This is a genomic window from Streptomyces sp. NPDC059456 (assembly GCF_042750055.1).
GTDB lineage: Bacteria > Actinomycetota > Actinomycetes > Streptomycetales > Streptomycetaceae > Streptomyces.
Genome location: NZ_JBHYVA010000006.1, coordinates 1 through 40921 on the forward strand (window position 1 = coordinate 1; position 40921 = coordinate 40921).

General features: G+C 67.5%; 44 protein-coding genes and 1 tRNA gene. 4 read left to right on the top strand and 41 right to left on the bottom strand.

The genetic code is table 11. The features are described from left to right. Positions 1–71: 71 nt before the first annotated feature. The 26 genes from ACFXA3_RS01505 to rfbB all read right to left on the bottom strand — a co-directional run bounded on the left by ACFXA3_RS01505 (position 72) and on the right by rfbB (position 15651). A complete protein-coding gene (locus ACFXA3_RS01505) occupies positions 72–719 on the bottom strand; it encodes an adenylate kinase (protein ID WP_385180395.1) in 648 nt (215 codons plus the stop codon). Next, positions 719–2032, bottom strand: coding sequence for a preprotein translocase subunit SecY (secY, locus tag ACFXA3_RS01510; RefSeq protein WP_385180398.1), 1314 nt, complete (start codon positions 2030–2032; stop codon positions 719–721). Before secY ends, ACFXA3_RS01505 begins: the two co-directional genes overlap by 1 nt. Positions 2033–2220: 188 nt before the next feature. Continuing rightward, positions 2221–2676 carry a 50S ribosomal protein L15 gene (gene rplO / locus ACFXA3_RS01515; RefSeq protein ID WP_030154704.1) on the bottom strand — a complete coding sequence of 152 codons (456 nt, stop codon included), beginning with the start codon at positions 2674–2676 and terminating at the stop codon, positions 2221–2223. A gap of 2 nt (positions 2677–2678) precedes the next feature. Continuing rightward, a complete protein-coding gene (gene rpmD, locus ACFXA3_RS01520) occupies positions 2679–2861 on the bottom strand; it encodes a 50S ribosomal protein L30 (RefSeq protein WP_005313525.1) in 183 nt (60 codons plus the stop codon). Continuing rightward, the gene (gene rpsE / locus ACFXA3_RS01525) at positions 2861–3463 is read right to left on the bottom strand and encodes a 30S ribosomal protein S5 (RefSeq protein WP_030008472.1); all 603 of its coding nucleotides are present in this window, start codon (positions 3461–3463) and stop codon (positions 2861–2863) included. Before rpsE ends, rpmD begins: the two co-directional genes overlap by 1 nt. A 45-nt stretch (positions 3464–3508) precedes the next feature. Then, positions 3509–3892 (bottom strand): 50S ribosomal protein L18, encoded by a 384-nt coding sequence (gene rplR / locus ACFXA3_RS01530; RefSeq protein WP_030008471.1) that lies wholly within the window; start codon positions 3890–3892, stop codon positions 3509–3511. A 2-nt stretch (positions 3893–3894) separates the two neighbouring features. Further along, positions 3895–4434, bottom strand: a complete 540-nt coding sequence (gene rplF, locus ACFXA3_RS01535; protein WP_030154703.1) for a 50S ribosomal protein L6 — start codon at positions 4432–4434, stop codon at positions 3895–3897. Between the two features lie 20 nt (positions 4435–4454). Further along, positions 4455–4853: a 30S ribosomal protein S8 gene (rpsH, locus tag ACFXA3_RS01540; protein ID WP_007265911.1), complete on the bottom strand. Its 399-nt coding sequence runs from the start codon at positions 4851–4853 to the stop codon at positions 4455–4457. Positions 4854–5076: 223 nt separating this feature from the next. Next, positions 5077–5262, bottom strand: a complete 186-nt coding sequence (locus ACFXA3_RS01545; protein WP_003956452.1) for a type Z 30S ribosomal protein S14 — start codon at positions 5260–5262, stop codon at positions 5077–5079. Between the two features lie 5 nt (positions 5263–5267). Then, a complete protein-coding gene (gene rplE, locus ACFXA3_RS01550; RefSeq protein ID WP_030298216.1) occupies positions 5268–5819 on the bottom strand; it encodes a 50S ribosomal protein L5 in 552 nt (183 codons plus the stop codon). Then, the gene (rplX, locus tag ACFXA3_RS01555) at positions 5819–6142 is read right to left on the bottom strand and encodes a 50S ribosomal protein L24 (RefSeq protein ID WP_030154701.1); all 324 of its coding nucleotides are present in this window, start codon (positions 6140–6142) and stop codon (positions 5819–5821) included. Before rplX ends, rplE begins: the two co-directional genes overlap by 1 nt. Before the next feature lie 2 nt (positions 6143–6144). Then, entirely contained in the window at positions 6145–6513 is a 369-nt protein-coding gene (gene rplN / locus ACFXA3_RS01560; protein ID WP_003956455.1) for a 50S ribosomal protein L14, read from the bottom strand. Positions 6514–6622: 109 nt separating this feature from the next. Beyond that, positions 6623–6904, bottom strand: coding sequence for a 30S ribosomal protein S17 (gene rpsQ, locus ACFXA3_RS01565; RefSeq protein ID WP_054222531.1), 282 nt, complete (start codon positions 6902–6904; stop codon positions 6623–6625). Further along, positions 6904–7128, bottom strand: coding sequence for a 50S ribosomal protein L29 (gene rpmC, locus ACFXA3_RS01570; RefSeq protein WP_008739703.1), 225 nt, complete (start codon positions 7126–7128; stop codon positions 6904–6906). The genes rpsQ and rpmC overlap by 1 nt, the downstream gene beginning before the upstream one ends. Next, entirely contained in the window at positions 7128–7547 is a 420-nt protein-coding gene (gene rplP, locus ACFXA3_RS01575; protein ID WP_030026326.1) for a 50S ribosomal protein L16, read from the bottom strand. Before rplP ends, rpmC begins: the two co-directional genes overlap by 1 nt. A gap of 5 nt (positions 7548–7552) precedes the next feature. Further along, positions 7553–8392: a 30S ribosomal protein S3 gene (gene rpsC, locus ACFXA3_RS01580; protein ID WP_007265905.1), complete on the bottom strand. Its 840-nt coding sequence runs from the start codon at positions 8390–8392 to the stop codon at positions 7553–7555. Continuing rightward, positions 8392–8739, bottom strand: a complete 348-nt coding sequence (gene rplV, locus ACFXA3_RS01585) for a 50S ribosomal protein L22 (protein WP_007265904.1) — start codon at positions 8737–8739, stop codon at positions 8392–8394. The genes rpsC and rplV overlap by 1 nt, the downstream gene beginning before the upstream one ends. A gap of 43 nt (positions 8740–8782) precedes the next feature. Beyond that, positions 8783–9064, bottom strand: a complete 282-nt coding sequence (gene rpsS, locus ACFXA3_RS01590) for a 30S ribosomal protein S19 (protein ID WP_043230274.1) — start codon at positions 9062–9064, stop codon at positions 8783–8785. Between the two features lie 12 nt (positions 9065–9076). Continuing rightward, entirely contained in the window at positions 9077–9913 is an 837-nt protein-coding gene (gene rplB / locus ACFXA3_RS01595; protein WP_030298213.1) for a 50S ribosomal protein L2, read from the bottom strand. Between the two features lie 39 nt (positions 9914–9952). Then, positions 9953–10276 carry a 50S ribosomal protein L23 gene (gene rplW, locus ACFXA3_RS01600; RefSeq protein WP_030154694.1) on the bottom strand — a complete coding sequence of 108 codons (324 nt, stop codon included), beginning with the start codon at positions 10274–10276 and terminating at the stop codon, positions 9953–9955. Next, a complete protein-coding gene (gene rplD / locus ACFXA3_RS01605) occupies positions 10276–10926 on the bottom strand; it encodes a 50S ribosomal protein L4 (RefSeq protein WP_385180405.1) in 651 nt (216 codons plus the stop codon). The genes rplW and rplD overlap by 1 nt, the downstream gene beginning before the upstream one ends. A gap of 5 nt (positions 10927–10931) precedes the next feature. Further along, positions 10932–11576 (bottom strand): 50S ribosomal protein L3, encoded by a 645-nt coding sequence (gene rplC, locus ACFXA3_RS01610; RefSeq protein ID WP_007265899.1) that lies wholly within the window; start codon positions 11574–11576, stop codon positions 10932–10934. Between the two features lie 14 nt (positions 11577–11590). Then, entirely contained in the window at positions 11591–11899 is a 309-nt protein-coding gene (gene rpsJ, locus ACFXA3_RS01615) for a 30S ribosomal protein S10 (protein ID WP_003948644.1), read from the bottom strand. Positions 11900–12424: 525 nt separating this feature from the next. Beyond that, entirely contained in the window at positions 12425–13552 is a 1128-nt protein-coding gene (locus ACFXA3_RS01620) for a hypothetical protein (protein ID WP_385180407.1), read from the bottom strand. A 198-nt stretch (positions 13553–13750) separates the two neighbouring features. Beyond that, positions 13751–14677, bottom strand: coding sequence for a dTDP-4-dehydrorhamnose reductase (gene rfbD / locus ACFXA3_RS01625; protein WP_385180410.1), 927 nt, complete (start codon positions 14675–14677; stop codon positions 13751–13753). Beyond that, positions 14674–15651 (bottom strand): dTDP-glucose 4,6-dehydratase, encoded by a 978-nt coding sequence (gene rfbB, locus ACFXA3_RS01630; RefSeq protein ID WP_385180413.1) that lies wholly within the window; start codon positions 15649–15651, stop codon positions 14674–14676. The genes rfbD and rfbB overlap by 4 nt, the downstream gene beginning before the upstream one ends. Before the next feature lie 85 nt (positions 15652–15736). On the opposite strand from rfbB, the gene rfbA reads away from it, so the two are divergent. Together rfbA and rfbC are read left to right on the top strand one after the other, a co-directional pair. After that, a complete protein-coding gene (gene rfbA, locus ACFXA3_RS01635; protein WP_385180415.1) occupies positions 15737–16612 on the top strand; it encodes a glucose-1-phosphate thymidylyltransferase RfbA in 876 nt (291 codons plus the stop codon). Then, positions 16609–17211, top strand: a complete 603-nt coding sequence (rfbC, locus tag ACFXA3_RS01640) for a dTDP-4-dehydrorhamnose 3,5-epimerase (RefSeq protein ID WP_385180418.1) — start codon at positions 16609–16611, stop codon at positions 17209–17211. The genes rfbA and rfbC overlap by 4 nt, the downstream gene beginning before the upstream one ends. A 126-nt stretch (positions 17212–17337) precedes the next feature. Here the strand turns inward: rfbC and tuf are convergent, their stop codons facing one another. From tuf to rpsL, 4 genes are all read right to left on the bottom strand, one after another. Further along, positions 17338–18531, bottom strand: a complete 1194-nt coding sequence (gene tuf / locus ACFXA3_RS01645) for an elongation factor Tu (protein WP_053788688.1) — start codon at positions 18529–18531, stop codon at positions 17338–17340. A 153-nt stretch (positions 18532–18684) separates the two neighbouring features. Then, a complete protein-coding gene (gene fusA, locus ACFXA3_RS01650; protein WP_030873555.1) occupies positions 18685–20817 on the bottom strand; it encodes an elongation factor G in 2133 nt (710 codons plus the stop codon). Positions 20818–20856: 39 nt separating this feature from the next. Beyond that, positions 20857–21327 (bottom strand): 30S ribosomal protein S7, encoded by a 471-nt coding sequence (gene rpsG, locus ACFXA3_RS01655; RefSeq protein WP_007265894.1) that lies wholly within the window; start codon positions 21325–21327, stop codon positions 20857–20859. 2 nt (positions 21328–21329) lie between these two features. Beyond that, entirely contained in the window at positions 21330–21701 is a 372-nt protein-coding gene (gene rpsL, locus ACFXA3_RS01660; protein WP_007265893.1) for a 30S ribosomal protein S12, read from the bottom strand. A gap of 424 nt (positions 21702–22125) precedes the next feature. On the opposite strand from rpsL, the gene ACFXA3_RS01665 reads away from it, so the two are divergent. Continuing rightward, a complete protein-coding gene (locus ACFXA3_RS01665) occupies positions 22126–24600 on the top strand; it encodes a YfhO family protein (protein ID WP_385180422.1) in 2475 nt (824 codons plus the stop codon). 328 nt (positions 24601–24928) lie between these two features. Here ACFXA3_RS01665 and ACFXA3_RS01670 read toward each other — a convergent pair whose 3' ends face one another. The 11 genes from ACFXA3_RS01670 to ACFXA3_RS01720 all read right to left on the bottom strand — a co-directional run bounded on the left by ACFXA3_RS01670 (position 24929) and on the right by ACFXA3_RS01720 (position 39359). Further along, positions 24929–28828, bottom strand: a complete 3900-nt coding sequence (locus ACFXA3_RS01670) for a DNA-directed RNA polymerase subunit beta' (RefSeq protein WP_054222538.1) — start codon at positions 28826–28828, stop codon at positions 24929–24931. Between the two features lie 97 nt (positions 28829–28925). Continuing rightward, a complete protein-coding gene (rpoB, locus tag ACFXA3_RS01675) occupies positions 28926–32408 on the bottom strand; it encodes a DNA-directed RNA polymerase subunit beta (RefSeq protein WP_376203075.1) in 3483 nt (1160 codons plus the stop codon). 606 nt (positions 32409–33014) lie between these two features. Next, positions 33015–33398: a 50S ribosomal protein L7/L12 gene (gene rplL, locus ACFXA3_RS01680; protein ID WP_385180425.1), complete on the bottom strand. Its 384-nt coding sequence runs from the start codon at positions 33396–33398 to the stop codon at positions 33015–33017. A 111-nt stretch (positions 33399–33509) separates the two neighbouring features. Continuing rightward, positions 33510–34040: a 50S ribosomal protein L10 gene (gene rplJ / locus ACFXA3_RS01685; RefSeq protein ID WP_385180427.1), complete on the bottom strand. Its 531-nt coding sequence runs from the start codon at positions 34038–34040 to the stop codon at positions 33510–33512. A gap of 301 nt (positions 34041–34341) precedes the next feature. After that, complete coding sequence (locus ACFXA3_RS01690; RefSeq protein ID WP_385180430.1) at positions 34342–35253, bottom strand: hypothetical protein; 912 nt, start codon at positions 35251–35253, stop codon at positions 34342–34344. A 54-nt stretch (positions 35254–35307) separates the two neighbouring features. After that, a complete protein-coding gene (locus tag ACFXA3_RS01695; protein WP_385180432.1) occupies positions 35308–36294 on the bottom strand; it encodes a hypothetical protein in 987 nt (328 codons plus the stop codon). A 193-nt stretch (positions 36295–36487) separates the two neighbouring features. Beyond that, complete coding sequence (rplA, locus tag ACFXA3_RS01700) at positions 36488–37216, bottom strand: 50S ribosomal protein L1 (RefSeq protein ID WP_030154662.1); 729 nt, start codon at positions 37214–37216, stop codon at positions 36488–36490. A gap of 90 nt (positions 37217–37306) precedes the next feature. Next, entirely contained in the window at positions 37307–37741 is a 435-nt protein-coding gene (gene rplK, locus ACFXA3_RS01705; RefSeq protein WP_030154660.1) for a 50S ribosomal protein L11, read from the bottom strand. A 165-nt stretch (positions 37742–37906) separates the two neighbouring features. Continuing rightward, entirely contained in the window at positions 37907–38815 is a 909-nt protein-coding gene (nusG, locus tag ACFXA3_RS01710; RefSeq protein WP_385180435.1) for a transcription termination/antitermination protein NusG, read from the bottom strand. Between the two features lie 84 nt (positions 38816–38899). Continuing rightward, entirely contained in the window at positions 38900–39181 is a 282-nt protein-coding gene (secE, locus tag ACFXA3_RS01715) for a preprotein translocase subunit SecE (RefSeq protein ID WP_030154653.1), read from the bottom strand. A 105-nt stretch (positions 39182–39286) separates the two neighbouring features. Next, positions 39287–39359: transfer RNA gene (locus ACFXA3_RS01720), tRNA-Trp, on the bottom strand. A gap of 195 nt (positions 39360–39554) precedes the next feature. Here ACFXA3_RS01720 and ACFXA3_RS01725 point away from each other — a divergent pair. Further along, a complete protein-coding gene (locus tag ACFXA3_RS01725) occupies positions 39555–40781 on the top strand; it encodes a pyridoxal phosphate-dependent aminotransferase (RefSeq protein WP_054222546.1) in 1227 nt (408 codons plus the stop codon). Positions 40782–40921: the final 140 nt, after the last annotated feature.

The window sequence follows — 40921 nt, forward strand, 5'->3', positions numbered from 1 at the left end:
CGGGGCTCCCCCCACGCCGCGCGGGGGGGGCCCGGGCCCCCCCCCCCCCCCGAACTGCTCGATCAGGGGTACTACTTCTTGAGGGCGTCCATCGCGCGCTGCGTGACGTCCGCGACCTCACCGAGGGCCGGGATGGTCACCAGCAGGCCCTGGGCCTTGTAGTAGTCGATGATCGGCTCGGTCTGCGTGTGGTAGACCTCGAGCCGGTTGCGCACGGTCGCCTCGGAGTCGTCGTCGCGCTGGTACAGCTCGCCGCCGCAGGTGTCGCAGACACCCTCGGTCTTCGGGGCGGCGTACACGACGTGGAAGACGTGCGCGGACTCGTTGCGGCAGATCCGGCGGCCGGCGATGCGCTTGACCACCTCGTCCTCCTCGACCTCCAGGTCGAGGACGGCGTCGAGCTTCATGCTCGCGGTCTGCAGCATCTCGTCCAGCGCCTCGGCCTGCGAGACGTTGCGCGGGAAGCCGTCCAGCAGGAAGCCGTTCACGGCGTCCGGCTGCTCCATCCGGTCCTTGGCCATGCCGATGGTGATCTCGTCGGGGACGAGGTCACCGGCGTCCATGAACGCCTTCGCGCGCTGGCCCAGCTCGGTGTTCTGGCTGATGTTGGCGCGGAAGAGGTCGCCCGTGGAGATGTGCGGGATCGACAGGTTCTTCGCAAGGAACGCGGCCTGCGTTCCCTTGCCCGCACCGGGCGGTCCGACGAGGACGATTCGCATCAGCGGAGGAACCCTTCGTAATTGCGCTGCTGGAGCTGGCTCTCGATCTGCTTCACGGTTTCCAGACCCACACCCACGATGATGAGGATGCTCGTCCCGCCGAACGGGAAGTTCTGGTTCGCTCCGAAGCCGGCCAACGCCATCGTCGGCACAAGAGCGATGAGACCCAGGTACAGCGACCCCGGCCAGGTGATCCGGTTGAGCACGTAGCTCAGGTACTCGGCGGTGGGTCGACCGGCACGGATACCCGGGATGAACCCACCATACTTCTTCATGTTGTCTGCAACTTCCTCGGGGTTGAAAGAAATCGCCACGTAGAAGAACGCGAAGAAGACGATCAGGAGGAAGTAGGCGGCGATGTAGTACGGGTGGTCGCCCTTGACGAAGTGCTTCTGGATCCAGGTGGCCCAGCCCGCGGTCGAGCCGCTGAACTGCACGATCAGTGCGGGGATGTACAGCAGCGACGAGGCGAAGATGACCGGGATGACACCGGCCTGGTTCACCTTGAGCGGGATGTACGTCGAGGTGCCCCCGTACGCACGGCGGCCGATCATGCGCTTCGCGTACTGGACCGGAATCCGTCGCTGCGCCTGCTCGACGAAGACCACCAGGGCGACCATCGCCAGGCCGACGAGGATGACCACACCGAACTCGACCCAGCCGTCGGCGATCTTGCCCTGGAGCTTGATCTGCCACAGCGCGCCGATGAAGCCGGCGGCGATCGAGATGAACATCAGGATCGACATGCCGTTGCCGATGCCGCGGTCCGTCACGAGCTCACCGAGCCACATGACGACACAGGTACCCGCGGTCATGGTGACGACCATGACGATGGTGGTGAAGATCGACCGGTTCGGGACGATCTGGCTGGCGACCTGGCAGCCCTGGAACAGGGCACCAGTGCGGGCAGTGGCGACGAGGCCGGTGCCCTGCAGGATCGCGAGTGCGACCGTCAGATAGCGCGTGTACTGCGTGATCTTCGCGGTGCCGGACTGCCCCTCTTTCTTGAGGTTCTCCAGCTTCGGGATGACCACGGTCAGCAGCTGCAGGATGATGCTCGCCGTGATGTACGGCATGATGCCGAGCGCGAAGATCGTGATCTGCAGCAGCGCACCGCCGCTGAACATGTTGACGAGACCGAAGAGGGAGTTGCTGCTCCCGGCCTGTTCGACACAGATCTGAACGTTCTTGTAGCTCACGCCGGGTACCGGGATGTGGGACCCGAGCCGGAACAGCACGATGATGCCGAGCGTGAAGAGCAGCTTCTTGCGCAGGTCGGGCGTCTTGAACGCCCGGGCGAACGCGGTGAGCACGGTGCCTCCTGCGACCCCCGCGCTACTGCGTCAGAGGTGACGGTCTGAGGGATCGACGAATACGTACAAGCAAAGGTGCAGGCCACCTTACCGGCGACTGCGCCCCCCGTGGAACGACCAACCGGGGATGCCCCATATGTGAGGCATCCCCGGTCGGGTTTTACTCGCTATTTGTCACAAAGTTCGTCTTAGACGAGCTCGGTGACGGTGCCGCCGGCAGCGGCGATCTTCTCCTTGGCGGAGGCGGAAACGGCGTCAACCGAAACCGTCAGCGCCACGGAGATCTCGCCCTGGCCCAGGACCTTGACGAGGCTGTTCTTGCGCACCGCGCCCTTGGCGACCAGGTCGGCCACCGTGACCTCTCCACCCTCGGGGTAGAGAGCGCCGAGCTTGTCCAGGTTGACAACCTGGAACTCGGTGCGGAACGGGTTCTTGAAGCCCTTGAGCTTCGGCAGGCGCATGTGGAGGGGCATCTGCCCACCCTCGAAGCGCTGCGGGATCTGGTAACGGGCCTTCTGGCCCTTCGTACCACGACCGGCCGTCTTACCCTTCGACGCCTCACCGCGACCCACACGGGTCTTCGCGGTCTTGGCGCCGGGGGCGGGACGGAGGTTGTGGGCCTTCAGCGGGCTGTTCTCAGCCATGATTAGTCAACCTCCTCAACCGTCACGAGGTGGCGGACGGTGTGCACCATTCCGCGGAACTCGGGGCGGTCCTCCTTGACGACCACGTCGTTCAGGCGCTTGAGCCCGAGCGAACGCAGAGTGTCGCGGTGGTTCTGCTTGCTGCCGATGTACGACTTCGTCTGCGTGATCTTGAGGCGAGCCATTACGCACCCGCCCCAGCACGCGCACGAAGCAGAGCCGCGGGGGCGACGTCCTCGAGGGGCAGACCGCGGCGGGCCGCGATCTCCTCGGGACGCTGCAGGCCCTTGAGGGCCTCCACGGTCGCGTGCACGATGTTGATCGCGTTGTCGGAGCCGAGCGACTTCGACAGGATGTCGTGAACGCCGGCGCACTCCAGAACGGCGCGCACCGGGCCACCGGCGATAACACCGGTACCGGGGGAAGCAGGCTTCAGCAGGACAACGCCGGCCGCCTTCTCGCCCTGGATCGGGTGCGGGATGGTGCCCTGGATGCGCGGAACCTTGAAGAAGTTCTTCTTGGCTTCCTCGACACCCTTGGCAATGGCCGCGGGAACTTCCTTGGCCTTGCCGTAACCGACACCTACGGTGCCGTCACCGTCGCCCACCACGACCAGCGCGGTGAAGCTGAAGCGGCGACCACCCTTGACAACCTTGGCGACGCGGTTGATCGCGACAACGCGCTCAACGTAAGCGGTCTTCTCGGCGGCAGGGCCACCGTCGCGACCCTTCCGGTCCCGCCGCTCGCCGCCACCGGCACCGCTTCCGCGGCGCTGGGGTCCAGCCATTGGATTACCTCTCTCTGTTACGTCCGTGAGTCCCGGAACCGGGGCTTAGAACTTCAGCCCGGCTTCGCGGGCGGCGTCAGCCAGAGCGGCAATGCGCCCGGCGTATCGGTTGCCACCGCGGTCGAACACGACGGTCTCGACACCCGCGGCCTTGGCACGCTCGGCGACGAGCGCGCCGACAGCCTGGGCCTGCGAGCTCTTGTCGCCTTCGCCACCGCGGATCGAAGCGTCCAGGGTCGACGCGGACGCCAGGGTGTGACCCTGGAGGTCGTCGATGACCTGAGCAACGATGTTGCGGTTGGAACGCGTCACGACGAGGCGCGGACGCTCCGCCGTACCCGAGACGTTCTTGCGGATGCGGATGTGGCGGCGAGCCTTGGCAGCGCGCTTGTACGCGTCGCCCTTGGCGATCTTCACACCGTATGCCATGGCTACTTACCAGCCTTTCCGACCTTGCGGCGGATGACCTCGCCGGCGTACTTGACACCCTTGGCCTTGTACGGGTCGGGCTTCCGCAGCTTGCGGATGTTGGCGGCGACCTCGCCGACCTTCTGCTTGTCGATGCCCTCGACCGAGAACTTGGTGGGCGACTCGACCTTGAAGGAGATGCCCTCGGGCGCCTCGATCAGGATCGGGTGGCTGTAACCAAGCTGGAACTCCAGAGCGGAGCCCTTCGCGGCGACGCGGTAACCGACACCGCTGATCTCGAGCGCCTTGACGTACCCCGTGGTCACACCGGTGATCATGTTCGCCACCAGCGTGCGGGACAGGCCGTGCAGGGCCTTGTTCTGACGCTCGTCGTTGGGGCGGGTGACGTTCAGAACGCCGTCCTCACCCTTGACGATCTCGATCGGCGCGGCGACGGTGTGCGAGAGGAGACCCTTGGGGCCCTTCACCGCGACCGTGCGGCCATCGATGGTGACGTCCACACCGGCGGGAACCTGGATGGGGAGCTTGCCGATTCGCGACATTGCTTTTCCTCCGTTCCCGACTACCAGACGTAGGCGAGGACTTCCCCACCTACGCCCTTCTTGCCTGCCTGCTGGCCGGTGAGGAGACCGTGGGACGTGGAGATGATCGCCACGCCCAGGCCGCCGAGCACCTTCGGCAGGTTGGTGGACTTTGCGTACACGCGCAGACCGGGCTTCGAGATCCGCTTGATGCCCGCGATGGAGCGCTCACGGTTCGGCCCGAACTTCAGCTCGAGGACGAGGTTCTTGCCGACCTCGGCGTCCTCGACCTTCCAGCCGGTGATGAAACCCTCCTGCTTGAGGATCTCCGCGATGTGCGACTTGATCTTGCTGTGCGGCATCACGACAGTGTCGTGGTACGCCGAGTTAGCGTTACGCAGACGGGTCAGCATGTCTGCGATCGGGTCAGTCATGGTCATGAAGTGGCCTTCGGCCTCTCTCGCCGGGGTTTCCTGTATGCGCCATCCCTCTCCCCACTCAGTGGCGGGACGGGTGCGGTGCGGGGACCTACGGCGTAGTAAGTCGTTATGGACGGCGGACGCCCAACCCCACAAGCCTACGGCATGCGGAGCAGGGCACCCACCGACCAGATGCTTACCGAGAGTGCCTGGTACTCCCCAAGTCCTTGCGGACGAGGGCGAATTACCAGGAGCTCTTGGTCACGCCCGGCAGCTCGCCACGGTGAGCCATCTCACGAAGGCAGACGCGGCACAGGCCGAACTTGCGGTACACGGAGTGGGGACGACCGCAGCGCTGGCAGCGGGTGTACGCACGCACACCGAACTTGGGCTTGCGGGCAGCCTTCGCGATGAGAGCCTTCTTCGCCATCTCGCTTACGCCTCCTTGAAGGGGAAGCCGAGGTGACGAAGGAGGGCACGGCCCTCGTCGTCGTTGGTCGCCGTGGTGACCACGGTGATGTCCATACCCCGGGTACGGTCGATCTTGTCCTGGTCGATCTCGTGGAACATGACCTGCTCCGTGAGACCGAAGGTGTAGTTGCCACGGCCGTCGAACTGCTTCGGCGACAGACCACGGAAGTCACGGATACGCGGCAGCGCGAGCGACAGCGTACGGTCCAGGAACTCCCACATGCGGTCACCACGGAGGGTGACGTGGCAGCCGATCGGCTGACCCTCACGCAGCTTGAACTGCGCGATGGACTTGCGGGCCTTCGTGACGGCCGGCTTCTGACCGGTGATCGTCGTCAGGTCGCGGATGGCGCCGTCGATCAGCTTGGAGTCGCGGGCGGCGTCGCCCACACCCATGTTGACCACGATCTTCACGAGACCGGGGATCTGCATGACGTTCTCGTACGAGAACTCCTCACGCAGCTTGCCCGCGATGTCCTCGCGGTACTTCGTCTTGAGACGCGGAGTGGTAGCCATCAGATGTCCTCACCCGTCCGCTTGGCAACGCGGATCTTGTTGCCCTCGTCGTCGAAGCGGAAACCGACGCGGGTAACGACCTTCTGGCCGTCCTTCTCCACAACCAGCTGAACGTTGCTGACGTGGATCGGGGCCTCGGTGATCACGATGCCACCGGCCTGCGAACCACCAGCGGTCTGACCGGCCTTGGTGTGCTTCTTGACCCGGTTGACACCCTCGACGAGGACGCGGTTCTCGCTGGGCATGGCCGCGATGACCTTGCCCTGCTTGCCCTTGTCCTTACCGGTGATGACCTGAACCAGGTCGCCCTTCTTGATCTTCATGCTTACAGCACCTCCGGCGCGAGCGAGATGATCTTCATGAACTTCTTCTCGCGCAGCTCACGGCCCACGGGGCCGAAGATACGGGTGCCACGAGGGTCGCCGTCGTTCTTGAGAATGACAGCGGCGTTCTCGTCGAAGCGGATGTACGAGCCGTCCTGGCGGCGGCGCTCCTTGACGGTGCGAACGATGACCGCCTTGACGACGTCACCCTTCTTCACGTTGCCACCGGGGATCGCGTCCTTGACGGTGGCGACGATGACGTCACCGATGCCCGCGTAGCGGCGACCGGAGCCACCGAGAACACGGATGCAAAGGATCTCCTTGGCACCAGTGTTGTCGGCGACACGCAGTCGCGACTCCTGCTGGATCACGTCTATCTCCTGATTTGTCTGCCGGTTCCCGGCGGGGGCCCCTCACTACGGAGAGTGGCGGCCCCCACCGAGCCTGGCGGAACGAACCTAAGGGAAACCCCTCAGGTGATTACTTGGCCTTCTCGAGGATCTCGACGATGCGCCAGCGCTTGCTCGCCGACAGCGGACGCGTCTCCATGATGAGGACGCGGTCGCCGACGCCGGCAGCGTTCTGCTCGTCGTGAGCCTTGAGCTTGTTCGTACGGCGGATGACCTTGCCGTACAGCGCGTGCTTCACGCGGTCCTCGACAGCGACGACGACGGTCTTGTCCATCTTGTCGCTGACGACGAGACCCTCGCGGGTCTTGCGGAAACCGCGCTCGTTCGTCTCAGTCACGTTGTTCTCGCTCATCAGGCGCTCTCCACCGTCTCGATACCGAGCTCACGCTCGTGCATCAGGGTGTAGATGCGAGCGATGTCCTTACGGACGGACTTGAGCCGGCCGTTGTTCTCCAGCTGACCCGTGGCCGCCTGGAAGCGGAGCTTGAACAGCTCCTCCTTGGCCTCGCGCAGCTTGCCAACGAGCTCCTCGTTGCCGAGCTCACGCAGCTCGGACGCCTTGGTTCCCGTCGCCATCACGACTCACCTGCCTCGCGCCGAACAATCCGGCACTTCATCGGAAGCTTGTGAGCAGCGCGGGTGAGCGCCTCACGAGCAATCTTCTCGTTCGGGTAGGACAGCTCGAACATGACCCGGCCCGGGTGCACGTTCGCGATCCACCACTCGGGAGAACCCTTACCGGAACCCATGCGGGTTTCGGCCGGCTTCTTCGTCAGCGGACGGTCCGGGTAGATGTTGATCCAGACCTTGCCGCCACGCTTGATGTGGCGGGTCATCGCGATACGAGCCGCCTCGATCTGGCGGTTCGTCACGTAGGCGGGGGTGAGCGCCTGGATGCCGTACTCGCCGAACGAGACCTCAGTACCGCCCTTGGCCATACCGCGGCGCTTCGGGTGGTGCTGCTTGCGGTGCTTGACCCTACGAGGGATCAGCATGTCGGTCAGGCCTCCGTTCCGGTGCTCTCAGCCGGAGCGGCGGCGGGGGCGTCGGCCTTGGGGGCCTCGGCACCAGCAGCCTGCTGCGGCTTGCGGCCACCACGGCCGCCGCGCTCGCCACCACGGCCACCACGGCCGGCGGGACGGTCGCCAGCGCCGGCACCACGGGCCGGGCGGTTACCCGCACGGGCCGCAGCGTTCTCGGCGCGAACCTCGGCGATGTTCTTGACGTCGCCCTTGTAGATCCAGACCTTCACACCGATACGGCCGAAGGTGGTCTTGGCCTCGAAGAAGCCGTAGTCCACGTTCGCGCGCAGCGTGTGCAGCGGCACACGACCCTCGCGGTAGAACTCGGAGCGGGACATCTCGGCGCCGCCGAGGCGGCCGCCGCACTGGATCTTGATGCCCTTGGCGCCGGCCTTCATGGTGCCCTGCATGCTCTTGCGCATGGCACGACGGAAGGAGACGCGGGAGGAGAGCTGCTCGGCAACGGCCTGAGCAACCAGCTGAGCGTCGAGCTCGGGGTTCTTGACCTCGAGGATGTTCAGCTGGACCTGCTTGCCCGTGAGCTTCTCGAGGTCACCGCGGATGCGGTCGGCCTCGGCGCCACGACGGCCGATGACGATGCCCGGACGAGCGGTGTGGATGTCCACACGCACGCGGTCACGGGTGCGCTCGATCTCAACCTTCGAGATGCCGGCGCGCTCCATGCCGGACGTCATCATCCGACGGATGGCGACGTCTTCCTTGACGTAGTCCTTGTACAGCTTGTCGGCGTACCAACGCGACTTGAAGTCGGTGGTGATGCCGAGCCGGAACCCGTGCGGGTTTACCTTCTGGCCCATTACCGGGAACCTTCCTTGCTGCTGACGACCACGGTGATGTGGCTGGTCCGCTTGCGGATCCGGTAGGCACGGCCCTGCGCACGCGGACGGAACCGCTTCAGGGTCGGGCCCTCGTCCACGTACGCCTCGCTGATGACCAGCGTGGAGGCGTCCGGGTGGTTGTAGTTGTGTGCGGCGTTGGCAATGGCGCTGTCCAGCACCTTGCCGACCGGCACGCTCGCGGCCTGCGGGGCGAAACGCAGGACCGCCTGAGCCTCCGTGGCATCCATGCCACGGATGAGGTCCACCACGCGGCGGGCCTTCATGGGCGTGACGCGGATGTACCGCGCCTGGGCCCTGGCTTCCATGGTTGTCCCTTCGGTGTTAGTCATAGTCGTAACCACCCCGCCTTTAGCGGCGCTTCGACTTCCGGTCGTCCTTGACGTGGCCGCGGAAGGTGCGAGTCGGCGAGAACTCGCCGAGCTTGTGGCCGACCATCGACTCGGTGACGAACACCGGGACGTGGGTCTTGCCGTTGTGCACCGCGATGGTGTGACCCAGCATCGCCGGGATGATCATCGAGCGACGGGACCAGGTCTTGATGACGTTCTTGGTACCAGCTTCGTTCTGAGCGTCCACCTTCTTGATGAGGTGTCCGTCGACGAAGGGTCCCTTCTTGAGACTGCGCGGCATCTAAACCCGCTCCTAGCGCTTCTTGTTCGTCTTGCGGCGGCGGACGATGTACTTGCTCGAAGCCTTCTTCGGCGAGCGAGTACGACCCTCCTTCTGACCCCACGGGGAGACCGGGTGGCGACCACCGCTGGTCTTGCCCTCACCACCACCGTGCGGGTGGTCAACCGGGTTCATCGCGACACCGCGGACGGAGGGGCGAACGCCCTTCCAGCGCATACGGCCGGCCTTGCCCCAGTTGATGTTCGACTGCTCGGCGTTGCCGACCTCGCCGACCGTCGCGCGGCAGCGCGCGTCGACCAGGCGGATCTCACCGGACGGCATACGAAGGTGGGCCATCGTGCCCTCCTTCGCCAGCAGCTGCACGGAGGCACCCGCGGAACGGGCGAACTTGGCGCCACCACCGGGACGGAGCTCGATCGCGTGGATCGTGGTACCGACCGGGATGTTGCGGAGGGCCAGGTTGTTGCCGGGCTTGATGTCGGCCGTGGGGCCGTTCTCAATCCGGTCGCCCTGGGACAGACCGCGGGGAGCGATGATGTAGCGCTTCTCGCCGTCCGCGTAGTGCAGGAGCGCGATGCGCGCCGTGCGGTTGGGGTCGTACTCGATGTGCGCGACCTTGGCCGGCACGCCGTCCTTGTCGTGACGACGGAAGTCGATCACGCGGTAGGCGCGCTTGTGTCCACCACCCTGGTGGCGAACGGTGATCCGACCGGTGTTGTTACGGCCGCCCTTGCTGTGCAGCGGGCGAACCAGCGACTTCTCCGGCGTGGACCGCGTGATCTCGACAAAGTCGGCGACGCTGGAGCCACGACGGCCCGGGGTCGTCGGCTTGTACTTGCGGATACCCATTTCTCAGTCCTCGTCCGATTCCGGACGACTAGACCTCCGTTAGGAGGCCTGGCCGCCGAAGATGTCGATACGGTCGCCCTCAGCGAGGGTCACGATGGCGCGCTTGGTGTCAGCGCGCTTGCCGAAACCGGTCTTGGTGCGCTTGCGCTTACCCTGACGGTTGATCGTGTTGACCCCGGTGACCTTGACCCCGAAGACCGCCTCGACGGCCTGCTTGATCTGGGTCTTGTTGGAGCCGGGCGCGACGATGAACGTGTACTTGTTCTCGTCCAGCAGCGCGTAGCTCTTCTCCGAGACAACCGGCTTGATCAGCAGGTCGCGCGGGTCAGTGAAGGTCTTGCTGGTAACGGTCGCCTCAGACATCAGGCGTCGCTCCCTTCGGTCTCGTCGGCCTTGGGGCCAGACACGAAGGACTCGAGCGCGGCCTGGGTGAAGACCACGTCGTCAGAGACGATCACGTCGTACGTGTTCAGCTGGCCCGGCTCCAGGATGTGAACCTGGGGCAGGTTGCGGGCGGACAGCCACGCGGCCTCGTCGGCACGCTCGACGACCAGGAGCAGGTTCTTGCGCTCCGAGATCTTGCCGAACAGCGTCTTGGCGGCCTTCGTGGAGGCGGCACCCTCGACCACGCCGGTGACGACGTGGATGCGGGAGTGACGCGCACGGTCCGAGAGGGCACCGCGGAGGGCGGCGGCCTTCATCTTCTTGGGGGTCCGCTGCGAGTAGTCACGCGGCACGGGGCCGTGGACGACGCCACCGCCGGCGAACTGCGGAGCGCGGGTCGAACCCTGACGGGCGCGGCCGGTGCCCTTCTGGCGGTAAGGCTTCTTGCCACCACCACGGACTTCGCCACGGGTCTTGGTCTTGTGCGTGCCCTGACGGGCAGCAGCCAGCTGCGCGACGACGACCTGGTGGATCAGCGGAACGCTGGTCTTCGCGTCGAAGATCTCCGCGGGGAGCTCGACGGTACCGGCCTTGTCGCCTGCCGGCGAAAGGATGTCAATGGTGCTCATTAACCTCAAGCCCCCTTGGCCGCGGTACGGACCAGGACGAGGCCGCCGTTCGGACCGGGGACTGCGCCCTTGATGAGGAGCAGACCCTTCTCCGCGTCTACCGCGTGGATGGTCAGGTTCTGGGTGGTGACGCGCTCGTTGCCCATACGACCAGCCATGCGCATGCCCTTGAAGACACGCCCAGGGGTGGCGCAGCCACCGATCGAACCGGGGGAGCGGTGCTTGCGCTGCACACCGTGACCGGCGCCGAGGCCCCGGAAGTTGTGCCGCTTCATGACACCGGCGAAGCCCTTGCCCTTGCTGTTGCCCGTGACGTCAACCTTGACGCCGGACTCGAACACCTCGGCAGTGATCTCCTGGCCGAGCGTGTACTCGCTGGCGTCGGAGGTGCGGAGCTCCACCAGGTGGCGGCGGGGGGTCACGTCGGCCTTGGCGAAGTGGCCCTTGAGGGGCTTGTTCACCTTGCGCGGGTCGATCTCGCCGAAGGCGATCTGGACCGACTCGTAGCCGTCGATGTCGTTCGTACGGACCTGGGTAACGACGCAGGGCCCGGCCTTGACGACGGTCACCGGGACGACACGGTTGTTCTCGTCCCAGACCTGGGTCATGCCGAGCTTCTCGCCCAGGACGCCCTTGATCTGCTTTGCCATCTTCTCGACGCCTCTCAGAGCTTGATCTCGATGTCAACGCCGGCCGGAAGGTCCAGGCGCATCAGCGAGTCAACGGTCTTGGGCGTCGGGTCGAGGATGTCGATCAGGCGCTTGTGCGTGCGCATCTCGAAGTGCTCGCGCGAGTCCTTGTACTTGTGCGGCGACTTGATGACGCAGTACACGTTCTTCTCAGTGGGCAGCGGCACCGGGCCTGCGACCGACGCACCAGTGCGGGTCACCGTCTCGACGATCTTCTTCGCCGAGGAGTCGATGACCTCGTGGTCGTAGGCCTTGAGCCGGATGCGGATCTTCTGTCCCGCCATGGCTACTCCGTAGTCCTGTCTGTTGTGGAAACGCTCTGGCCCTCGGTCGGCTGTGGATCTCTCCACCGCTTCTCTCCGACCCACGCGGTCGGGCGTGTCGCACTCCCTCTACAGAAAATTCCCATACGGAAATTCCCTCGTCCAAGGGGGTGCGGTCCCAGGACCGCGGTTCGGGGGAGAAACACCCACCGAGCGCCTGGCAGGCACCGTGCTGACGCTTCCCAGAAGATTCCCGTACGTCCGCCCCATTGCTGCCCCGAGAGGCAGATGAAGGCGACGAGTACTGTGGGACTCGCTTCCGGTCCTCCCGGCGGGAGGCGCGCAGCATCGGCACTCAGCCGAGCAACTTGATTAGTCTGCCATACAAGACACGTACTGCGCCAATCGGGCCGAAGAGAATACCCCTCCGCGGTGTGTGGTCAAACCGCGCCACGCAGCGGGGCGGCCCGGGCCCCCCTTGGGATCCGCCCCGGCGCGCCCCCGGGCCCGGGGCGGCCTTTCCGCGGCCCTGCGGCGGGCCCTCGCTCAGGACCGCGTCAGGCTGCCGCAGCCCTCCCGCCCCTGGGCGTCGATCGTCCTGCTGCGGTCGTACGGGTCCACGGGCGTCCCGGACGGGGTGGGGCCGGTCGACGCGTCCTCGTCGAACACGGGGTGCAGGAATCCGTCGTGGACGTCGCAGGCGCTGTTGCCGAGGTTGACGTCGGTCTTCTCCAGCCAGAGCCTGCCCGCGGTGGCCCGCCACGTGCGCGGGTCGGCGATCAAGAAGGTGATCTCGCGCCGCACGATGGTGCGCTCGACCTGCTCGGCGCCCGGCTTCGCCTTCACGAACGGGTGGACGAAGGTGTAGTCGACGAGCACGTTGGCCCGGCCGGCCTCCTTGCCGGGTTCCACCCACATCCGGCCGCGGACCTTCACCACGTCGCCCACGGGCTTCAGCTCGGCCGGCCTGACCCGCGTGAACAGGTGCAGCGGGTCGTTCTCCTTCGTCGGAGCCGTCAGCGACTGCTCCACGCGGCTCAGCTGCTCCGCCGGCTGCGGGTCGAGCAGCGCCAGCGCCGCCCCGGGCCGCTCCCCGCGCAGGGTCGCCGGGTCCAGGTTGGCCGTGATCAGGAACTGCCTGACCTTCTCCAGCGCGTCGGCGACCTGCTCCTTGCTCATCCCGCCGACGGCCTCGGCCTCGGGGACCTCGATCCCGGCCGCCCCGTCGGCCCACTGCAGCGCCGGCGAGCCCTTGAAGGGCTCCGTCAGGGTGGGCCGGTCCGGGTACGGGGCCGGGGGCGGGGCGCCGGGCCGGACGGTCTCCGCCGGCAGCGGCGCGCGGGCCCTCTCGTTCTGCGCGGCCTTGCCGGTGATCCGGTCGATGACCAGCTCCGGGCGGACGGCGATCAGCGCGAGGGCGGCGATGAAGGCGATGGCCGCCGCGGCCTTGAGGCGCCGCGTGCGCCTCCCCCGCCGCTCCCCCGGCTGCCGGGCCGGACCGGTGCGCCGGCCGGCCGGCCCGGCGGAGTCCTCGCGCAGCCGCGCGGTGACCATCCGCGCCCGGGCGGACGGCTCACGGGGGGCCTGGCCGGAGCCGGCCCCGGCCTGCTCCATGAACCGGGCCCACTCCTCGTCGGAGACGGCCGGTACGTCGTCGTTCTCGTTCTTCCCCATGCCCCGCCCCTGGACGTACGGAGCCTCCGGGACCGAGGTCGCGGAGGCTCCGGGCCGCCGGAGGGTCAGGGCGGGCTCCCCGGCCCGTCGCCTGGACGCCCGTACCGCGGCGGCACCCGATGTCGAACGGATCTTACCGACCGGTTCGGCGGGTGGGACGGACCGGGGAGCGGTCGGGGACACCGCAGCGCGGGGCCCTCACGTCGTGCGGGCCGCCCTCCTCGCCGCGGCGGCCAGCGGGGCGAACCCGGGGGTGGCCAGCGCCTCGGCGAGCTGTTCGCGCCAGTCGGCGAGCGGCGGCAGGCCCGCCTCCTCCTCCCAGGCCTCGTGCCCGAGCACGCTGAACGCGGGGCGGGCGGCCGGGCGGACGAACGCGGCGGAGGTGGTCGGCCGGATCCGCTCGGGGTCCAGGCCGCTCAGCCGGTACGTCTCGCGGGCCAGCCCCCTCCAGGTGGTCCGCCCGCTCGCGGTGCCGTGGTAGATGCCGCCCATGGCCCAGCCCTTCAGCGCGGCCAGGCCGAGCTCGACCAGCCGGCGGGCCAGAGCGCGGGACCAGGTGGGCTGGCCGTGCTGGTCGTCGACGACGTCGAGGGTCTCGCGCTGCGCAGCCAGCTTGAGCATCGTGGCGACGAAGTTCGGACCGTGCTCGCCGTACAGCCAGGCGGTCCGGACGATGTAGCCGTCCTGCGGCAGCAGTTCGGCGACGGCCCGCTCACCGGCCAGCTTGGAGCGCCCGTACGCGTTGACCGGTCCGGTCCCGGCGTCCTCGGGGTACGGCTCGGTGGCATCGCCCGGGAGCACGTAGTCGGTGGAGACGTGCAGCAGGCGTACGTGCGCGGCCGCGCAGGCCTCGGCGAGGACGCGCACCCCGGTGCCGTTGACGGCGGTCGCGGCCTCCTCGGCGCTCTCGGCACCGTCGACGTCGGTCCAGGCGGCGCAGTTCACGACCACGGTGACGCCCTCGACCGCCGCGCGCACCGCGGCCGGGTCCGTGATGTCGAGGTCGGCGCGGCGCAGGCCCACGGCCTCGATCCGGGCGGCCTTCAGGGCGGCCAGGACGTCCTGGCCGAGCATGCCGCCGGCGCCGGTGACGAGCCAGCGGCCGGCGAAGGAGTGGGTGCTCACCTCTGCAGGGCCGCCTTCGCCTTCAGCGGCTCCCACCAGGCGCGGTTCTCGCGGTACCACGCGATCGTGGCGGCGATGCCCTCCTCGAAGGTGACCTGCGGGACGTAGCCGAGCTCGGCGCCGATCTTGCCGATGTCGATGGAGTAGCGCAGGTCGTGGCCCTTGCGGTCCTCGACCTGTTCGACCATGTCCCAGCCGAGGCCGGCCGCTTCCAGGAGCACGCCGGTGAGCTCCTTGTTGGTGAGCTCGGTGCCGCCGCCGATGTTGTAGACCTCGCCGGCGCGGCCGCCCCGCATCACCAGGTCGATGCCGCGGCAGTGGTCGGAGACGTGCAGCCAGTCGCGGACGTTGCCGCCGTTGCCGTACAGCGGGACCTTCCTGCCGTCCATCAGGTTCGTGACGAACAGCGGGATGACCTTCTCGGGGAACTGGTGGTGCCCGTAGTTGTTGGAGCAGCGCGTGACGACGACGTCCATGCCGTGCGTCCGCGCGTAGGCCAGGGCCAGCAGATCGGAGGAGGCCTTGGACGCGGAGTACGGGGAGTTCGGGGCCAGCGGCCACTCCTCGGTCCAGGAGCCCTCGCTGATCGAGCCGTACACCTCGTCGGTGGAGATGTGGACGAAGCGGCCGACGCCGTGCTTGCGGGCGGCGTCCAGCAGGACCTGCGTGCCGACGACGTTGGTCATCACGAACGGTCCGGCTCCGGCGATCGAGCGGTCCACGTGGGACTCCGCGGCGAAGTGCACCACGACGTCGTGCCCGGGCATGACCCGGTCGACGGCCCCGGCATCGCAGATGTCGCCCTTGACGAACGCATGGCCGGGATGATGCGCGACCGGGGCGAGGTTGGCCTCGACACCGGAGTAGGTCAGCTTGTCGAAGACCGTGACCCGGGCCGACGGGTCTAAGAGGAGCTGTTGGCGAACGAATTCCGAGCCTATGAAACCGGCACCGCCGGTGACGAGGATGCGCATGGAACGGGGAGTCTAGCCGTTGGTGCACCGGCGTTCGGGGCCGAATCACGCCGTCCGTTCCACGCTCTCGCATACGGTGGCGCCCATGCGAGGAATCCTCTTATCCGGTGGGACCGGATCCCGTCTCTGGCCGCTGACCCGCGCCGTCTCGAAGCAGCTGCTGCCCGTCTTCGACAAGCCGATGATCTACTACCCGCTCTCCACCCTGGTCATGGCCGGGATCAGCGAGATCCTCGTCATCACCACGCCGGAGGACCGTGAGCAGTTCGAGCGGCTGCTCGGCGACGGCTCCCAGTTCGGCATCCGGCTGGAGTACGCCGTCCAGGAGCGTCCCGAGGGCATCGCCCAGGCGTTCGTGCTCGGCGCCGACTTCATCGGCGACGATTCCGTCGCCCTGATCCTCGGCGACAACATCTTCCACGGCAGCGGCCTCGGCACCCGTCTGGCCGCGCACACCGGTGCCGCGGGCGGCCGGGTCTTCGCGTACCCGGTGGCCGACCCGACCGCGTACGGCGTGGTCGAGTTCGACGAGAACGGCCAGGCCGTCTCCATCGAGGAGAAGCCGGACAAGCCCAAGTCCCGCTACGCGGTGCCCGGTCTGTACTTCTACGACAACCGCGTCGTCGAGATAGCCCGCAACCTGGTGCCCAGCGCGCGCGGCGAGCTGGAGATAACCGCGGTCAACGACGCGTACCTGCAGGCCGGCGAGCTGAACGTGACCATCCTCGACCGCGGCACCGCCTGGCTGGACACCGGGACGTTCGAGTCCATGGTCCGGGCCTCGGAGTTCGTCCGCGTGATCGAGGAACGCCAGGGCTTCAAGATCGGCTGCATCGAGGAGGCGGCCTGGCGGGCCGGCCTGATCGACTCCGTCCAGCTGCACGAACTGGCCCAGCCGCTGCTCAAGAGCGGATACGGCGACTACCTGATCGGCCTCCTCGACGAGGAGGGCCCCCGGTGAAGTTCCGCGAGCTCTCCATCGAGGGCGCATACGAGGTCACCCCGCAGCTGCACGGCGACCCGCGGGGCCTGTTCACCGAGTGGTACCGCTTCGACAAGCTGTCCGAGGTCGTCGGCCACCCGCTGAACCTGGCGCAGGCGAACCTCTCGGTGTCCTCGCGCGGCGTGGTCCGCGGCATCCACTTCGCCGACGTACCGCGCGGCCAGGCCAAGTACGTGACCTGCGTGCGCGGCGCCGTGCTCGACGTCGTCGTCGACCTGCGGGTCGGCTCCCCGACCTTCGGCCGCTGGGAGGGCGTCCGCCTCGACGACGTGGACCGCCGTGCGGTGTACATCCCGGAGGGCATGGGCCACGGGTTCTGCGCGCTGAGCGACGACGCCACGCTCTCGTACCTCTGCTCGGAGACGTACAACCCGGCCGGCGAGCACACGGTCCACCCGCTCGACGCGGACCTGGGCATCGAGTGGCCGGCCGGCGTACCGCTGCTGTCCGCCCGCGACAGGGCGGCGCCGTCGCTGGCCTACGCGGCCTCCTCGGGCCTCCTGCCGGACTACGCGGCCTGCCGGGAGTTCACCGAGTCCCTGCGCGTGACCGGCTGACGCGCATCCCGCGGCACGTCACGCCGTACGACGAAGGGCCCCTCCCCCGCCGCCGAAGCGGAAGGGAAGGGGCCCTTCGGTCAAACATGGTGCCCGCTCGCGCGAGCTACCAGGTCAGAACACGAATTACTTCGTGATCTTGGTGACCTGGCCGGCGCCGACGGTGCGACCACCCTCACGGATGGCGAACTTCAGGCCCTCCTCCATGGCGACCGGCTGGATCAGCGCGACCGACATCTCGGTGTTGTCGCCCGGCATGACCATCTCGGTGCCCTGCGGGAGGGTCACGACGCCGGTCACGTCCGTGGTACGGAAGTAGAACTGCGGGCGGTAGTTGTTGAAGAACGGGGTGTGACGGCCACCCTCGTCCTTCGACAGGATGTAGGCCTGGGCCTCGAACTCGGTGTGCGGCGTGACCGAACCGGGCTTGATGATGACCTGGCCGCGCTCGACGTCCTCGCGCTTGATGCCACGGAGGAGCAGACCGACGTTCTCACCGGCCTGGCCCTCGTCGAGCAGCTTGCGGAACATCTCGATACCGGTGACCGTGGTGGTGGTCTTCTCTTCCTTGATACCGATGATGTCGACGGTCTCGTTGACCTTCAGGACACCACGCTCGATACGGCCGGTGACGACCGTACCGCGACCGGTGATCGTGAAGACGTCCTCGACGGGCATGAGGAACGGCTTCTCGGTGTCACGCGGCGGGGTCGGGATGGCCTCGTCGACGGCGGACATGAGGCCGAGGAGCTTCTCGCCCCACTCCTTGTCGCCCTCGAGGGCCTTCAGCGCGGAGACGCGGACGACCGGCAGGTCGTCGCCCGGGAACTCGTACTCGGAGAGCAGCTCACGGACCTCGAGCTCGACGAGCTCCAGGATCTCCTCGTCGTCCACCATGTCGGCCTTGTTCAGGGCGACGACGATGTAGGGGACGCCGACCTGGCGGGCCAGGAGCACGTGCTCCTTGGTCTGCGGCATCGGGCCGTCGGTGGCGGCGACCACGAGGATCGCGCCGTCCATCTGCGCGGCACCGGTGATCATGTTCTTGATGTAGTCCGCGTGACCCGGGCAGTCGACGTGGGCGTAGTGACGCGCCTCGGTCTGGTACTCGACGTGCGCGATGGAGATGGTGATACCGCGCTGGCGCTCCTCAGGAGCCTTGTCGATCTGGTCGAAGGCCGAGGCCTCGTTCAGGTCCGGGTACGCGTCGTGCAGCACCTTGGTAATGGCGGCCGTGAGGGTCGTCTTACCGTGGTCAATGTGACCGATGGTGCCGATGTTGACGTGCGGCTTAGTCCGCTCGAACTTCGCCTTCGCCACGGGGGTCCTCCTGGAGAGTGGTTCTGTACGCCTTACAGATCGGCGCCAGGTGATCTTTGCTGGAAAGCCGGCCGGTCCCCGGGGCAACGGGAGTGTTGCTCCTGTTGCCCCAGAGGCTGCCGGTGACAAGCCTAAAGCGTGTACTCGGAAGAGTTACTCGCCCTTGGCCTTCGCGATGATCTCCTCGGCGACGTTCCGGGGAACCTCGGCGTAGGAGTCGAACTGCATCGAGTAGCTGGCGCGACCCGAGGTCTTGCTGCGGAGGTCGCCGACGTAGCCGAACATCTCCGAAAGCGGCACGAGGCCCTTCACGACGCGAGCGCCGTGACGCTCCTCCATGGCCTGGATCTGGCCACGGCGGGAGTTGATGTCGCCGATGACGTCACCCATGTAGTCCTCGGGCGTGGTGACCTCTACGGCCATCATCGGCTCCATGAGCACGGGGGACGCCTTGCGCGCGGCCTCCTTGAAGGCCTGCGAACCGGCGATCTTGAAGGCGAGCTCGGAGGAGTCGACCTCGTGGTAGCCACCGTCGAGAAGCGTGACGCGGACGCCCGTCATCTCGTAGCCGGCGAGGATGCCGAACTGCATGGCCTCCTGCGCACCGGCGTCGACCGAAGGGATGTACTCCTTCGGCACGCGGCCACCGGTGACCTTGTTCACGAACTCGTACGCCGGGCCGTCGGCCTCGGTGATCGGCTCGATCGCGATCTGCACCTTGGCGAACTGACCGGTACCACCGGTCTGCTTCTTGTGGGTGTAGTCGTGACGCTCCACGGTGCCGCGGATCGTCTCACGGTACGCGACCTGCGGCTTGCCGACGTTGGCCTCGACCTTGAACTCGCGCTTCATACGGTCGACCAGCACCTCGAGGTGCAGCTCGCCCATACCGCCGAGGATGGTCTGGCCCGTCTCCTCGTCCGAGTGAACGTGGAAGGAGGGGTCCTCCTCCGCCAGGCGCTGGATGGCGACACCCAGCTTCTCCTGGTCACCCTTGGACTTGGGCTCGATGGCGACCTGGATGACCGGAGCCGGGAAGTCCATGGACTCCAGGATCACGGGCTGCTTGTCGTCACACAGCGTCTCACCGGTGGTGGTCTGCTTCAGGCCCATGACGGCGACGATGTCACCGGCGCCCACCGCGTCGATCTCTTCACGCTTGTTGGCGTGCATGCGGTAGATCTTGCCGATGCGCTCCTTCTTGCCCTTGACGGAGTTCAGCACCGAGGTGCCGGCCTCCAGGCGGCCCGAGTAAACCCGGACGAAGGTGAGCTTGCCGAGGTGCGGGTCGCTCATGATCTTGAACGCCAGCGCCGCGAGGGGCTCCTCGTCGGACGGCTTGCGCTTCACGACCACCTCGGCGTCGCGGACGTCGTGGCCCTCGATGGCCTCGATGTCCAGCGGCGACGGGAGGTAGCGGACGACGGCGTCGAGCAGGGGCTGAACGCCCTTGTTCTTGAACGCCGTGCCACAGAACACCGCGGTGATCGTGGGCTCGCCCTTGCCCTTGCCGGAGCCGAGGATGATGCGACGGACGGCGGCGTGCAGCTGCTCCACGGACGGCTCGTCGCCGTTCAGGAAGAGCTCCATGATCTCGTCGTCGTTCTCGGCGACGGTCTCGACCAGCTTGCCGCGCCACTCTTCAGCAGCCTCGGTGTGCGTGGCCGGGATGTCGACGATGTCGTACATCTCGCCCTTGGTCGCCTCGGCGGACCAGACGAACGCCTTCATCGTGACGAGGTCGACGACACCCTGGAAGTCGGCCTCGGCACCGATGGGGAGCTGCATGACGATCGGAACCGCACCGAGGCGGTCCTTGATCATGTCGACGCAGCGGTGGAACTCGGCGCCGGTGCGGTCGAGCTTGTTGACGAAGCAGATGCGCGGCACGCCGTAGCGGTCCGCCTGACGCCAAACGGTCTCGGACTGCGGCTCGACACCGGCGACACCGTCGAAGACGGTGACGGCGCCGTCGAGGACGCGGAGCGAACGCTCCACCTCGACGGTGAAGTCGACGTGACCCGGGGTGTCGATGATGTTGATGGTGTGGTCAACATCTTCGAGCGGCCAGTGGCAGGTCGTCGCGGCAGACGTGATGGTGATACCACGCTCCTGCTCCTGCTCCATCCAGTCCATCGTGGCGGCGCCGTCGTGGACCTCACCGATCTTGTACGACACACCGGTGTAGAACAGGATGCGCTCGGTGGTGGTCGTCTTGCCCGCGTCGATGTGGGCCATGATGCCGATGTTGCGCACCTTGGCCAGGTCAAGCGAAGTGGTAGCCATAAGGCTTCGGTCTTCTCTCGGTCTCGATGTGGGGTGGGACTACCAGCGGTAGTGCGCGAAGGCCTTGTTGGACTCGGCCATCTTGTGCGTGTCCTCGCGCTTCTTGACGGCAGCGCCAAGACCGTTGGAGGCGTCGAGCAGCTCGTTCATGAGGCGCTCGGTCATGGTCTTCTCGCGGCGGGCGCGGGAGTAACCCACGAGCCAGCGCAGCGCGAGGGTCGACTGGCGGCCCGGCTTGACCTCGACCGGAACCTGGTAGGTCGCGCCACCGACACGGCGGGACTTGACCTCGAGGGACGGCTTGACGTTCTCCAGCGCGCGCTTCAGCGTGATGACCGGGTCGTTGCCGGTCTTCTCGCGGAGGCCTTCCATGGCGCCGTAGACGATGCGCTCGGCGGTGGAGCGCTTGCCGTTCAGGAGGATCTTGTTGATGAGCGAGGTCACCAGAGGAGATGCGTAGACCGGGTCGATGATGACCGGGCGCTTCGGGGCGGGGCCCTTACGAGGCATTCTTACTTCTCCTTCTTGGCGCCGTAGCGGCTGCGGGCCTGCTTGCGGTTCTTGACAGCCTGGGTGTCAAGCGCACCGCGGATGATCTTGTAACGAACACCCGGCAGGTCCTTCACACGGCCACCACGCACGAGCACGATCGAGTGCTCCTGCAGGTTGTGTCCCTCACCCGGAATGTAAGCGGTGACCTCGATGCCGGAGGTCAGACGCACACGCGCGACCTTACGGAGCGCCGAGTTCGGCTTCTTCGGGGTGGTCGTGAACACACGCGTGCAGACACCACGACGCTGGGGCGAAGCCTCAAGCGCGGGGGTCTTCGTCTTCTCGACCTTGTCCTGCCGGCCCTTCCGGACCAGCTGCTGGATCGTAGGCACTACTTCTCCGGTTTCTGTGTGCCGTGTAGTGAAGCTAACCTGGAACTTTGCCGACCCACGCGGTCGGGTGTGTCGGATCCGGCGGGACTCCGCGCAAGCACGGAAACGCATGGATCGCGGTGGCCGATCCGGCTCTCGTGCGGTTGATGGACACGCACGGGAGCCCAGGCACACCCCAGGCACAAGGTCTGAGCGTACCCACCGCATCCCATCCGGTCAAAACAAAGGCCCGGGCGGGACGGCCGCGACATCGCCGCCGGTCATGTGCCACTTGGGCGAGACCCTCGTGCGGCCCTGCCGACTCGCGCCTGTGGTAAAGGCGTGCTAAGGGGAGCTGGACGGGGCGTCCGGCCCCGCCCACTACACTGCCTCAGCGATTCACCCCAAACGGCACGAGCATCCACGACCATCAGGGAGCGGGACATTGCGGACGGTCACACCGGAGCCGACGGCGGAGGTCACCCCGGTCCCACCCCCGCCCCACCCCCGGCGCCGGCGCTCCGTACGCCCGTACGGGCCCCTGCTGGCCTTCCTGGTCACCTCGGCCGCGTTCTGCTCGGCCTGGGTCGCCCGCGGCACCTTCCCCTTCGGCACCACCGGCCGGGCCCTCAACGACCAGGCCAACCAGTACGTGCCCTTCCACCGCGCGCTGTGGGACCTGGTCCACGGGCAGGCCGCCGGTGACGTCCTGTTCACCTGGCGCGGCGGCTTCGGCCAGCAGTTCCTGTCCGACTACTACACGTACCTCGGCAACCCGTTCTCCTGGCTGGCCGTCCTGGTCCCCCGCAACCACGTCGACCTCGCCGTCTTCGCCGTCACGCCGGTCACCATGGGCACCGCCGCCGCCGTCATGACGGTCTACCTCGGCAAGCTCCACCCCGGGCCCTGGTGGCAGCGCGGGGTCCTCGGCGCCTGCTACGGCCTGTGCGGCTGGGCCCTCAGCGACGCCTCGTACATCCCCATGTGGCTGTGGGGCCTGGTCGCGCTCCCCCTCCTCGGCATCGCCGTCGAATGGTGCCTGGAGGAACGCCGCTGGCCGGGGGTGGCGCTGTTCGTCGCGCTCGCCTGGTTCGGCAACTTCTACACCGCGATGATGGCCACGATGGCCGCCTGCGTCCTGCTCGCCATCCGCCTGATCACCCGGGACATGACCGGCCGGGCCCGGCTGCGCGCCCTGTGGCGGGCGTCGACCGGCGCCGCGACGGGCATCCTGCTGACCCTCCCCCTCCTGCTGCCGTCGTTCCTCTCCAGCGGCTCCGCCCAGCCCACCCAGGCCGGGGCGTTCGAGCCCGTACGGATCGAGCTCTTCCTCGCCGGGATGCTCCCGGCCACCCACCTGTGGGGCGGCCGGCCGCGGCTCTACGTCGCCTCGCTCGGCCTGATCCTCGCCGGATCGTTCCTCTTCAACGCCGCCATCGGCCGCAGGACCCGCCTGGTGTGGGCGGCGGCCACGCTGCTGGTCGCCGCCTCGTTCCAGTTCCCGCCCACCCAGTACGTGTGGCACGGGCTGGCGGTGCCGAACGGCAATCCGTACCGCGAGGCGTTCGTCTTCAGCGGCATGGTCGTGGTCCTGGCCTGGCTGGCCCTGGCCCACCGCCCGCGCCCCCTCCACCTGGCCCTGACGGCCGCCCTGCTGGTGGCCGCCACCTTCGTCCTGCGGCACACCGACGACTTCGGCGGCTGGACCTGGCCCGCGGTGCTCGCCGGCGGGGGCGTCTCGCTGCTCGCCCTGGTCCTCCTGGCCCTGGGCGAGAAGCGCCGGTACCTGATCCCCGTGGCCGCCGTCCTCATGGTCGGCGTGGTCTTCGCGGAATCCACCGTGGCCGCCGCCAACGCGGACGCCCGGCGCAGCCGCGAACGCTGGGCGAAGCCGGTCGCCACCTCGAACCGCTCGATCAACGCCCACGGCGACGCCGTCCGGCAGGTGGACGGCTGGCCCGCATACCGGACCGACTCCGGCGCGCCGCAGACCGCGTACAACGACGCCCTCGCCCTGCGCGCCGAGGGCCCGCAGTACTACAGCAGCTACCTGCCGGAGGCCACCTACCGGGCCCTGGAGCCCCTCGGCTACGGCTTCAAGAACGACGGCCGGACCTTCTTCGGCGCCGACAACCCCGTGCTCGACGCGATCTTCTCCATCGGCGCCCGGGTCCACCCGGGGAGCACTCCGAACAGCTGGACGGCCACGCGCTTCGCGGCCCCGCCCCTGGTGACGGTCCGCAGCTCCGGATACACCTCCCCCAACCCGGCCGGCAGCGTCTACGCCCGCCAGGAGAACGTCCTGGGCGCCACCGTCTACCAGGTCCCGCAGGTCACCCGCGGCGGCAGCGCCGCGGAGCAGACGTACACCGCCCGCTGCACCCCGGGCTCCGAGGCGTACTGGTTCTCCCCCGAGCTCTACGGCACCCTCACCTCCGGCGGCTCGACCCGCCCCCTGGAGGACCGGATGACCGGAGTCGCCAAGCTCGGCCCGGTCCCCGCGGACGGCACGGTCTCGGTCACGGTGAACACCCGCACGAAGGACGCCACGGCCGGCGACCACCCCGTCGGCTGCCTGGACCGCGCCGCCCTGGACACGGCCATCGGCACCCTGAAGTCCACCGGCGCCACGAAGGTCACGGCGGGCGGCCACTCCATCGAGGCCACCCTCCCGAAGGGCGCCACGGGCACGGCGGTCTTCGCGATGACCGCCGTCCCGGGCTGGCAGTGCTCGGCCCCGGTCCGCGACTTCCACGGCCTGGTCTCCGTACACCTCCCCCCGGGCACCGACAAGGTCTCCTGCACCTTCACCCCCAAGGGCCTCCCCCCGGGCCTGGCCGGAGCAGCCCTGGGCCTACTCGCCCTGACAGCGGTCACCCTGGCGGGCACGCGCCGCCGACGGGCCGGCCACATCGGCTGATCCCGCCGTTCCGGAGCCGCCCGAACCCGGTGTTCGGTACCGGGAACCGGCGGGTGCCGTCGGCGCCTCGCGCGCGATGGTCCGGCGCCGGTTCAAGGACCTCCGCGACCGCGGGGGGGCAGTACCGGCCGCCGGGCGCTGGTGACCGTACGGCCTGACGTGCTGCGCCCTGACGTGCTGCGCCGGATCGCCCGGTCCCAGCCGCCCACGGCCCGGCGCCTGGGCCCGGACCCGGATCCACCACCTCCAGCGTTACCTGTGAGCCGGAAACGCCGCAGGGCGGCCACCCTCTCGGGTGACCGCCCTGCGGTTACTGCTCTGCTGCGACTCAGCCGTTGTACGGGCCGTAGTCGTAGTCCTCCAGCGGGACAGCCTGGCCGGAGCCGGTGCCGAAGGGCGAGTAGTCGATGTCGTCGTAGCCGACGGCCGAGTACATCGCGGCCTTCGCCTCCTCGGTGGGCTCGACCCGGATGTTGCGGTAGCGGGCGAGGCCCGTACCGGCCGGGATGAGCTTACCGATGATGACGTTCTCCTTGAGGCCGATGAGGCTGTCGGACTTGGCGTTGATCGCCGCATCCGTCAGGACTCGGGTCGTCTCCTGGAAGGAGGCGGCCGACAGCCAGGATTCCGTCGCCAGCGAGGCCTTGGTGATACCCATCAGCTGCGGACGGCCGGAGGCGGGGTGACCGCCCTCGGTGACCACGCGACGGTTCTCGGTCTCGAACTTCGAGCGCTCGACGAGCTCGCCCGGCAGGAGCTCCGCGTCGCCGGACTCGATGATCGTCACGCGGCGCAGCATCTGCCGGATGATGATCTCGATGTGCTTGTCGTGGATCGACACGCCCTGCGAGTTGTAGACCTTCTGGACTTCGCCGACCAGGTGGACCTGGACGGCACGCTGGCCGAGGATGCGCAGCACGTCGTGCGGGTTGGTGGCACCCGCGGTGAGCTTCTGGCCCACCTCGACGTGGTCGCCCTCGTGCACGATGACCTTGGCGCGCTTCGAGATCGGGAACGCCGTCTCGTCGCTGCCGTCGTCGGGCGTGATGACGATCTTCTTCGTCTTCTCGGTCTCCTCGATCCGCACGCGGCCGGCGGCCTCGGAGATCGGGGCGACACCCTTCGGGGTACGGGCCTCGAAGAGCTCGACGACACGCGGCAGACCCTGCGTGATGTCGTCACCGGCCACACCACCGGTGTGGAAGGTACGCATCGTCAGCTGGGTACCGGGCTCACCGATGGACTGGGCGGCGATGATGCCGACCGCCTCACCGATGTCGACCAGCTTGCCGGTGGCGAGCGAGCGTCCGTAGCAGAAGGCACAGGTGCCGACCGCGGACTCACAGGTCAGGACCGAGCGGGTCTTGACCTCCTCGACGCCGTTGGCGACCAGGGCGTCGATCAGGACGTCACCGAGGTCGACGTTGGCCGGCGCGATGACCTTGCCGTCGATGACGACGTCCTCGGCCAGCATGCGGGCGTAGACGGACGTCTCGACGTCGTCGGCCTTGCGCAGCACGCCGTCCTCGCCGCGGACGGCGATCTTCAGCTTCAGGCCGCGCTCGGTGCCGCAGTCCTCCTCGCGGATGATCACGTCCTGCGAGACGTCCACCAGACGACGGGTCAGGTAACCCGAGTCGGCGGTACGCAGGGCGGTGTCCGCCAGACCCTTACGGGCACCGTGCGTGGAGATGAAGTACTCCAGAACGGTGAGGCCCTCACGGAAGGACGCCTTGATCGGACGCGGGATGGTCTCGTTCTTCGCGTTCGACACCAGACCACGCATACCGGCGATCTGTCGCATCTGCATCATGTTTCCTCGGGCACCCGAGTCAACCATCATGAAGATGGGGTTCGTCTTGGGGAAGTTCGCGTTCATCGCCTCGGCAACCTCGTTGGTCGCCTTGGTCCAGATCGCGATGAGCTCCTGCGTGCGCTCGTCCTTGGTGATCAGACCGCGCTCGTACTGCTTCTGGACCTTCTCGTCCATCGCCTCGTAGCCCGCGACGATGGCCTTCTTGGCCTCGGGCACGACGACGTCGGAGATGGCCACGGTGACGCCCGAACGGGTCGCCCAGTGGAAGCCGGCCGCCTTCAGGTTGTCGAGCGTCGCCGCCACGATGACCTTGGGGTAGCGCTCCGCCAGGTCGTTGACGATCTCGGAGAGCTGCTTCTTGCCCACCGAGTAGTCGACGAACGGGTAGTCCTCGGGCAGCAGCTCGTTGAAGAGCGCACGGCCCAGCGAGGTCTTCAGACGGAAGCTGTCGCCCGGCTGGAACTCCTGCTCGCCCTCTTCGGCGACCGGCGGCACCCAGCCGCGCGGCGGGATGGTGCCCACCGGGAAGCGGATGTCGACGGACGACTGCAGCGCGAGCTCGCCGGCGTCGAACGCCATGATCGCCTCGGCCGTGGAGCCGAACGCGCGGCCCTCGCCCTTGGTGTCACGGAGCTCACCGTCGGTGGTCAGGAAGAACAGACCGAGGACCATGTCCTGGGTCGGCATCGTGACCGGACGGCCGTCGGCCGGCTTGAGGATGTTGTTCGAGGACAGCATCAGGATGCGGGCCTCGGCCTGCGCCTCCGCGGAGAGCGGCAGGTGCACGGCCATCTGGTCACCGTCGAAGTCCGCGTTGAACGCGGTGCAGACGAGCGGGTGGATCTGGATGGCCTTGCCTTCGACCAGCTGGGGCTCGAAGGCCTGGATGCCGAGGCGGTGCAGCGTGGGCGCACGGTTCAGGAGGACCGGGTGCTCGGCGATGACCTCTTCGAGCACGTCGTACACGACCGTGCGGCCGCGCTCGACCATCCGCTTCGCCGACTTGATGTTCTGCGCGTGGTTCAGGTCGACCAGGCGCTTCATCACGAACGGCTTGAAGAGCTCCAGCGCCATGGCCTTGGGCAGACCACACTGGTGCAGCTTCAGCTGCGGACCGACGACGATCACGGAACGCGCGGAGTAGTCCACGCGCTTGCCGAGGAGGTTCTGACGGAATCGACCCTGCTTGCCCTTGAGCATGTCGCTCAGGGACTTCAGCGGGCGGTTGCCGGGGCCCGTCACCGGGCGACCACGACGGCCGTTGTCGAAGAGGGCGTCGACCGCCTCCTGGAGCATGCGCTTCTCGTTGTTCACGATGATCTCGGGCGCACCGAGGTCGAGAAGGCGCTTCAGGCGGTTGTTGCGGTTGATCACGCGGCGGTACAGGTCGTTCAGGTCGGAGGTCGCGAAGCGGCCACCGTCCAGCTGCACCATCGGACGCAGGTCCGGCGGGATGACCGGGACGCAGTCCAGAACCATGCCCTTGGGGCTGTTGCTGGTCTGCAGGAACGCGGAGACGACCTTGAGGCGCTTGAGCGCACGGGTCTTCTTCTGGCCCTTGCCGGTACGGATGATCTCGCGGAGGCGCTCGGCCTCCTCCTCCAGGTCGAAGGACTCCAGGCGCTTCTGCAGCGCCGCGGCACCCATCGAACCGTCGAAGTACGTACCGAAGCGGTCGCGCAGCTCGCGGTAGAGCAGCTCGTCGCCCTCGAGGTCCTGGACCTTGAGGTTCTTGAAGCGGTTCCACACCTCGTCGAGGCGGTCGATCTCGCGCTGGGCGCGGTCACGGAGCTGCTTCATCTCGCGCTCGGCACCCTCGCGCACCTTGCGGCGCACGTCGGCCTTCGCACCCTCGGCCTCGAGCTCGGCCAGGTCGGTCTCGAGCTTCTTGGCACGGCCTTCGAGGTCCGCGTCACGGCGGTTCTCGATCTGCTGGCGCTCGACGGAGACGTGGGCCTCCAGCGACGGCAGGTCGCGCTGGCGGCGCTCGTCGTCGACGAACGTGATCATGTACGCGGCGAAGTAGATGACCTTTTCGAGGTCCTTCGGCGCGAGGTCCAGCAGGTAGCCCAGGCGCGACGGGACGCCCTTGAAGTACCAGATGTGGGTGACGGGAGCGGCGAGCTCGATGTGGCCCATCCGCTCACGGCGCACCTTGGCGCGCGTGACCTCGACGCCACAGCGCTCACAGATGATGCCCTTGAAGCGGACACGCTTGTACTTGCCGCAGTAGCACTCCCAGTCCCGGGTGGGACCGAAGATCTTCTCGCAGAAGAGTCCGTCCTTCTCGGGCTTGAGGGTGCGGTAGTTGATGGTCTCCGGCTTCTTGACCTCGCCGTGCGACCAGGTTCGGATGTCGTCCGCGGTGGCAAGGCCGATCCGCAGCTCGTCGAAGAAGTTGACGTCGAGCACTGTGCGTCAATCCCTCTTTCGGGGTCGAGTCTCAATCATGGTCTGAACGGTCCCGGGGATGACGGGGGGCTCTTGAGCGAGCCCCCCGTCAGGCCCGTCAGACCTCTTCGACGCTGCTCGGCTCGCGCCGGGACAGGTCGATACCGAGCTCCTCCGCCGCGCGGAAGACGTCCTCGTCGGTGTCGCGCATCTCGATGGACATGCCGTCCGAGGACAGCACCTCCACGTTGAGGCAGAGCGACTGCATTTCCTTGATGAGCACCTTGAAGGACTCGGGAATGCCCGGCTCGGGGATGTTCTCGCCCTTGACGATGGCCTCGTAGACCTTCACGCGGCCGGTGACGTCGTCGGACTTGATGGTCAGCAGCTCCTGGAGGGCGTAAGCGGCGCCATAAGCCTCGAGCGCCCACACCTCCATCTCACCGAAGCGCTGGCCACCGAACTGCGCCTTACCACCCAGCGGCTGCTGCGTGATCATCGAGTACGGACCGGTCGACCGCGCGTGGAGCTTGTCGTCGACCAGGTGGTGGAGCTTGAGGATGTACATGTACCCGACCGAGATCGGGTCCGGGAACGGCTCGCCGGAGCGGCCGTCGAACAGGCGCGCCTTGCCGGACGGGAGGACCAGGCGGTCACCGTCGCGGTTCGGGATGGTGTGCTCGAACAGGCCGGCGAGCTCGTCCTCGCGGGCGCCGTCGAACACCGGGGTGGCGACGTTGGTGCCGGGCTCGACGCGGTCGGCGCCGATGGCCTTCAGTCGCTCGGCCCACTCCTCCGCCAGGCCGGAGACGTCCCAGCCGCGGCTGGCGAGCCAGCCGAGGTGGATCTCCAGGACCTGTCCCGGGTTCATTCGGGACGGGACACCCAGCGGGTTCAGGATGATGTCGACCGGGGTGCCGTCCTCCAGGAAGGGCATGTCCTCGATCGGGAGGATCTTGGAGATGACACCCTTGTTGCCGTGGCGGCCGGCGAGCTTGTCACCGTCGGTGATCTTGCGCTTCTGGGCGACGTAGACGCGGACCAGCTGGTTCACGCCCGGGGGAAGCTCGTCGCCCTCCTCGCGGTCGAAGACGCGGACACCGATGACCTTGCCGATCTCACCGTGAGGGACCTTGAGCGAGGTGTCACGCACCTCGCGGGCCTTCTCACCGAAGATCGCGCGGAGCAGGCGCTCCTCCGGGGTCAGCTCGGTCTCGCCCTTGGGCGTGACCTTGCCGACCAGGATGTCGCCGGCGACGACGTCCGCACCGATGCGGATGATGCCGCGCTCGTCGAGGTCGGCGAGGACCTCCTCGGAGACGTTCGGGATGTCCCGGGTGATCTCCTCGGGGCCCAGCTTGGTGTCACGGGCGTCGACCTCGTGCTCCTCGATGTGGATCGAGGAGAGGACGTCGTCCTGCACGAGGCGCTGCGACAGGATGATCGCGTCCTCGTAGTTGTGGCCTTCCCACGGCATGAACGCGACGAGCAGGTTCTTGCCGAGGGCCATCTCGCCCTCTTCGGTGGCCGGGCCGTCGGCGAGGACCTGGGCCTCGACGATCCGGTCGCCCTCGTTGACGATGACCTTCTGGTTGACCGAGGTGCCCTGGTTCGAGCGGGAGAACTTGGCGACGCGGTACGTGGTGTACGTGCCGTCGTCGTTGGCGACGGTGATGTAGTCGGCCGAGACCTCCTGGACGACACCGTCCTTCTCCGCCTTGATCGAGTCGCCGGCGTCGACCGCACAGCGGTACTCCATGCCGGTGCCGACGAGCGGGGCCTCCGCCTTGATGAGCGGAACGGCCTGGCGCATCATGTTCGCGCCCATGAGGGCACGGTTGGCGTCGTCGTGCTCCAGGAAGGGGATCATCGCGGTCGCGACGGACACCATCTGGCGCGGGGAGACGTCCATGTAGTCGACGTCGCCGCCGGCGATGTAGTCGATCTCGCCGCCACGACGGCGGACCAGGACGCGGTTCTCGGTGAAGCGCATCTCGTCGTTCAGCGCGGCGTTCGCCTGCGCGATGACGAAGCGGTCTTCCTCGTCGGCGGTCAGGTAGTCGACCTCGTCGGTGACGACACCGTCGACGACCTTGCGGTACGGGGTCTCGACGAAACCGAACGCGTTGACGCGGCCGTAGGAGGCGAGCGAGCCGATCAGACCGATGTTCGGGCCTTCAGGGGTCTCGATCGGGCACATGCGGCCGTAGTGCGACGGGTGGACGTCACGGACCTCGAAGCCGGCCCGCTCACGGGACAGACCACCGGGACCCAGTGCCGAGAGACGACGCTTGTGCGTCAGACCCGACAGCGGGTTGTTCTGGTCCATGAACTGCGACAGCTGGCTGGTGCCGAAGAACTCCTTGATGGAGGCGACGACCGGCCGGATGTTGATCAGGGTCTGCGGCGTGATCGCCTCGACGTCCTGCGTGGTCATGCGCTCGCGGACGACGCGCTCCATACGAGCCAGACCCGTGCGGACCTGGTTCTGGATGAGCTCGCCGACGTTGCGCAGACGACGGTTGCCGAAGTGGTCGATGTCGTCGGTCTCGACGACGATCGAACGGCCCGACTCACCGGTGGTCTCGGTCTCGCCCGCGTGGAGCTTCACGAGGTACTTGATCGTCGCGATGATGTCGTCGGTGGTGAGCACACCGGCGTCGAGCGGCTCGTCGGCGCCGAGCTTCTTGTTCACCTTGTAGCGGCCGACCTTGGCGAGGTCGTAGCGCTTCGGGTTGAAGTAGAGGTTCTCGAGCAGCGTCTGAGCGGCCTCGCGGGTCGGCGGCTCGCCCGGGCGCAGCTTGCGGTAGATGTCGAGCAGCGCGTCGTCCTGGCCCTGGGTGTGGTCCTTCTCCAGGGTGGCGCGCATGGACTCGTACTCGCCGAACTCCTCGAGGATCTGCTCGGTGGTCCAGCCGAGGGCCTTCAGGAGGACGGTGACGGACTGCTTGCGCTTGCGGTCGATGCGGACACCGACCATGTCGCGCTTGTCGACCTCCATCTCCAGCCAGGCACCCCGGGACGGGATGATCTTGGCGGAGAAGATGTCCTTGTCGGACGTCTTGTCGATGGAGGAGTCGAAGTAGACACCGGGGGAACGGACGAGCTGCGACACCACGACACGCTCGGTGCCGTTGATGACGAAGGTGCCCTTGTTGGTCATGAGCGGGAAGTCGCCCATGAAGACCGTCTGAGACTTGATCTCGCCGGTCTCGTTGTTCGTGAACTCGGCCGTGACGAAGAGCGGCGCCGCGTACGTGAAGTCGCGCTCCTTGCACTCGTCGACGGAGTTCTTCGCCGGCTCGAACCGGTGGTCGCGGAACGTCAGCGACATGGAACCGGAGAAGTCCTCGATCGGCGAGATCTCCTCGAAGATCTCTTCCAGACCGGACTTGGTGGGAACGTCCTGTCCACTCTCGAGCGCCGACTCGACGCGAGACTTCCAGGCTGCATTGCCGAGCAGCCAGTCAAAGCTCTCGGTCTGCAGCGCCAGGAGGTTCGGAACCTCGAGGGGCTCCTTGATCTTTGCAAAGGAGATGCGCAGCGGGGCGGTGCTGGCACCGGTGTTCGTATTGGTCGAGGCGTTGCGCGAGGCGGCCAAGAGGGGGTCCTTCCGAGGGCTCGGACTCACTACGCGCGTACCGGTCCCAGCTGACACAGAAGACGGCCCGCCTGATTCAGCCTGAAAGGCCTGGTCAGGGCGTATCTATCAAGTGTGCTCGAGCGTGGGCATGCCCCTGGCGACGGGCAGGGGGCAGCTAACAGGCAGCGCAAAGGGTCAGTGTAGCCACTTGGCTCACTGATGTCCAGACCAGGTTTCCGGAAACCGGCAACAGGCCTTCCCCATGTCGTTTAAACCAACCCTGCGACCCTGCGTCCAACACGCGGCTCTCGTGGCTCTCGCACACGGAGCGCGTATCAGTACTGCCCTCTTCGTAGTCGATCCATGCCTCGGATCTCCGATCCGAAGCCCGGATCTTCGATCGAGCCGATCGATCCCACAACGGGACTGAGAATTGCGCGCCGCGTGCCGTTCGTCAAGGCCCCCTGCTCCGTGCGGATCAGCTCCGGACCCGGCCGCGGGGCAACGATGATCACCCTACTCCCCAACGAGACCAGGGCAAGTCAGGCACTGCGGATACGCCAAAGGGCGACCACCCTTACGGGTGATCGCCCTTGGTTGGGGCCTCAGAGGGCCCCAGAGGTGTTACTTGACCTCGACGGAGGCACCGGCACCCTTGAGGGCCTCGGCGGCCTTGTCAGCGGCCTCCTTGTTGACCTTCTCGAGGACCGGCTTCGGGGCGCCGTCCACGAGGTCCTTGGCCTCCTTCAGGCCCAGGGAGGTCAGCTCACGCACGACCTTGATGACCTGGATCTTCTTGTCACCGGCACCGGCGAGGATGACGTCGAACTCGTCCTTCTCCTCCTCGGCCTCGGCGGCGGGGCCGACACCGGCGGGGCCGGCAACGGCGACGGCCGCGGCGGCGGTGACGTCGAACTTCTCCTCGAAGGCCTTCACGAACTCGGAGAGCTCGATGAGGGTCATCTCCTCGAACTGGGCGAGGAGGTCGTCCTGAGAGAGCTTCGCCATGATGGGCGATCCTTCCACTAATTCGGCAGGTGCCGATGTGTCTATAGAGGCGGGCGTAACGGCCCGCTACGACCCACGCACTAGGCGGCGTGGATCAATGCGCGAGCCGAATTACTCGGCACCGCCCTGCTCGGCGAGCTTGACGCGAAGCGCTTCCGCGGTGCGGACGAACTTCGACGGCAGCGCCTGGAAGAGCGAGGCAGCCTGAGACTGCTTGCCCTTGAACGCGCCGGCCAGCTTGCTGAGCAGAACCTCGCGGGACTCGAGGTCCGCAAGCTTCTTGATTTCGTCGGCGGAGAGAGCCTTACCGTCAAGGACACCGGCCTTGATGATGAGGTTCGGGTTCTCCTTGGCGAAGTCACGCAGGGCCTTCGCCGACTCCACCGGGTCACCGGTGATGAAGGCGACCGCGGTCGGACCAGCGAAGTGCTCGTCCAGCGCGGTGATCCCGGCCTGGTTGGCCGCAATCTTGGTCAGCGTGTTCTTCACCACGGCGTACTGGGCGTTCTCACCGAGGGAGCGACGCAGCGTCTTGAGCTGCGCGACGGTGAGACCCCGGTACTCGGTCAGCACGGCGGCGTTCGAGCTCTGGAACGCGTCCTTGAGCTCGGCTACCGATGCAGCCTTGTTGGGCGTCGGCATGGTGCGTTCGCCTCCTTCCGGGTGATGAGGACCGCTCAGAAGGGGCTGACATACGAAACGCCCCGGCGCAGGCGCCAGGGCGTAGCTCGACCGGAAAGAAATCCGGGAGCTTTCCACAGTCACCTGCGCAGGACGTCCGCAATTGGCGGATCCTTCGGCCGCCGCACCCTTCGGACACGGCAACGACCAGCGGTCTTTGGCTTCCTGGGAAGAGTACGTGAACCGGTCGACGCAAGGCAAATCGCCTCGGGAGGGGCGGGGAGCCCCGGCGGCGGACGCTCCCCCGGGGCCCGGGAGGGGCTCAGGAGCCGCCGAGTCCGCCCAGCCCCGCGTCCCTCAGGGTCCGGTCGGCCTGCCCCAGCGTGTCGTCGACGCCCTTGAGCGTGTCGTCGACCCCCTTGAGCTTGTCGTCGATGCCCTTCATCACGTCGTCGAAGTCGGCCACCTGGTCCGCGGGCGGCGCGGTGACCGGCGCCGTCGTGCCGTAGCCGGAGAACTTCGCCGAGACCTTCGTCGTGCCGTCCTTGGTGCCCTGCACGGATTCGACGCGGACGGGGTGGCCGTCCTTGCCGATCCACAGGTCCACGTCCAGGGTGAGGTACTCCTTCAGCGCCTCGTGGAGGTACTGCCGGTTCGCGGCCTCCATCACCTTGGTGGACTCGTCCGCCGCGAGCAGGTCGGCGTTGGTCAGGCTGCCCTTGAAGTGCCGGGCCTCCCCGCCCTCGACCTGCTCGGTGCCGACCAGCGTCACCTTCTGCTGGCCCAGGAGCACGGCGAGGTAGTCGGCCGGGTCGTCGTTGAACCGCCGGCGGCCCTTGCCGTCCTTGTTCAGGTTCATCTTCATCCAGGACTTGCCGTCGACGGGCTTGTCCGAGTGGGTGTAGATGACGTCGCCGATCATGACCTGGTTGTCGGAGCCGCCGCCCCTGGCGTCGATGCCGGTGCTCGACGGGTACCAGCCCTTGGTGCCCTTGAGCTGCTCGGCCTTGCCGCTGCCCGGGGTGATGGTCATCTCGTACGCGGCGAACTTCGCGGCGGCCGTCTTCACGTAGGACGCCTTCACCGCGTCCCCCGGCGTCTCGGCCCCGGCCGTCTTCCTGCCGCCGTCGGCCTTCCCCCCGGCCGTGTCGGTCCCGCAGGCGGCGAGGCCGCCCACGAGCAGTGCGGCCCCCGCCGCGGCGATCGCGGCGCGGGTCAGTGCAGCCGTGTTCATTGGTTCTCCCCCATGGATGGTCCTACCGGTGCTACATGCGGCCTCAGGGCCGGGTCAGGCCCCGGCTCCGCGGCCGGCCCCCGTGGCGCCCAGCTCCTTGAGCTTCGCGAACACGTCGAGCGTCTCGTTCTCGGGCGGGGTCTGGATGTTCGCCGCCGTGGCGTAGTCCGAGTACTGGGCGTCCACGTCGAGGGCGCCTCCGGGCGTGCCGATGGAGACCTTCATCCGGGCCGGGTAGCCGTCCTTGTCGACCCAGACGTCCATGCCGTAGCCCTTGATGCCGGCCTTCTTCATGGCCTCGGTGAGCTGCGCGCGGTCGGCCTCGGGCAGCGCCTTGGCATCCGGGTTCGCGGCGAGCATCTCGTCGAAGGTCAGGGTGCCCTCGTAGTGCTGCGTATCGGTGCCCGCGACCTTCTCGGAGCCGATGAGCTTCACGTTCGGCGAGGCGAGCAGCAGGGCGAGCTGCTTGGCGGGGTCCTGGTTCCGGTCCATCCCGCTCATGCCGCCGCCCATGCCACCGCCGAGCTTCTTCATGGCCGCGTCGCCGTAGAGCTCGCCCGCGGCCTTCGTGTCGATCTTCATCCAGCGCTTGCCCTCCATGACCTCCGAGGCCATGGGCGAGCCGGGCGGCATCTCCATGTACATGACCTCGCCGGCCATGACCATGCGCACGGAGTCGGCGGCGGCACCGCCGAGGCCGCCCGGACCGCCCAGGCCGCCGAGACCACCCTTCATGGTGATGTCCATGACCTGCGGGTCCCACCCCTGGACGCCGGTCATCTCGACGGTCTGGCCGCCGAGCCCGCCGCTCATCTTCATCGTCATGTGCACCTTGGCCGACTTGGCGGCCGAGGTCTTCTTGTAGGCCGCTGCGATGGCCTCGGTGGCCGAGCCGCCCGCCGCCTGCGCGGCGGCCGGTGAGGGCGCCCCGCCGGCCTTGCCGGAGTCGTCCTTCGTGCCGTTCTCGCACGCCGTGGCCCCGCCCACGAGCAGTACGGCGGCCAGTGCCGCGCCCGCGGTCCTCCTGCCGAATGCCGACATGAAGATCCCCACCCCCTGTGTGATCGTTTGCTTGCCCGTCGACCCTACGTTCCCCGGACCGTCGCTTGTGTGCCGATTACTGCCCAGTACGGCATATGTGGCCCGAAACACGGAAAACGGGCCCCTCGCCGCCCTGTGAAGGGGGCGAGGGGCCCGTTTCAGCCACTCAGGTGAGCCGGAGGCTCAGCGGAGCTCAGACAGCGGCCGGGTCTTCCTCGACGAGGAGGTTCCGGGTGCGGTTCGAGTCCAGCTGGATGCCGGGGCCCATCGTGGTGCTCAGGGCGGCCTTCTTGACGTAGCGGCCCTTGGCGGCGGACGGCTTCAGACGAAGGATCTCGTCCAGGGCCGCACCGTAGTTCTCGACCAGCTGCTCATCGGTGAAGGAGACCTTGCCGATGATGAAGTGCAGGTTCGAGTGCTTGTCGACGCGGAACTCGATCTTGCCACCCTTGATCTCGGTGACAGCCTTGGCAACGTCCATGGTGACGGTGCCGGTCTTCGGGTTCGGCATCAGACCACGCGGACCGAGCACGCGGCCGAGGCGGCCGACCTTGCCCATGAGGTCCGGGGTGGCGACAACCGCGTCGAACTCGTTCAGGCGGTTGCCCTTGGCGATCTCGTTGATCAGCTCGTCGTCGCCGACGATGTCGGCGCCGGCGGCTTCCGCGGCCGCAGCACGGTCACCGGTCGCGAAGACCAGGACCCGGGCGGTCTTACCGGTGCCGTGCGGGAGGTTCACGGTGCCACGGACCATCTGGTCGGCCTTGCGCGGGTCGACACCCAGGCGGAAGGCGACCTCGACGGTGGCGTCGAACTTGGTCGTGGAGGTCTCCTTGGCGAGACGGACGGCCTCGAGCGGGGCGTACAGCTTCTCCCGGTCGACCTTGGCGTCCGCAGCGCGGAGAGTCTTGCTGCGCTTCACTTCTGCTCCTGTGTTTTGGCTTCAGGCATGGAGTCGTGGTGCGGACCAGCGCTTGGTCCTACCACTTGGTGGTGCTGGGGGGTGGCTGGATCAGCCCTCGACCGTGACGCCCATCGAGCGCGCGGTGCCGGCGATGATCTTCATCGCGGCGTCGACGTCGTTGGCGTTGAGGTCGGGCATCTTCAGCTCGGCGATCTCGCGGACCTGGGCGCCGGTGAGCTTGGCGACCTTGGTCTTGTGGGGCTCGCCGGAGCCCTTCTCGATGCCCGCGGCCTTCAGGATGAGGCGAGCGGCCGGCGGAGTCTTCGTGATGAAGGTGAAGGTGCGGTCCTCGTAGACCGTGATCTCCACCGGCACGACCATGCCACGCTGCGACTCGGTCGCGGCGTTGTAGGCCTTGCAGAACTCCATGATGTTGACGCCGTGCTGACCGAGCGCGGGGCCGACCGGCGGAGCCGGGTTGGCCGCACCGGCCTTGATCTGGAGCTTGATAAGCCCCGTGACCTTCTTCTTCTTGGGAGGCATTGCTCTCTCCGGGTCCTAGTGAGAGTTTTTCGCCGCCAATCCGGTCATCCGGATGGAGGCATACCGCACCACGATAACGGGTATCAGGGCGGGGCTGAAAACCGAGCAGGTCAGACCACCCTTTGCGGGGCGATCTGACCTGTCCGGAAGCGTTGTCTCAGAAGATCAGTTCTTCTGGATCTGGTCGAAGCTGAGCTCGACCGGGGTCTCGCGACCGAAGATCTCGACGAGGCCCTTGACCTTCTTCGAGTCGGGGTTGATCTCGTTGATGGTCGCCTGCAGCGTCGCGAACGGACCGTCGGTGACGGTGACCGAGTCGCCGACCTCGAAGTCCAGGACCTCGATGGTGCGCTTGACCGCGGGGGCCGGCAGACCGGCGTCCTCGGCGGCCTGCTTGGCGGCCTTCTCCTGCGCCTCCGGGGCGAGCATCTTGACGATCTCGTCCAGCGTCAGCGGGTACGGGTCGTACGCGTTGCCGACGAAGCCGGTGACACCGGGCGTGTTGCGGACGACGCCCCAGGACTCGTTCGTCAGATCCATGCGGACGAGAACGTAACCGGGCAGCTTGTTCTGCCGGACGTTCTTGCGCTCGCCGTTCTTGATCTGGACGATCTCTTCCTCGGGCACCTCGGCCTGGTAGATGAACTCCTCGACGTTCAGCGAGACGGCGCGCTGCTCCAGGTTGGCCTTCACGCGCTTCTCGTAGCCCGCGTAGGTGTGGATCACGTACCACTCGCCGGGCAGGAGGCGCAGCTCGTCGCGCAGGGCCTGGATGGGGTCGACCGGCTCGGCGGGCTCCGCGTCCTCGTCGGCGGTCTCGACCTCGTCCTCGACGTCGTCGGCCTCGGCGACGGCGGCGTCCGCGTCGGCTTCCTCGGCCTCTTCGTCGTCCGCGACCTCGTCAGCAGCCTCGTCCTCGACGTGCAGCGCGGCCTCTTCGGCGGCGACACCCGCCTCGGCGTCGGCGAGCTCGGCCTCGTCGGGGTCCACAGCGTCTGCCGCCTCGACGATGTCGAGCGCGTCCTCGACGGACTCGACGGAGTCGGGGCTCGCGTTCAGGTTCGGGTCAGACACGGTGGCTGCTTCTTCCTGGATACAAAAGGTGGTCGAACATGCGAAAACGGGCGGCACCCATCAAGGCGCCGCCCTCCGCGGGGATCAGCCGAAGACGAACTTGATGGCTTCCTGGAACCCATAGTCAATCACGGTCACCAGACCGATCATGATGACGACGAAGACAATCACCACGGTGGTGTACGTCGTGAGCTGGTTGCGCGTCGGCCAGACGACCTTGCGGAGCTCCGCGATGATCTGGCGGTAGAACAGCGCGAGCCGGCCCAGAGGACCCTTCTTCCCGCGCTTGCCGCCCTTGCGGGCCTTCTTCTCGCGGGTGTCGTCCTCGGCGTCAGGCATGTCGATGGAGCCCAGGGCGTCCGTCACGTCTCTCACCTGAATCCGGGTCGTGGCCGTAGCCGCGCCCGGTTGCGCCGCACGGCGTTGCATCGAAGTACGTACCTGCGCACACGTCCGAGAAGGAGTGTGGAGCAGGGCCGGAGGGACTCGAACCCCCAACCGCTGGTTTTGGAGACCAGTGCTCTACCAATTGAGCTACGACCCTTTGTTGCGTCCCCCAACCTACCGCATCCAGACGGGTGCGCGGAGTGCTCGCGTTCTGGAGTGACCGGCGGGGTCCAACGACAGGTGAGTGTACGTGGTCCGGGCCCTGACGTCGAACAGAGCGCATTTTCGGCTGGTCCGTCCGATGACTGAAACGGTGTGCGGCGCCTCTGGGGCGTCTGGGACGATTGGCCGCATGACCTCTGCAACGCCTTCCTCCGAGCGCCGGGTGTCCGCCCGTATCGGCGCCATTTCCGAGTCCGCCACGCTCGCCGTGGACGCCAAGGCCAAGGCCCTCAAGGCCGCCGGGCGCCCGGTGATCGGCTTCGGTGCGGGCGAGCCCGACTTCCCGACCCCGGACTACATCGTCGAGGCCGCGGTCGAGGCCTGCCGCAACCCGAAGTACCACCGCTACACGCCCGCCGGGGGTCTGCCCGAGCTGAAGACGGCGATCGCCGCGAAGACGCTGCGCGACTCGGGCTACGAGGTCGACGCGTCGCAGGTCCTGGTCACCAACGGCGGCAAGCAGGCGATCTACGAGGCGTTCGCCGCCGTCCTCGACCCGGGTGACGAGGTCATCGTCCCGGCCCCGTACTGGACCACCTACCCCGAGTCGATCCGCCTCGCCGGCGGCGTCCCGGTCGAGGTCGTCGCCGACGAGACCACCGGCTACCGCGTGTCCGTCGAGCAGCTCGAAGCCGCCCGCACCGAGCGCACCAAGGTCGTCCTGTTCGTCTCCCCGTCGAACCCGACCGGCGCCGTCTACAGCGAGGCCGACGCGAAGGCGATCGGCGAGTGGGCCGCCGAGCACGGCCTGTGGGTGCTGACGGACGAGATCTACGAGCACCTGGTCTACGGCGACGCGAAGTTCACCTCGCTGCCGGTCCTGGTCCCGGCGCTGCGCGACAAGTGCATCGTCGTCAACGGCGTCGCCAAGACGTACGCGATGACGGGCTGGCGCGTGGGCTGGGTCATCGCCCCGCAGGACGTCATCAAGGCGGCGACCAACCTGCAGTCGCACGCCACCTCCAACGTCTCCAACGTGGCCCAGGTCGCGGCGCTGGCCGCCGTCTCGGGCAACCTGGACGCGGTCGCGGAGATGCGCAAGGCGTTCGACCGCCGTCGCCAGACGATGGTCAAGATGCTGAACGAGATCGACGGCGTGTTCTGCCCGACGCCCGAGGGCGCGTTCTACGCGTACCCGTCGGTCAAGGACCTGCTCGGCAAGGAGATCCGGGGCAAGCGCCCGCAGACCTCCGGCGAGCTCGCCTCGCTGATCCTGGACGAGGCCGAGGTCGCGGTCGTCCCGGGCGAGGCCTTCGGCACCCCCGGCTACCTGCGCCTGTCGTACGCCCTGGGCGACGCGGACCTGGTCGAGGGCGTGTCCCGCATCCAGAAGCTGCTGGCCGAGGCCAAGGCCTAGGCCTCCGGCGGCTGCCCGGACCCGGGGGGGGGGGGGGGCGCCCGGCCGCGCGCGGCCGCGGCCGGGCGGGGGGCGGGGGGCGGGGACGCGGGAACCTGGAATAGTCCCGCCAGATGGTGACGGCGTAGTACTGAAAGTCC

Coding starts and splice junctions, on each gene's coding strand:
- ACFXA3_RS01505 (WP_385180395.1), bottom strand. CDS start 719: ATGCGAATCGTCCTCGTCGGACCGCCCGGTGCGGGCAAGGGAACGCAG.
- rplO (WP_030154704.1), bottom strand. CDS start 2,676: ATGGCTGAGAACAGCCCGCTGAAGGCCCACAACCTCCGTCCCGCCCCC.
- rpmD (WP_005313525.1), bottom strand. CDS start 2,861: ATGGCTCGCCTCAAGATCACGCAGACGAAGTCGTACATCGGCAGCAAG.
- rpsE (WP_030008472.1), bottom strand. CDS start 3,463: ATGGCTGGACCCCAGCGCCGCGGAAGCGGTGCCGGTGGCGGCGAGCGG.
- rplR (WP_030008471.1), bottom strand. CDS start 3,892: ATGGCATACGGTGTGAAGATCGCCAAGGGCGACGCGTACAAGCGCGCT.
- rplF (WP_030154703.1), bottom strand. CDS start 4,434: ATGTCGCGAATCGGCAAGCTCCCCATCCAGGTTCCCGCCGGTGTGGAC.
- rpsH (WP_007265911.1), bottom strand. CDS start 4,853: ATGACCATGACTGACCCGATCGCAGACATGCTGACCCGTCTGCGTAAC.
- ACFXA3_RS01545 (WP_003956452.1), bottom strand. CDS start 5,262: ATGGCGAAGAAGGCTCTCATCGCGAAGGCTGCCCGCAAGCCCAAGTTC.
- rplE (WP_030298216.1), bottom strand. CDS start 5,819: ATGGCTACCACTCCGCGTCTCAAGACGAAGTACCGCGAGGACATCGCG.
- rplX (WP_030154701.1), bottom strand. CDS start 6,142: ATGAAGATCAAGAAGGGCGACCTGGTTCAGGTCATCACCGGTAAGGAC.
- rpsQ (WP_054222531.1), bottom strand. CDS start 6,904: ATGAGCGAGAACAACGTGACTGAGACGAACGAGCGCGGTTTCCGCAAG.
- rpmC (WP_008739703.1), bottom strand. CDS start 7,128: ATGGCGACGGGAACCAAGGCGTCCGAGCTGCGTGAGCTCGGCAACGAG.
- rplP (WP_030026326.1), bottom strand. CDS start 7,547: ATGCTGATCCCTCGTAGGGTCAAGCACCGCAAGCAGCACCACCCGAAG.
- rpsC (WP_007265905.1), bottom strand. CDS start 8,392: ATGGGCCAGAAGGTAAACCCGCACGGGTTCCGGCTCGGCATCACCACC.
- rplV (WP_007265904.1), bottom strand. CDS start 8,739: ATGGAAGCCAGGGCCCAGGCGCGGTACATCCGCGTCACGCCCATGAAG.
- rpsS (WP_043230274.1), bottom strand. CDS start 9,064: ATGCCGCGCAGTCTCAAGAAGGGACCCTTCGTCGACGGACACCTCATC.
- rplB (WP_030298213.1), bottom strand. CDS start 9,913: ATGGGTATCCGCAAGTACAAGCCGACGACCCCGGGCCGTCGTGGCTCC.
- rplW (WP_030154694.1), bottom strand. CDS start 10,276: ATGTCTGAGGCGACCGTTACCAGCAAGACCTTCACTGACCCGCGCGAC.
- rplD (WP_385180405.1), bottom strand. CDS start 10,926: ATGAGCACCATTGACATCCTTTCGCCGGCAGGCGACAAGGCCGGTACC.
- rplC (WP_007265899.1), bottom strand. CDS start 11,576: ATGGCAAAGCAGATCAAGGGCGTCCTGGGCGAGAAGCTCGGCATGACC.
- rpsJ (WP_003948644.1), bottom strand. CDS start 11,899: ATGGCGGGACAGAAGATCCGCATCCGGCTCAAGGCCTACGACCACGAG.
- ACFXA3_RS01620 (WP_385180407.1), bottom strand. CDS start 13,552: ATGGGGAAGAACGAGAACGACGACGTACCGGCCGTCTCCGACGAGGAG.
- rfbB (WP_385180413.1), bottom strand. CDS start 15,651: ATGCGCATCCTCGTCACCGGCGGTGCCGGTTTCATAGGCTCGGAATTC.
- rfbA (WP_385180415.1), top strand. CDS start 15,737: ATGCGAGGAATCCTCTTATCCGGTGGGACCGGATCCCGTCTCTGGCCG.
- fusA (WP_030873555.1), bottom strand. CDS start 20,817: ATGGCTACCACTTCGCTTGACCTGGCCAAGGTGCGCAACATCGGCATC.
- rpsG (WP_007265894.1), bottom strand. CDS start 21,327: ATGCCTCGTAAGGGCCCCGCCCCGAAGCGCCCGGTCATCATCGACCCG.
- rplL (WP_385180425.1), bottom strand. CDS start 33,398: ATGGCGAAGCTCTCTCAGGACGACCTCCTCGCCCAGTTCGAGGAGATG.
- rplJ (WP_385180427.1), bottom strand. CDS start 34,040: ATGCCGACGCCCAACAAGGCTGCATCGGTAGCCGAGCTCAAGGACGCG.
- ACFXA3_RS01690 (WP_385180430.1), bottom strand. CDS start 35,253: ATGAACACGGCTGCACTGACCCGCGCCGCGATCGCCGCGGCGGGGGCC.
- ACFXA3_RS01695 (WP_385180432.1), bottom strand. CDS start 36,294: ATGTCGGCATTCGGCAGGAGGACCGCGGGCGCGGCACTGGCCGCCGTA.
- rplK (WP_030154660.1), bottom strand. CDS start 37,741: ATGCCTCCCAAGAAGAAGAAGGTCACGGGGCTTATCAAGCTCCAGATC.
- ACFXA3_RS01725 (WP_054222546.1), top strand. CDS start 39,555: ATGACCTCTGCAACGCCTTCCTCCGAGCGCCGGGTGTCCGCCCGTATC.